Source organism: Geothermobacter hydrogeniphilus (assembly GCF_002898515.1).
Lineage (GTDB): Bacteria > Desulfobacterota > Desulfuromonadia > Desulfuromonadales > Geothermobacteraceae > Geothermobacter_A.
This window is the reverse complement of the sequence record NZ_PPFX01000019.1, coordinates 1-57,671: the sequence shown is the minus strand read 5'-3', so window position 1 is coordinate 57,671 and position 57,671 is coordinate 1. Positions and strand designations below refer to the sequence as shown.

The window sequence follows — 57,671 nt, the reverse complement described above, 5'->3', positions numbered from 1 at the left end:
CGTTGTCCAGACCGTCGAATCGCTCAGAATTGACCAGCCGACCGGATCCGGTCCAGGCTGCTTCCATCTGTTCCGGAACGAGCGCATCACCCTCCGGCTGGATCACGACCACCAGCGGCAGATCGTACTTGCGGGCAAACTCGAAATCACGCTGGTCATGAGTCGGCACCGCCATCACCGCTCCGGTGCCGTAGTCCATCAATACGAAATTGGCCAGGAAAACCGGCATCCGGCGGCCGCTGACCGGATTGACACAGTAACTGCCGGTAAAGACGCCCTCTTTTTCGTAATCGTCGGCGGTACGCTTGTTTTTATCCTGTTTACGCACCTTGGCGATGAAGGCGGCAACCTCCTGTTCATGCTCTTCGGTCACCAGCTCCGCCACCATCGGGTGTTCGGGAGCAAGGCTCATGAAAGTGGCGCCGTAGAGGGTATCCTGGCGGGTGGTAAAGACGCGAATCGATTTTTCACTCCCCTCAAGGGGGAAATTGATTTCACAACCGACACTGCGCCCGATCCAGTTGCGCTGCATGGTCAGAACCGAATCGGGCCACCCTTTGAGGTTGTCGATTTCGTCCAGCAGTTCCTGGGCATAATCGGTGATCTTGAAGAACCACTGTTCCAGCTCTTTTCCCTCGACCTCCGAGTCGCAACGCCAGCAACAATCATCCTCGACCTGTTCATTGGCCAACACGGTCCGGCAGGTGGGACACCAGTTAACGGTCGAACTCTTCTTGTAGGCCAGTCCACGCTCCAGCATGCGCAGGAAAATCAGCTGTTCCCAGCGATAATACTCCTCATTGCAGGTTGCGAATTCCCGGCTCCAGTCATACGACAGCCCCATTTTCCTGAGCTGGGAACGCATGTTGTCGATATTTTCATAGGTCCACTTGGCCGGATGGGTGCCATGCTGAATGGCGGCATTTTCCGCCGGCATGCCGAAGGCATCCCAACCCATCGGGTGCAGCACGTTGAAACCCTGCAGGGCCTTGAAACGAGCGACCACGTCACCGATGGAATAGTTGCGGACATGCCCCATATGAATACGACCGGAAGGATAGGGAAACATTTCAAGCAGGTAGTACTTTGGTCGAGACGGATCTACCTCCGCCTTGAAGGCTCCAGTTTTCTCCCAATGGGCCTGCCACTTCTGTTCAATGGCGCCGGCATCATAGCGCTCTTGCATACGTCCTCCTGAATTGATCCTGACTTATCACCCGTGTTGCCCAGGACACGTCCGCAGCCCTGGATTTTCCGGCCGCCACGGTCGCCGTAAAAAGGAAAACCGGCACAAGCCGGCTTTTCCGCTTCAGCCGGGCGATTTCACCACCCGGCATGATGTCCATAACGAACCCGGAGCCCGGTACAGGCCACGGATTATTTTTCCCGGTAGGTTATCCGTCCACGGGTGAGGTCGTAGGGGGAAAGTTCAACCGTGACCCGGTCCCCGGGAAGAATGCGGATATAATATTTGCGCATTTTTCCGGAAATATGGGCCAGAACGACATGACCGTTTTCGAGTTTGACCCGAAACATGGCATTGGGAAGCGGTTCAACAACTTCCCCTTCAACTTCGATGGCTTCTTCTTTGGCCAATTGGTCCTCCTTGCAAACCGGCGGTGCTTGCTGCCCGCCGGGGATTTCGGCTATTTAACTCGACAGTCGGGCCGGTTGTCAAGCCCGACGGCGCAATCCCGGCTCAAACCGTAAGCGGCAGCAAGCGCCGGGCGGCGTCCATGATCTTGGTCGTCTGGATCGGCTTGGTGATATATTCGTTGGCACCCAGAGCCAGGGCCCGTTCACGATCCTCGTTGGCCCCCTCGGTAGTGATGATGACAATCGGCACATCCTTGTAGCCGGGGTCATTTCTCACCAGTGAGACCAGCTTCAGGCCGTCCATGATCGGCATGTTGATGTCAGTGAAAATCAGGTCAAAACGTTCGGCGGAAAGTTTTTTCAGACCGTCAACGCCATCATTGGCTTCACTGATCTGCAACCCGCGAATCCTCTTCAGAGCGAAGACGATCAACTGGCGCATGGTTGGAGAATCTTCCACTATCAGTACTTTAAAGGCTGACATTTTTCCCTCCCAGGCCGCTACTTGGTCATCAGATCGATAAAGCCCTGAATCGTCGTCAACTTTCGTTCCGATTCGGAATAGAGCTTGGACGAAAAGATGGCCGTGGCGGCGTGACCGGCAAGCAGGGTGAACAATTCGTAATCAACTTCGGCAAACCTGCTTTTCTGCTCCAGAAGCGAGTAAATAACAATGACACCGATAACGTGTTCCTTGATTTTCAACGGGATGCAGACCATCGGATTGGTCAGATCTTTCTGGTAATGCTCCAGATCATCGACAAAATAATTTTCTCCGGTTTTGGCCATCTGTCCGATAACCCCTTCACCGAGTTCAATGACCGGCAGTTCATCCCGCTCAATCCCCTCGGAACCGACCGCGCGCAGCGAGTTGGTCTTCTCATCGAGCAGCATAACACCGAATTGTTCGGCGCCGATCAGGTTGATGACGATTTCGAGGATGATCTGCAGAACTTCGTTGAAATCGAGGGTCGAATGCAGTTGGTAGGAAGCGATGTAGAGATTGGCCAGCATATTGTTCTCGTTTTCGATATCGACATAACGATTGGCGAAATCGAGATTTTCCTCCTCAACCTCCCTGATACGATCGAGGATCTGGGCCTTTTCTTCTTCAAGCGTGGAGATTTTCTCCTGGAGCCTGCGCACCGTCGCGTCATCACTGGGAACTCCCGGCTCCTGACGCTCTTTTTCTTCGAGCTTGAGAATCTGGAACCTCAGTCGTTCGTTTTCCTTGAGCAGATCCTGGGTGAATTCAGCACCCTTCTTAAAGATCTGCAGAAATTCCTCAGCGCGGTTTGCCCCCCCGTGATGATCTTCAATGCCAGCCATATACCTGCTCCTCAAAGCAAATGAAAATGAGTAAATCTTTGGTATTCTAGCAATCCGGCGACAAAATATCCACTGAATATAGCCTGAATCAATAACCGCAGCGTATCAGAATTTCACGACTGAGCTCGGCAAGTGGAACCACCCTGTCAACCACCCCCGCGGCAATCGCCTCCTTGGGCATACCGAAAACAACACTCGACTCCTCCGCCTCGGCCAGAACCTGTCCGCCTCGTTGCTTGACCAGCCTGACCCCGCGTGCGCCGTCATTGCCCATGCCGGTCAGGACCACGGCCAGCAGTTGGTCGCCGAAAATTTCACTGGCGGATTGAAACATGGCATCCACCGAAGGGGTGTAACGCTGGTCAGGTGAAGGCTCGCCAACCTGGGCAATCACGTCACCACCACGCCGGCGAAAGGTCAGGTTCCTGCCGCCGGGGGCGACAAGAACCCGTCCCGGCTTCATCAGGTCGCCGTTTTCCGCCTCCTTGATTTCAAGTGAACCGATTTTGTTCAAACGGTCAGCAAAGGCCCTGGTAAAACCGGGGGGCATGTGCTGGGAGACGGCAAACCCTATCTCGATCCGTGACCGGATAGCGGCAAAAAGGGTCTGCAGAGCCGGCGGCCCCCCGGTCGAGGCACCGATCACCACCTGGGTGAGTCCGCTCGGAAAAAACCTGGGAGGCGTCCTGCCCGGCAGTCTGACATCTTTATGACGCGCCTTGCTGCGTTGCAGAACCTTGCGCATATCGGCCCCGGCCACCTCGCGTACCTTGCGCAACAGGTCATCACGGATATTGAACAGCTCAGGAGAAATTTGCGCGCTCGGCTTGGAGACAAACTCCACCGCGCCGAAATCGAGTGCCTTGAAAACATCCTCGTCGCCGGAGCGTGAAGAAACAACGATGACCGGCGTGGGACGATTCTGCATCAGGATGCGCAGGAAGGAAAATCCGTCCATGCGCGGCATTTCCAGGTCAAGAGTGATCAGGTCGGGCTTGAGATCAAAGACCTTGCGCAGACCTTCTTCACCATTGCAGGCATACCCCAACACCTGGATACCGGGGATCTCTTCCAGCATCCGGATGATGGTCCGCCGGTTATAGGCTGAGTCATCGACCACCAGAACCCGGACAACCCGATCACTCATAGGCCGGCCCCCGAAAGACTGGCAAGAGGTTTCTGGTAGACCATGTCATGCCGCAGATGACGCAATTCAAACGCGGTTGAAATATTCATCAGTGATTCGGAATGGCCGAGCAGCAGAAACCCCTGAGGTTGCAGGCGTCGGTGAAAGGTATCAATGACTCTTCTTTTCGCGGCCAGGTCAAAATAAATGATGACATTGCGGCAGAAAATAACATCCATTTTACCCAGCAGGCTGACCCTGGGGGCATCGAACAGGTTGAGGTGACTGATGGTGACCAGTTTTTTCACCCGGTCATCGATCAACCATTTGCCGTCCTGCGAACGAAAATATTTCCTCCGGTAGGACTCTTCAGTGCTGCGAAAGGAATTTTCCCCGTAGAGTCCGCGCCGGGCGACCTTCAGCACCTGCTGGCTTATGTCGGTGCCGATGATGTCGATCTGCCAGTCGCGCAACTCGGGTTTTTCAAGCAGCAGCATGGCAACCGTGTAGGGTTCTTCCCCGGTCGAACAGCCGGCGCTCCAGATACGCAGGCGACGGTTGTCTTCCTGCTCTTTACGACGGCATATTTCAGGAACGATCTCCTCGGTGAAACTTTTCAGCTGGAAATCTTCACGAAAAAAATAGGTTTCATTGGTGGTCAGCAGGTTGATCAGTTCGGTCAGTTCCTGATCCTTGCTGCTGTTGTAGCGCAACAGGTAATAATAATCCTTGAATGATTTCAGCCGATGATGCTGAAGACGCCGGGCCAGCCGTTTTTCCAAGATATATTTCGACTCTTCGGAGAAGTGCAGTCCGCAATACTGGTAGACATAGTCCCGCAACAGCCTGAATTCTTCCTGGCTCATCGGGATATCTGGAGTAAAGACGAACATCCGGGACTATCCTTGCGCGGCGCGCAGCGCGTCGATCAATTCACTGAATTGTTGCCGAACCAGATCTTCTTCTTCGACCAGGAGTCTTTTTTCCATCAGCCGAAGGGCTGTTTCGGGAGCCAGTTCGGCCAGTGTCCGCGAAGCCGTCAGGCGCACTTCCCAATTACCATGATTGAGCAGGACTTCCCCCCGTTCAGCCACCCAGTCAGAACGGCCGGAACAGGCCAGTTGCTTGAGGGCGGCGTTGACCACCTCCTCATCGGGATGATCAAGGATGGCAAGCAGTCGTGAACAGGCCGCGTCGGGGTCAAGTTCCCCGAGGGCTTCCAGGGCCGCGATGACCACCAGCCCGACCTTGTCGGACAACGCCCGGTCCAGCAGAACAACAGCGATTTCCGGGGTCTGGCGGGCAAGTGAGCGGACCGCCGCGGCCCGAACCCACATGTCCTCATCCTGCATGGCCAGTTGCAGGGCCTCTACGACCTCTTCACCTTCGCCGGCACCAATCACCTCGACAGCCAGGCGGCGCACTTCGCTCTCTTCGTCAGTCAGGGCAATCAGCAGTGCCTGCCGCTGCCGTTCACCTGTGCGGCCATCACAGGCCCTGACGGCGGCAGCGCGAACACCGGCGGCGACATCCTTGAGCGCCATGCCGATAAGGGCATCAACGCGATCGTCAGCAAGGGCACCGAGGACGCTTACGGCCTGGGCGCGAACCGCTTCGGCCTCAGCTTCCAACAGATGACCGATGGCCGCCAGAACCTGCTCCGGGAAGCGCGCGGCCAGCTTCGACAGGGACTGGACCAGCGTATCGGCCACCTGCTGATCACACTTCGACAGGCACTCCGCCAAAGCCCGCGGGCTCCGCTCCCCACCAACCAGTCCCAGGGCATGGGCGGCGGCCTGCTGCAGATCGGCAAACGGATCCTGCAGAGCCGCAAGCAGCAGATCCTCACAGTCGCAACAGCGAGCCTCGCCGAGGATATAGGCGAGGCAGGCACGTGTCTGAGCGTCAGCCCCGGGCCACAACCCGGTCAGGGAACAGGCCGATTCGCTGCCGATGGAAATCAGAGCCGCGGCCGCTTCCCGTGAAAGGTCCTCGTCACGCAACAAGGGCAGCAACCGTTCAGCAGTTTCGGCATGACCGATCCAGCCGAGCAGGTGGACCGCGCCGCGTCGGACATCGACACGACGACTGGTGAGCAGTTCGCCGAGCGAATCGATAAAACCGGTCTCCCGTCGCCGAGTCATGACCCGCTGCACCATTTCGGGATGGCGCAGGGCGATACGCTGTATGGCCAGGCAGGCCGCTTCGCGCACATTGCGCATACTGTCAGTCAGTCCCTCGATCAGAACCGGCAGCGCGTCACCGTTGCCGACATGACCGAGACAGTCAAACAGCGCCTGGCGAAGAAGTTTTTCTTCATGGTAGGGTAGCAGTTCCTCAACGGAAACTTCCCCCCCGATCTGCGCCAGAGCTTCCAGGATGGTAAAACGCAACATCAGGTCGGCATCGGCCATGGCTTCCAGCAGTGCCGGAACAGCCTCGGGGAGCTGCATGCGACCGAGGTTTTCCGCGGCGGCGGCCCGAACGTTGGAGTCGCTGTCGGCCAGAGCCGCAAGCATTCCCGGCATGGCCTCTTCTGCCCTCACTGCACCAAAAATATCGAGAATGAATTTGCGCACGTCATGATCGGGACAGGACAACTCTTCAAGCAGGCGGGGGATGGCGCAGTGACCAAGGCGGACGAGAATATCGACCGCGGTATTGCGCAACCCGGCATTATCCTGAGAGTGCAGCAGTTCGATGATATCTCCGGCGAGCTCTCCGGCGCGGGGAAGCGCGAGAAAAAGTTCGGTCGCCTCCTTGCGAACCCTCCAGCTTTCATCACCAAGCGCCCGGTAGAGTTGCGGCAGGAATCGTTCAATGCCATAACGCCCGAGTCCCTTGAGACCTTGCAGGCGCTCCTCCTCACCGGCGGCCGAACACATTTCAATCAGCAGTTGTTCTTCAGCCATGAAATCCCCCTGCCCTCATTACTGTTCACCAATCTTTCGGCTGGCGATCAATTCTTCAAACGCCTCGCGCAACAGCCGGTTGCCGATCCCGTTCCGATCACCGAAACGTTCGATAAAGAGCCGTTCTCCTTCCCTTATTTCCGTGGCCATCAGGTCGAAAAAACGACCGCTGCGGATTCCCTCCTCCACCTTGTCCTGATGATAGAGAGCGATATCGGAAGCAACAATCCTGGCCAGCCGTCGGGCCTGTCCGAGATCGAACCCCCGTGTCTGTCTGACCTCTTCGTTTTCGGCCTGCTGCAGTCGTTCATTGACCGCGTCCCAGGCCTGCTGCTGAGACTCCGGCTCCGACCCACCGGGCGGTTCCGGCCGCCGTCCGGAGGAGAGATGCAGTACTTTTCGGACCAGGTCATCAGGGATATGATGTTTTTCGATGTAGTCGTCGGCGCCGTAGAGTGAAGTCGGACTCCGTTTGTAGGCCGCCTTATTGTAGACCGAAGAGAGCAGGATCACCTTGACCCGGTCCAGACCGGGCAGGGCCCGAACCTTGTCGACGATCTCGAAGGCATAAAGTCCGGGCAACGCGACATCAACCAGGGCGACATCGGGGGGCCGCAGGGCCATCGCGGCCAGGGCATCATTGCCGGAATGACAGATCTCGCTGGAAATCCCAACCTCGGAGAGAAGATCCGTGACGGTGACGCACAGGGACGGGTCACTATGCGCCACCAGAACATGGAGAGCGGCGGCAACCTCAACGGCAAAGACTTCCCTGCAGCGTGAACAGCGCAGGCGGATTCGTTTCCCGGCATGACGTTCCGCGGCAAACCGGAAACGCGCCGAACATGCGGGACAATCAACAATCATCGAACAGCATCAAACTCCCTGGTTGCCGGCAGATCTCAGTTTTTCTCTGCCGTAACAGCGGACTGCAGGTCCGCAAGGTCGATCTTTTCTTCTGAAGAAAGGACCCGGTCAAGGTCCAGAATCATCACCAGATCATCGTCCTTCCGGCAGACCCCGAGAAAGAACTCGGCATCCCGCCCCTTGATAAAATGGGGCGCCGGCTGGATGTCCTGGCGAACATAACGCCGGACCTCGGCGACCTCGTCAACCTTCAGCCCGATCACCCGCCCACCGAGAGCGCAGATGATGATTCGCGTTCGACGATCATCGGCAGGAATGTCCAGGTCAAATCTCCGCCGCAGATCAACAATCGGAATCACCGCACCACGCAGATTGATCACTCCTTCAACAAAAGTCGGCGACTTGGGAATCGGGGTAATCTTGAGCGGCCGGATAATCTCCCGGATCCGCATAATGTCGAGTCCGTAGTGCAGCACCCCAACCCGAAAGCAGGCGAGTTGCAGTTCTCTGCGCACCTCCGCGGTCTCTTCAAGGCTATCCTTCCGGACAATAGGAGACGGATTCATCGGGCCAGGAATCGCTGGATGGTTTCAATGACCATGGCCGACTTGAACGGCTTGGTGATATACCAGTCGGCGCCGACTTCTTCTCCCCGGGACATGTCCTCGCGGCTTTTCTTGGCCGTCAGCATGATGACCGGAATGCCGCGGGTCGCTTCCTGCTCCTTGATGCGGCGACAGACCTCGAAACCATCCAGTTCGGGCAGCATGATGTCGAGCAGGACCAGGTCCGGCGGTTCCTCCGCAATCGCCTCCAGGGCCTCGGTACCATTGGCCACACCCCGCACCTCGAATCCCTTGGATGTCAGCAGGATACTCTCCAGCTTAAGCAAGCTTTCCTCATCCTCAACAATCAGTATTTTCTTTCCCACGCCCCGCTCCTTTCTTCGGTTCCGTGCATTTCCATATCCAGGACCTGCGGCAGGTCAAGCAAAATCACCATCTGTCCCTTGATACGGCCGACCCCCTCCACCAATTCCCGATTCAGCCCGGTGAGAATGGCGGGCGGTGGTTCAATCTCATCTGCACCGAGATGAATCACCTGTGTAATATTGTCAACCAGCAGGCCGACAATGCGATCTTTTTCTTCACATACCAGGATCCGGGCCCGATCGTCAGCAACAACGACACCCAGATTCAGCCGACGCCGCAGATCCACAACCGGCACGATGATACCCCGCAACGAGATGATTCCCAGCAGGAAATCCGGCACCCTGGGAATTTCCGTCACCTCTCGCGGCTTGATGATCTCGTTGACGAACTCGATATTGACCGCGTAACGTTCGTTGCCGAGGGAAAATGCCAGCCATCGCTGCAGATCGAGCCGCGTTTCGTTGCCCCCCCCCGGAATGCCTGCAGGTAACTCTCTTCGGTCGCCAGCGCGAGATCCTGCTGGGCCGTGAAAAGTTGTTCCAGGGCATCCTCCCCCGGCCGCGTCTCCAGCGCGTGTTCGAGGTCGTCGGCCGCAGGCGCGGAAGAGGTGGTGATCGGCTCCATAACGGCCTCGGCATCGATCTTCGGTTCCGGGGCCGATTCTTCAACCTTCGTTGCGGTCGACGGCTCCGGTCGCGGATCTTTGCGACCCTGCTTTTTGCGTCCGGCTTTCCTGCGAATTTCCACCAGGTCCATAGAAACAGTCTTTCAACCCTGCCCGCATGGCACGGACAGCTAAATGGCCATCGCCAACTCGTCCATCACGGCATTCATTACGTCGCTGTCGATTCGCGGGGCTTCACGGCCGAACCCCTCCAGTAAAGCCAGGGCGGCGACATGGTTGATGCGTCGCGGCACGCCACCCGAAAATTCCTGCACAACCCGTACCGCCTCATCACTGAAGAGTTGCGGGTCACCACCGGCAACCTGAAGCCGGTGCCGCAGATAGGCGCGCGTTTCCTCCAGACAGAGCGGCTGCAGATTGTACTGCATGCCGATGCGCTGGCGCAGCGGTTCATAGGCGCGATGCAGCAGGCGCTTGCGCAATTCCGGCTGCCCCATCAACACGACGCAGATCAGGTTCTGATCATCCAGCTGGAAATTGGTCAGCAGCCTGATTTCATCAAAGGTTTCCTTGTGTGGCACCAGCTGCGCCTCATCAATCACCAGGACCGGACATTGCCCGGTTTCATGGCAGCGATAGAGTTCAGCACCGATCTGATCGAGCAGATCGGACTTGCTCCGGGACGGTTTCTTCACCCCCAGCCGAAGAGCCAGGGTTTTGAGAAACTCCATCGGCGTCAACCGCGGATTGATAAACAGGATCACCTTGCGGTTTTCCTCCAGTTCATCAATCAGGGCCCGGGAAAGGGTGGTCTTGCCGCAGCCGATTTCTCCGGTCAACAGGACCAGGTCACTCTCTTCCACGGCGTACACTAACCGCGCCAGGGCTTCCTTGTGTCCGCGGCTGAGGTAGAGGAAGCGCGGATCGGGCGTTTTGCTGAAAGGCCGTTCTGAAAGTCCGTAAAATTCCTTATACATGGGCACCAACCTCAGTGCGCAGGGCCTCACTCATCAGGCCGCCGACATCAAGCACCAGAATCGTCCGCTGGCTGCCGAGATCAGCGGCTCCGGCAATCCCCTTGACAAAAGAAAGCGTGCGCCCCAGGGACTTGATGACCACATCCTGCTGCCCGAGCAGCTCATCGACGACGATCCCCAACCGTTTTTCAGCCAGGCCGACCACGGCGACAAAGAGCTTCTCTCCATGATGTTCGTTCAAAGGAAGATCAAAGGCTTCACTCAACCGCAGCAACGGAAGAGTGCTGTTGCGCAATTCGATCACTTCCCGTCGCTCAATGGTCTCGATCACCGTGGGATCAAGCATCAGAGTCTCGAGAACCGAGTTAATCGGGACCGCGTAGGTCTGACCGCTGGCCCGCACAATCAGCGCCTTGATGATGGCCAACGTGATCGGCAGGGTGATGGTCATGGTGGTCCCCTGCCCCGGCTCGCTGTCGATCTCGATCATGCCGGAGAGAGCGGCAATATTGTTTTTCACCACATCCATGCCGACGCCGCGTCCGGAAAGATCGCTGACTTCATCGCGGGTGGAGAACCCGGGCATGAAAAGCAGGTCATAAACTTCCTCGCGGGTCAGCACCACCTCGCTCGAAATCAGTCCTTTTTCGATCGCCTTTTGTCTCACCCGCTGCGGATCGATCCCCTGGCCGTCATCCTGAACTTCGATGACAACATGGTTCCCTTTCTGCGACGCATGGAGAGAGATCCTGGCTCGTTCCTCTTTTCCTGCGGCCTTGCGAACTTCAGGGGTCTCGATACCGTGGTCAATGGCATTGCGGATGATATGCATCAAGGGATCGGTCAGATCCTCGACAATCAACTTGTCCAGCTCCGTTTCGGCCCCGCGGATATCGAGAGAAACACTCTTGCCGTGTTCATTGGCGACCCGACGGACAATCCTGGTCATCTTGTCGAAGAGCTGCGAAACCGGCACCATCCGCACCTCCATGACCCCGGCCTGAAGTTCATCAAGACGGCGTTCAAGACCGCGCGTCGCCTTGTGCAGATCGGCAGCCAGGTCATTGCTGACCTTGCCCTTGATTTCTTCGGCAATGCGCTGGATGGCCCCTTTGGAGAGAACCAATTCGCCGACAATATTCATCAGGTTGTCGAGTTTTTCGATATCGACCCGTACCGTACGACTGAAAGACCGCAGCGACGCGGCCTGTTCATCGGCGCCGGCGGCGGGATCGGTCAACTCGATCCCGGTCGCGGCATCCTCCACCTCCGCATTGGTGACAGTTTGATTCGATATCGCCGGATGGCCGCCTGAAGACGGCGGTTTGCGACAGACCTCTTCAAACTTGACCGAATCACGATCGATGGCCGCTGAGACCTCGGACAATTCCTGGTCGGTACCGACCAGCAGCTGAAAGCCGATTCGATCATCGGCATCTCCGGGACTCGGCAGGGTACTGATAAGCTCACCGGTTTTCTTGAGCGCGTCTGTCAACTCGGCGAGTTCCTGGTCAAAACTGGCCAGGCTGAAGTTGGCTTTGACCAGCAGCAGGCGGCGTCCCCGCGAAAGATTCTCACGCAGACGATGTTCCTCGTATTCCGTCAGGACATTGAGCAGCGAGGAATCGAGATCGATGCCGTCCAGCAGATCGGTCGCATTATCATGGTCTCCTTCAAGGAGGCTCTCGATAAGAGCCATGACCGGACCGAGATCGAGCTGGAAGGCGTCATCGTCCGCCTTGCCGGAAACCAGCCGGGCGAGGGTTTCAACTCCCTGGAACAGGACCTCGAGCATCTGCCGGGAGAGTGACAGCTTGCCGAGGCGCAAGCTGTCGAGCAGGTTTTCCATCTGGTGGGACAGCCGGGAGATGTCATCAAAGCCGAACATCCCGGAAAGCCCCTTGATGGAATGGGCCTCACGGAAAATGGCATTGACCGTATCCGGATCGATGTCTCCGGACTCCACCTGCTCTCCCATGGAAACCAGCCCGCGATTGAGATTTTCAATAATCTCTTCGGCCTCGGCGAGGAACTCGTGGATCGCCCGGGATGAGGGATTATCGCCCACCTCAGACCTCCTGCGGGAGATACTGCCGGATCAGGGACTGCAATTCTTCCGGGGAGAAGGGTTTGACCAGGTAGGCATCCGCACCGAGAGTCATGCCTTTTTCACGGTCACGCTCACTACTTTCAGTGCTGATAATAAACAGCGGAGTGTTCTGGTAATTGGGGTTGTTCTTGACAAAGCTGACCAGTTCGAGGCCGTTGATATCCGGCATATTGATATCGGTTATGACCAGGTCGACTTTTTCCCGAGGAAGAATCCGCAGGGCCTCAAAGCCGTTGGCCGCTTCAACGATTTCATAGTCACCGAGGGCGGCAATGGTCGAAACGATCAGCGAGCGCATGGTCGGCGAATCTTCGGCAATCAGGATTTTGGCAGCCACAGCATCCTCTCTCGATCAGCACCGGTGCGGAACAAGCAACGCCAACTTCATCATTCATACATCCTGCAGTTTCAAACGTCGTTCAAGCAGCGCCTTCTCCATCGCCAAACCGGCCTGGGAAAGAAAGATTTCCAGCGATTCAGTATCACCGATGGGTGTCTTTTCCGGAAGGTTGTCGCCATAAAGCAGGGCCACCACCTTGCCTTCACTGAGGATCGGCCCAAGGAAAATCTCCGCGGGGCGACCACCGCCCAGCTGTTCCTGCAGGTAACGATCCCACTCGGTCTCGCCAGGCTCGGCCTTGAGCGGCGTCATCATTTTCAGGGCCGACGCCAGAACCGACGACTCCTGACGGGGAATGGCAATGCGACGAACATTCAGGTCCGCGGAGGAACTCTTGAGTTCGATGCCGAACTGGCCCAACCCGACGACAATATCGTCCTTGACCAGGAAAATAACGGCCCGGTTCATCAACTCGCTGGCAAACCGCAGCACCAGCAGGATGATGCCGCCGCCAAGGGACGGGTTGTTGAGTTCCTGCAACATGCCCTTGAGCAGGTGGAGTCCGGGCGACTCGGGCCCCTTGGAAGAGCTGAGTCCCGCATCATCCCCCAACTCGGCGATCAGTTCCCTTCCGATATTGTGATAGTCTCCGGATGGCGGCCTCTCGACGACGGATTCTCCGGCTCCGTCACCGGCGATGATTCGGTCAGCCAGGATCTGCAGTTCCCGCGTCCCGTCACCCGAACGAAGAGCATCTTTTTTCGGTTTCGCGAGAACCGCCGGGAAACCTTTTTCACGCAATTTTTTCTCGGCATCCTGATTGGGATGATCGGTAAGCACGTAGGCCTTCGCTTCAGGACAGATATCGGCAATCCGGTCGGCCAGCTCCAGTCCGCCGAGGATGCCGCTGCCATCCATGCGCGGCATGATCAGATCCACAACCAGAACCGGTCGACCGCCCTTGCCGGCAACCTCTTCCAGTGCCTTGAGAAAGGCGCGGCCATCGGCGAAGGAGCGCACATTGCGCCCCCGTTCCGCCAGTGCCTCGGCGAGCAGATCGCGGGTCAACTCGTCGTCATCGACCAGCAGAATCGGTTGTTTTTCATCACCCGTCGGGGCAAGAAGCAGATCTCCTTCGTCAAGCGGCAGTTCACTTTCGGCACCCCCCGCCTCCTCGTTGACAGCGACCAGATCGCCGAGCAGTTCCTCAAGATCTGTGACCGGCTCAATCGGCGTCTCTTCGGGATCTTCGCCACGATGTCTTTTTTCATCGATGATGCGACTGCCCTCCATGGCCAGCCATTGGGGGTTGAGCCCCTGGTCGAGCATGAATTGCAGGGGATTGACATGGACCTGGGCGGGATCTTCCTGCTCTCCGAGTTCGAAGGAAAAGGCTCCCTCGGTCCAGGCAAAGAAGCTGTAAACGATCTTCTCCACCTGCTCCTTGACCACCTCTTCGATGGCATCACGGGAAATCCCGAACTGTTCCGAGAGAATGGTGCCGAGCCGTTCCCGCTCCGTCGAGCCGGCCTGCAGTTCAAGCGCCCGACGCAGGGTATCGAGGTCCACCAACTCCTTGCGCAACAGCAGATGGCCGAGATTCTCGCGATAAACACTGGATGTGGCGCGAATAACCTGGCCATTATAGAAAATGACCTTCCCTTCGCGGCCGCGACTGCTCAGGGTCAGTACGCCGGACTTGCGACTGAGGCTGACGATCTGGAGGATATCCCCCAGGCCGAGGTCTTCGAGGTTACCGACTAGACTCATAAATCTCTGGTGTCAGGGGACCGGGAAAGGTCCCGGAATACCCGTAGAAAGGCGAAAAATTAAATGAAAATAAATATATCCCAGGGTTGGGGACAAGTAAAGTCCTTTCCCCCGCCCAAATCCACCGGCTGTTTTGCGAACCGAGGGTGACGGGACGGGTGGAGATGCGAGGCGCCGTGCCGATTCGGGCGGAAACGTAGCCGAGCTACGTTGAGCACCGAACCGGTAAAGGCAACGAAGCAGATTCATCCGTGACGACAGCCGAATACCGAAATTGCCGGTGGATCTGGGCCTCAAAACAACCTCAATGGCGGCGGTCCTGGTAGCGAATCCGCAACGGCGACCCGGTCAGCCGCAACGCCCGGCGGAACTGGTTGGCCAGGTAGCGTTGATAGGAAAAATGCACCCCGTCTGAACGGTTGACGAAGATGGTGATGGTCGGGGGCCGCACCCCGGTCTGGGTCGCGTAAAAGAATTTCAGCCTCTTGCCGCGGAAAATGCTCGGCGGGTGCGCTTCCGTCGCCTCCTGCAGAACCTTGTTGATGGCGGAGGTCGAGAGCTTGCGATTGAACTCCTCGCTCAGCTTTTCAACCTCGGTCATGATTTTTGAAACCCGCTGGCCGGTCAGGGCGGAAATGAAGACCACCGGCGCATCGGGCAGGAACTTGAATTTGCCGCGCAGGTCCTTGATATACTGCCCCATGGTCGTGTGATCCTTTTCGACCAGGTCCCACTTGTTGACCACCAGCAGCACCGCCCGTCCCTTCTCTTCGGCATAGCCGGCAACGGTCAGATCCTGATCTGTCACCCCCTCACCGGCGTCGATCACCACCAGCACGATATGGGCTCTCTCCATCGCCTTCAGCGCCTGGACAACACTGAATTTTTCCAGTTTCTGACTGACCTTGCCCTTGCGCCTGATACCTGCGGTATCGATCATCAGGTAGTTTTTACGGTTGTAGACAAAAGGGGTGTCGACACTGTCTCGCGTCGTTCCGGCGATCGGATTGGCAACCACCCTCTCCACCCCCAGCATCCTGTTGATCAGGGAACTTTTACCGACATTGGGACGACCGATGACCGCCAGACGTGTCTCCTGCTCCGATTCCCGCGGAGGTACCTCTTCCGGCATCAACTGGTGAAGGCGGTCGATCAACTCACCGACACCACGGCCATGGGCCGAGGAGATCGGCAGCAGGTCGTCCAGACCGAGGCTGTAGAATTCTCCCAACGCCAGTTCCTGGCTGTCACCATCGATCTTGTTGACCAGGAACAGCACCGGTTTCTCAACCCGGCGCAGCATCGCCGCGACCTCTTCATCGGAGGGCGTCAACCCTTCGCGACCATCGAAAACCAGCAGGATGATATCGGCCTCTTCGATCGCCAGCTGCGACTGTTCCCGCATCTGCGTCAGCAGCCGGTCTTCGCTGGCAGGCTCGAACCCGCCGGTATCAATCAGCATGAAAGGACGGTCGAAACGGTCGACCCGCGCATAATTGCGATCCCGGGTCACACCGGGAACATCCTCGACAATCGCCTTGCGTTGACCGAGCAGACGATTGAACAGGGTCGATTTACCAACATTGGGCCGGCCGACAATGGCAACCACAGGCAACATGAAAACTCCAACTTTCTCTAAGTGTCACAGGACACCTGAAATTCTCTTTAAATTCTTACAGCTTACAGTTTTCAGCTTGCTGATCACGTTACTCGTATCCGAATTCACGCAACAGGCGATCGGAACGGGTCCAGTCGCGATCGACGCGGACAAAGAGTTTGAGGAACACCCTGGTGTCGAGCAGGCGTTCGATGTCGAACCGGGCTGCCTGACCGATGGAACGGATCATGCTGCCCCCCTTGCCGACCAGAATACGTTTGTGCGGTTCCCGTTCGACGTGAATGACGGCATGGATCTCCACCAGATTCCGTTCCGGCTGATCTTCGAACAGCTCAATCTGCACCGCGGTTCCGTAGGGGATTTCCTTCTGCAGTTTTTTCAGCACCTGCTCGCGAATCATCTCGGCAACGATGAACCGTTCCGGCTGATCGGTCACCATCTCTTCGGGATAGAGCGGCGGGCCTTCCGGAAGATGGGGCAGCAGGGCATCAAGCAGTTGTTCGATACCATCTCCCTTGAGAGCCGACACCGGCACAATTTCAAGAAAATCGTGCAATTCACTGTAGCGCCGGATCAGGTCGAGCAGGGCCGGCGGCGCAACCCGGTCGATCTTGTTGATCACCAGCAGCGCCGGTCGACTGGATTGGGAGATGGCTCGAATAACGGACTCTTCGGCCGCCGTTACCGGGCGGTCGGCTTCAACCAGCAGTATGATGCAGTCAACATCATTCATGGCGCCATGCGCCTGGCTGACCATGTAACGGTTGAGCTTGTTGCCGGCCGCATGGTGAATGCCGGGCGTATCGAGAAACATCACCTGGGCATCGGGACGATGCAGGATGCCGAGAATCCGGTTGCGGGTGGTCTGCGGTTTGGGCGAGGTGATGGCGATCTTCTGCCCGAGAATACGGTTGAGCAGGGTCGATTTGCCGACATTGGGACGCCCCACCAGGGCGACGTAACCGCCGCGATGAACTTCATGCTGCATGATGTGCCTCACTATGGGAACCCGCCGCGGCCATCTCGGGCCAGGAAAAGAGTTTGGAACCGACCTGGAAAGAATGCCGGTCCAGGGTCCTGGATGTCCTGACAGCCAGGGGGCCGAATCTCTCCTGCAGAAAACGGAGATTCGACCTGCGGTGACCGAGGACATCGCTCAGGCTGACGGGTGACACCTGGATAGTACCATTTTTTTGTTCCAGAGCGGCGGCAAGCGCGCGGCGCCACAAGCTGCAGATGACCAATTGCCCCAGGGCCGGATGCCAGGGCCCGGCAACAGCCGGCACCGCCAGCGGCGGCAGGCCGACACGCACAACCTGAACCCCGGCCCGCAGACAGGTCAGCAGCATGTCCGCACAGGTTTCAACCGCCTCATCCAGACTCCAGGCCCGGTAACGGCCGCGGAGCAGCATCTCCTCCAGCGGCGTTCCGGGCAGCACGACGGTCGGGTAGATGCGGACAAAGTCGGGCCGCAACTGCAGGGCCTGACGCAGGGAAGCGAGCGCCTCGGCCCGGTCCCCGCCCGGCAACCCGGGCATCAACTGCAGACCGATCCTGACCGGCAGGGAACGCAGGCGAGCCACCCCGGCCCGAATATCGGCCGCGTCATGCCCCCGACCGGCCCGCTCGAGAACCCGATCGGAAAAACTCTGGCAGCCGACCTCCACGCAACTGACCGGCCGGCCACGCAGGATCTCAAGCTGCTTGTCGCCCAGCCCTGCGGGGTGCGTTGAAATCCGGATCCCCCGGACTCTCCCGGCCGCGACAAAGGCACCGGCAACATCCAGGTACGCCCGCTGCAGGGATGACGGCAACAGGCTGAAACTGCCGCCGTAATAAGCAACCTCGCCGGCTCCGCGCGTCGGCAGCCAGGCAGCCAGTGTCTGCTGAACCTGTTCCGGACTCCAGGAACGGTCGCCGTCAGAATGAATTTCCTGCCGGCAATAGACGCAACGGCTACGGCATCCATGACGGGACAGGAAAATCGGGTAAATTGACCGACGCTTCACGAGTCCAGCTGCCGTAGAGCCCTGGCGGCGGCCTGTTGTTCCGCCTGTTTCTTGGTTCGGCCGCGTCCAGCGGCGATCGTTTCCCCCTGGAACCGGACTTCGACCAGATAGCTGCGATCATGGTCGGGGCCCTCACTGCCGACCAGAACATAATTCGGCAACAGGCCATGCCGCGCCTGCAGAATTTCCTGCAGGCGGGTTTTGGCGTCCAGACCGGACTTGGTGTCGATGGCGCGCGTGATCAACTGCTCCAGCAGCCCGAGAATCACCTTCCGCGCCGCTTCGAATCCGCCGTCGCAGAAGACCGCTCCAAACAAGGCCTCGGTCGCGTCGGCCAACAGGCTGTCCTTGTCCCGGCCACCGGTCAATTCTTCCCCCCGGCCCAACCGCAACCTCTTGCCGACACCCAGGTCACGCGCCAGAAAGCTGAGTCCTTTTTCACTGACCACCTCGGCACGAATCCTGGTCATCTCCCCTTCACTGAGAAGCGGCCGTCGGCTGTGCAGTGCTTCACTGACCACCAGGTCGAGAACCGCGTCACCGAGAAACTCAAGCCGTTCGTTGTCCTGCGCCTCTTCGGGGCGGTGCTCGTTGGCATAAGATTTGTGCGTCAGAGCCTGGCTGAGAAGGGACGGATCGACAAACCGATGTCCGAGTCGTTGCTGCAGGGTATCCATAAAAGGGTTCCAATAGTTGGTGGATTGGCGGTCAAAACGGGCTGAAGTATAGCTGTTTTGCCTTCTCGAAGCAATCACCACGGGTGAAATCTCTTGATTCTTTCAGGAGCGGTTCTCTATAATGCTTCTCTTTCAGGAGTCATACCTCAATCAAGTGAATTCATGGCGTTTTTCATCACACTCGAAGGGGGCGAAGGCTCCGGCAAAACCACACAGGCCGAACTGCTGTCCATCTGGCTGGAAACAAACGGCTACGAGGTCCTCAGAACCCGTGAACCGGGAGGCTGTCTCATCGCCGACCGGATACGGGCCATCCTGCTTGATCCCGCCCACCAGGGGATGGCGGCCGACGCGGAACTGCTGCTCTACGCGGCGGCCCGCGCCCAGCACGTAGCCGAGGTCATCCGCCCCGCCCTGACCCGGGGGCAGATCGTCATCTGTGACCGCTATACCGCGGCCACCCTGGCTTATCAGGGCTACGGCCGAGGGCTTGATCTTGACCTGATCAGGACCATGAACAAGCTGGCCGTGGGGACTGCGCGCCCTGACCTCACCCTGTTGCTCGACTACCCGACAACCGCCGGCGTCGCCCGGGCCCGGCAGCGAAACCAGGGGAACAAGGGAGAAAACGAGGGACGTTTCGAAGCCGAGGAGGAGGATTTTCACAACCGGGTTCGCGATGGTTATCTTCAACTCGCCGCCGAAGATAAATCGATATCGGTTATTGATGCCCGTGGCAGCATCGAGGAAGTTCAGATGAGATTGCGACAAGCCCTCAACCGACGATTGCCGCTGCCGGCTCCTGATCGACCATGACTTTTGAACAGATTCTTGGTCATCAGAGCCAGAAGGAAATCCTGCGCCGGGCGCTGGCATCCGACCGGCTGGCCCATGCCTACCTGTTTGAAGGACCGGAAGGTATCGGCAAACGCCTGATGGCGCTGGGCGTGGCCAGGGCCGTCTTCTGCAGCCGGGGAACCGGATGCGGGGATTGCGTCGCCTGCCGCAAGGTCGACCATCACAACCATCCGGACCTGCATCTGCTCGAAGTTGAAGGGACCAGCATCAAAATAGACCAGGTACGCGAGCTGCAGCAAAGCCTGTCGCTGCGGCCGCTGGAAGCGAAGAAGAAAATCTGCCTGATCAATGGCGCCGAGTATCTCAACCCGGCAGCCGGCAACGCGTTGCTCAAAACTCTGGAAGAGCCCCCCGGAGACGCGCTGATCATCCTTCTGTCGGCCCATCCGGACCGCCTGCTCAGCACCATCCGTTCCCGCTGTCAGCGGCTGCCCTTCAGGCGCCTGCAACGGGACGTGCTGCAACAGGTTCTGCAGCAGCAGCTCGGCATCGGGGACGCGGAAAGCCATGTCCTCTCCGCCCTGGCCGAAGGAAGCTTTAAAAAAGCTTTCGGCAAAGATCGCCGGCTTTACCTGGAACAGCGTCGGGAACTGCTGCGCGAGTTGACGGCACTCACCGGCGGGGCGGTCCTGCCGCGTTTCGAGTTCGCGGAGAAACTGGCCGGACAGAAGGAACAGTTGCAGGAAATACTGGGGATCTTTCAAACTTTTTTTCGGGATCTGCTGCTGCACAAACATGGCCGCCCGGAAAACGAGTGGGTCAACCTTGACTTGCGTGAAAAAATTGAACGTGTCGCCCGGTTGGAAACTGAAGAAAGCCTGCTGTTGAAGCTGGACGCACTGGCGGCAACGCGTCTCAGGCTGGAACGCAATGTGAACCGGCAACTGGCGATGGAAGTTCTGCTGCAGCGACTGGCGCCATCCTGACCACATGGCCACCTCGATGCCCTTCTTCTGTGAAAGCATCAACATTCAATGGAAGACAAACGACGTATGCATATCGTAACGATAAAATTCCGCGACGCCGGAAAACGCTACCATTTCAACGCCCAGGATTTCGACCTCGAAGTCGGTCAGCGGGTGGTTGTCGAAACAGACCGCGGGCGCGCCCTGGGAACAGTTGTGGCGGCGGTCGAAGAGCGGAGCGAGGACGATTGTCCCCGGGAGTTGAAAAGCGTGGTTCGCCTGGCGACCGAGGAGGATCTCAAACTGGCCGCGGTCAATTCCACCCGCGAACAGGAAGCGCTCAAATTCTGCCAGCAGCGTATCATTCAACGGCGCATGGAAATGAAGCTGGTCAAGGCGGAATACCTGTTTGACGGTTCCAAGATCATTTTCTTTTTCACCGCCGACGGGCGGGTCGATTTTCGCGAACTGGTCAAGGATCTGGCACACCACTTTCATACCCGGATTGAAATGCGCCAGATCGGCGTTCGTGATGAAGCCAAACTGGTCGGCGGCCTTGGTGTCTGCGGCAGGGAACTCTGTTGCTGCACCTTTTTGACCGACTTCACCCCGGTTTCGGTCAAGATGGCCAAGGAACAGGGGCTGGCGCTGAATCCGAACAAGATATCAGGCCAGTGCGGCCGCCTGCTCTGCTGTCTCAGCTACGAATTTGAAACCTACTGCAAGTTACGCAAGGGGCTGCCGAAATGCGGGAAAAAGATCGAGGTCTGCGGCTGCAAGGTTCAGGTTCTGGATGTCAATGTCCTCTCCCGGGAAGTCCTGCTCGGCACCGGAGACGGAAAAAAAATCAAGGTCACCGGAGAGCAGCTCGCCTCCGGGGAAATCGAAGAGCTGACCGGGGCGGCCCAGGGTGAGTCCCGACAGTCCCGACCGGATCGGGATACGGCGGGACGTCAGGACCGGCGTGAACGGCGCGGCGGTGATAAACGCCGAAGCGGCCGCGGCGACGGAGACCGTCGCCAAGCGAAATCGAGCGGAGACAACAAACAGGAACAGCAACAGAAGCGGGAAAAACCCCGGGACAAACAAAAAACAACGGGCGATCGGCAACAGGGCAGACCGCAGGACAGAAATCAGCCGCAACGCAACCAACCACAAAAACCGCAGCAGCAGCCGCAACCGGGCGACGGCAAGCCCAAACGCCGGCGGCGGCGCAGGCGGCGTAAACCGCAGACGACGGAATAGGGAGCCGATTCATGTCGAAAAGTTTTTACATCACGACCCCCATTTACTATGTCAATGACGTGCCGCATATCGGACACGCCTACACCACTCTGGCCTGCGATGTGCTGGCCCGCTACAAACGCGCCCGCGGTTACCAGGTTTTCTTTCTCACCGGCACTGACGAACATGGCCAGAAAGTTGAGAAGGCGGCCCTGACCCAGGGAGAGACCCCGCTGGAGCTGGCTGATCGGGTCATGCAGCGGTTCCAGGGGCTGTGGGAAAAGCTGAACATCGCCAACACCGATTTCATCCGCACCACCCAGGAACGGCACAAGGAAGGCGTGCGCCGGCTGTTCGAACGGATTGAGGCCAAAGGTGACATCTACCTCGGGGAGTACGAGGACTGGTACTGCACCCCCTGCGAAACCTTCTGGACCGAAACCCAGCTGATGGACGGCAACTGTCCCGATTGCGGCCGACCGACCGACAAGCTCAAGGAGGAATCCTATTTCTTTCGTATGAGCAAGTACCAGCAGCAGTTGCTGGAACATATCGAGCAGAATCCCGATTTCATCCAACCGCGCAGCCGCCGCAACGAAATTCTCAACTTCGTCAAGGAAGGCCTGCGCGATCTTTCGATTTCCCGGACCACTTTCAGTTGGGGGATCCCGGTTCCCGGCAATGACAAGCATGTTATCTATGTCTGGTTCGATGCCCTCTCCAACTACATCACCGCCCTCGGCTACCCGCAGGACGAGGATGGCAAGGTGGAGAAATTCTGGCCGGCCGACGTGCAGGTGATCGGCAAGGATATCCTGCGTTTTCATACCGTCTACTGGCCGACCTTCCTGCTGGCGGCGGGGCTGCCGCTGCCGAAGAAGGTCTTCGCCCACGGCTGGTGGACCGTCGAAGGGCAGAAAATGAGCAAGAGCCTGCGCAACGTCGTCGAGCCGAACATGCTGATCGACAAATACGGGGTCGATGCCATTCGCTACTTCCTGCTGCGCGAGGTCCCCTTCGGCCTCGACGGAGATTTCTCCCACTCGGCGCTGGTTCATCGCATCAATTCCGACCTTGCCAACGACCTCGGCAACCTGCTCAGCCGCACCAGCTCCATGGTCCACAAATATTTCACCGGCGTCCTGCCGGCTGCCGGGGAACTTGAAGAGATCGATCGCCGACTGATCGAGAAACTGGTGCCGCAGACCATCGCCCAGGTCGATGAGCAGATGAACGCTCTGGCCTTCAACAAGGCACTGATTTCCATCTGGGGCCTGATCGCCGCCGGCAACAAGTATATCGACGACACTGCTCCCTGGACCCTGGCCAAGGACCCCGCATTGCAACCGCGTCTCGCTACCGTCATGTACAACCTGATGGAACTGCAGCGCCTGATCGCCCTGCTGGTTGCCCCCTTCATGCCGCAATCCGCGGAAACCATTCTCGCCACCCTGGGATGTGATCCACAACAGACCAGCCTGGTCGGCCGGGACGGCTGGGGCGGACTCACGACCGGAACGGCTATCGCCAAGGCCCCGCCCCTGTTCCCGCGGGTTGAAATCGCGTAGAATCCAGGTTGCTGCACATAGATCAACCGCAATTCGGGGCGCTTTTTCAAGCGCCCCATTCGGTTTGACACGGGAGTTGAAAATGGCGCTTGTCCCCCTTATCGATACCCACGCCCACCTCGACAGCAGCCAGTTCGGCGATGATCTCGACCAGGTCCTGCTGCGGGCCGAAGAAGCTGCCATCAGCCAGATCATCACCATCGGCTGTGATCTCGAAAGTTCCAGGAAAAGCTGTGAACTGGCGGCGGCGCATGATTTCATTTATGCCGCCGTCGGCTTTCACCCGCATGACGCGACCGGCGTAAACGACCAGAGCATGGCGGAGCTGCGGAAGCTGGCGGGACAAGAGAAGGTGGTGGCCATTGGAGAAATCGGTCTCGACTACTATCGTGACCATTCGCCCCGGGATGTTCAGCGACAGGCTTTTCTCCAGCAGCTCGACCTGGCCCGCGAACTCGAACTGCCGGTCATCATCCATGACCGTGACGCCCACGAGGATGTCCTTGCCCTGCTGCGGCAGGCCGGGGGGAATAAACTCCGCGGAGTTCTGCACTGTTTCAGCGGTGACGCCGAGTTGGCCCGCGCCTGTCTCGACCTCGGTTTTTTTATCTCCTTTGCCGGGCCGGTCACCTACCCGCGCAACGAAGCCCTGCGCGCGGTGGTCAAAACCATTCCCACCGAACACCTGCTGGTCGAGACCGATTGTCCCTACCTCGCGCCGCAGAAATTTCGCGGTCGGCGCAACGAGCCGGCCCATGTCCGGATGACGGCTGAAAAAGTCGCTGAACTCAAGGGGATCAGCCTGGAGGATCTGTCACGCATCACGCGGCTTAACGCCCATCGGCTGTTCGGCATCGGCGAAATCGACCAGAGCAGCAAAATTGCCTACCAGATCCGTGACTCCCTCTATCTGAACATCACCAATCGATGCACCAACCGTTGTCGATTCTGCGCCAAGTTCAAGGACTTCAACGTTAAGGGACACCAGCTGAAGCTCGATCATGAACCGGACGCCGCCGAGGTGATCGCCGCCATCGGCGACCCATCCCGCTTCAGGGAAGTGGTTTTCTGCGGTTACGGAGAACCACTGCTGCGTCTTGACCTGGTCCGCGCCGTTGCCACCTGGCTGAAAGAGAATGGAGTCCAGGTTCGCATCAACACCGACGGTCAGGCCAACCTGGTCCATGGCCGCAATATCCTGCCGGAACTGGCAGGGCTGGTCGATACCCTCTCGGTATCACTCAACGCGGCCGATGCCGCGACTTACCAGCAGTGGTGTCAATCGAAGTTCGGTGAACAGGGCTTCCAAGCGGTCAAGGAGTTTCTCCGCCTGGCGGCCGCCAGCATCCCCGAAGTGGTCGCCACCGCGGTCACCCTGCCGGGGATCGACATCACCGCCTGCGAACAAATTGCTGCTGAACTGGGAGTCGATTTTCGTAAACGGGATTACAACGAGGTGGGCTGATCACGGACAAAAACAGGTCAGGCCTGTCTGCGCCCCCAGCTTTCGGCCTGGATAACACCATGGCGGATGGCGTAGCGAACCATGTCGACCGGGGTATTGACGCCAAGTTTGCGGATAATTGACGCGCGGTGTTTTTCGGCGGTTTTGGGACTAATGCTCAGCATTTCAGCGATCCTGCCGGTATTGTATCCTTCGACGATCAGTAAAAAAACCTGCCGTTCGCGGTCACTGAGCTGCTGAATACCGGAGGACTTTTCCGCCCGGAAAGATTTGTCCAGGTAGGCGCCGACCACATCGAACTGCAACTGCCGGCTGAAGAAATAACGACCGGCGGCAACCGCCCTGACCGCCGGCAGCAGGTCTTTGGCCCCGCCCCCCTTGAGCAGATAGCCACGCGCGCCGGCGTCGAGGACCGCCCGCAGGGAATCTTCACAATAAAAACCGGAGAGGATCAGCACCCGGGGAGGATTGGACGTGGCACAGAGCTGCCTGGTCACCTCGGTCCCGTTCAACCGGGGCATCTTGAGGTCGAGGATGACGAGATCGGGTTGATGCCGTGACTGTTTTTCCAGGGCATCAAGGCCGTCTTCCGCTTCGGCGACAACCTCGATATCCGCCTCGCTTTCCAGCAACCGGCGGATTCCTTCCCGAACCACACTATGGTCGTCGGCAACGAGGATTTTGAGTTTTGCCATGGCCACTTTCAGTTCTCCGGTTGCAAGAGTAACTTTGAAGAAAGTTTACCATGTTCTGCTCAATTGGCACCTGCGCTTCCGGAAGTGCTCTTTTGCTTTCGTACGAAACCATCAGGCAAGATGCTTTCCCAAGAAAGCAAAAATGGTTTTTGCGACGCCATCAAGCATAGCGCTTGTGCAATTCGACACAGAAGCGCCGATAGGCATCCTGGCCGGAATTGAACCGCCGGATCTTGATGCCCATGCCACCCTTGACCCGGTGCAGAAGATTCGGCGGAACTTTTTTCGCCCAGCGAATGCGGCCTTCGAGCCGGATGATTTCTCCGTCGGGAGTTCTCAGTTCAACCTGCAGGATCGTCCCGGGACGCAGGACGATGGCGGACTTGATGAAGAAACCTTCGTCGGAAATGTCTTCGGTGAAGCCGACCCGGGAGGGCGCTTCCACCCCGTACTTCACCTGGATCCGTTTACGGTGACGAGGCTGAATACGATTCTCTGCCAAACGACCCCTCCTTGACCATCAATTTCCTGAATCAGTGAATTCATAAATTCAGCTGTTTATAATGAAAAAAAACCTTTTTGTCAAAACAACCGTGCCGCCGCCTTCCCGACAGACCATCCCGAACCATCACTCTCCGAGCAAACCGCGCAACGTATCTTTGAGCAATTTTTCCGGCAGGGATTCACCCCCCGTCGGAGAATCGGATGAATCGGTTTTTTTCTGCAGTTTTTTTTCCAGTTTGCGTATCAGTTGTTTCTCGGCCATCCGGCCCAACCTGCGACTGTCGAGCCCCACCTTCGGGTCATCAAAAGTCCCTTCAACTTTCAGCGGCAGCAGGGTCCACCCCTGTTCATCCTTGACCAGCCGGCTGAAAAGCCCGCGACGATCAAGCTTCGCCGCGACCGCGGGAGCGAGGCTGGTCGGCAACGCCAGGTCGAACCTGCCGCCGAACCGGATGCTCCCCTCCGGCGCCATGCGCAGGTCACGACCGGCGATCACCCCTTTGACAAGGGCCTTTCCAGCGACGATTTTGAACGTCCCGTCGGCCTGATGCATCTCGATTTTTCGCAGTTGATCCAGCCCCAGCAACGCCACCAGGCCACGGCTCAACTTGGTCCCGTCGGCCACCCCGTCCTGCAGAGACACCTTCCCCTGTCCCTGCAGTTTTCGCCTTAAAGAAGCCCGGGTCACGCCCGTCCCCGAGAGGGTACCCTGCAGTGACAATCGACCGCTGAGACTGCCCGCCATGTCCGGCAGCAGGGCCTGCAGCAAAGGCGCGACCGCCACGTTCTGCAGTTGCAGGTCAGTTCGATAGGTAAAACCCTTTTTACCCAGGTCGATCTCTCCGTTGCTGTTGATCCCCCCGTCGGCCAAATCCGCGCTCAGCCGGCGTATCTGCAGCCGGTTGTCAGCAAGATGATAGTCCATCTGCAGATTTTTTATTTCAAGACCGGAAACCACCCCGGCCGCAACAGCCACCGAACCATCCGCCTCCAGGGGGATTTCAATTGGTCCGGGTTCTTCATCGCTGCCGGACACAACCGGGCGCGTCCCCTTGTCGACAGGCACAACCGCACCCGCCCCGCCATCCCCGGAAGCGGTCGTATCTTCCGGCGGCGATGTCGCGGGAAAAACCTTGTCGAAATTGAAGGACTCAGCTGAAAACCGGCTCTGCAGCTGCAACGGTTTTTGCGTGACATCCTTGATCGCCAGTTGCAGCAGAGCGGTTTCATCGCCGATCCGCAACTGCAGTTTCCGACTCGCCAGGCCATGTCCCACCAACTGCAGGGTTCCGCTCAGGGCGGGCCGCAGACGACCGAGATTGGCCTGAACAGCATCAAGCGTCAGTTCTCCCGCCTGCAGCAGCGAAGCCGGATCATCAAGCGGTCCCCGCAACCCCAGCGATCCGGATATTTTCCCGGCGGGATCAAGTTGCCCCAACTGCGGCAGCAGACCGGCCGGAAGTGCGTTGAGAATATCCCGCATATCCTGGTCCTGCCAACTGAGCCGCAATTCGGCTCGCGGAACCTTGTCCAGATGATCCAGGTTGCCCTGGATCCTGACACTGATGCCGTTGTAGCTGATCATGGTCGGACCGAACGTGATCAGCCCGGTGGTACTGTTGACATTGAGATCGGGAGCAATGACCAGGACGGCATTCTGAATCGGCAGGTTGCGCAACGCATCAAGTTCGAGATAAACCTGCTGCAGGCGAAGCTCTCCACCGAGACTGAAATCTTTCCTGTTACCGGCAAACAGGAGCTTCCCCTGAAGTTGCGCGCGACTGAAAATTCCCGGCAGCAGATCTTTGCCGTAAGGAGCCAGCGGTGCCAGGTCGAAGTCGGTAAATCGCAGTTGCAGATCATGTTTGCGGCGGCGCGGATCAAGTGACCCGTCCAGTTCGACCCGCCCGCCATTGAGTTCCAGCGAGACAGCAATCTGAAAGGGCTTTTCCAGGGAGAGATTCTGCGCCCGGAGATTGATATCCCGAAGCACAAACCGGTACGGCGCTCTGGGATTGAGCCGCCGGTCAGTCACGTCCAACTGCCCGTCGGTCACATCGATGGCCCGTATCAGCAGTTTGAAGGGCAACCCGTCATCCCTGTGGCTGTCGCCGGGGGCAGGAACCGGCGATGTTTGCGGAGCAACGGCGGCATCCTGCTCAGCGGATGCCGGCAGACCGGCAAAATCCCAAGCACCGGCAGTGGTGTGCTGCAGGCGGGCGACCGGATGTTCAAGGCGAACCCGATCAATCATCAGCCGCCCGGTCAACAGGGCCCAGAAACGGTACCGCAGCACCACCCGGTCGACCTGCAACCATGGTTCCCCCCCCTTGTCCGGAACCACCAGCTTATCCAGAGTGATGCCGCTGAAAAGGTCGATATCGACCACCCCGATTTCGACCGGGCGTTCAAACACCCGTTCCACAACCGGTACCACCGCCTGCCTGACCCTTTCCGGCGTGATCAATACCCGGGCCAGCAGAAAGAGCGCAAGCCCCCCCAGACAGAGCAGAACCAGCCCCCAGCCGATAATCTTGACGGCAGGTTTCACGGGCGTCGTCCCCCTGTCAGCGGATCGGACAGATCGCTCAGATCAAGGATCGCCCGCCACTCGGCGGCGCTGACCAGCTGGACCGAGAGACGGTTGCCTTTTTTCAGCACCCCCATGCCGGACAGGATGGGGTGGCCGGCCAGGTCGGCCCGGGTCAGGGGCCGTGGGAGCGTCGCCCGGTACTGGATGTCGACCATGTACCAGACAGGATTGTCCACACTGGACTTCGGATCGAAGTGATCGACGTTCGGGTCGAGCGCGGTGTGGTCGGGATAGCCGTCACGAACCACCTCGGCCAGACCGACCACGGCCGGTTGACTGATGTTGCTGTGATAGAAAAGAACCCCGTCGCCGACCCGGATCCGATCCCGCAGCAGATTGCAGGCCTGGTAGTTGCGCACCCCATCCCAACAGGTGATCTGCTCCGGTTCATCCTTCAGGTTCTGCAATCCATAACAGCCGGGTTCCGATTTCATCAGCCAGTAGTTGCGTTCAGGAACAGTCAAAATGAAAAACCTCCTCAAAAAAATCAGTGACTTTGATTTGCGTCAAGGTTGAGGTGGACAAAACGGCGCTAAGGTGACTCCAGTTCAATCGGACGGACATCATTATAGCGTACAGAAGCGGCCGATGGTTCCGGACAATTGACATCCTGGAAAAATACGATAGCACTAGACGGGTCAAACCCCAAAACACGCAAAAGGAGAAAACCAATGTTCTGTTACCAATGTGAAACCGCCGCCAAAGGAACCGGATGCGACAAAGTCGGTGTCTGCGGCAAGCAGGCGACCACCTCCGATCTGCAGGACCTGCTGGTCTACACTGTCAAGGGCATCAGCTTCTGGGCCAACCTCGCCCGCGAAAAAGGGGCCAAAGATTCCGCTATCGACCGCTTCGTCATCGAGGCGTTGTTCACCACCGTCACCAATGTCGATTTCGATGATGACTCGGTCGCCAAGGTGGTCAGTGAAGCTGTCGCGTACCGCAACCAGGCCCAGGCTCTGTTCGAAAAAGCCAACGGCGGCGCCTACAACGGTCAGGTTCCGCCGGCTGCGCAGGCCTGGGAATTCCCCGCCGACCGGGCCGCTCAACTCGCCCTCGCCCAGCTGCACGGCGTCAAGGACCCGACCATCGATCCCGATGTGCAGTCGATGCGCAGCACCATCCTGTTCGGCATCAAGGGCTATGCCGCCTATGCCGATCATGCCATCATCCTCGAACGTGAGAGCGATGAAATCTACGCCTTCACCCACAAGGCCCTCTCCCAGCTGCTTGACGACAGCCTCGGCCTGATGGACTACGTCGGCATTGCCATGGAAACCGGCCGCATCAACCTGGTCACCATGGAACTGCTCAACAAGGCCCACACCGACCGCTACGGGCATCCGGTACCGACCCCGGTGCAGCTCGGCACCAAGGCCGGCAAAGCGATCCTGGTTTCCGGTCACGATCTGCGCTTCCTGGAGGAACTGCTGATCCAAACCGAAGGCAAGGGCATCAACATCTACACCCATGGCGAAATGCTGCCGGCACACGGCTACCCGGAACTGAAAAAATACGCCCACCTGGCCGGTAACTTCGGCGGTGCATGGCAGGACCAGCACAAGGAATTCCAGGTCTTCCCCGGCGCGATCATCTTCAACACCAACTGCATTCAGCGCCCGGCCGACAACTACAAGGACCGGCTCTTCACCTGGGGACGCGTACAGTTCCCCGACATCAAGCATGTTGAAGGCTGGGATTTCTCCGAAGTGATCGACTGTGCCCTGGCCTGCGAAGGTTTTGAGGACAACCCGGGACAGGAGATTCTCGTCGGTTTCGGTCACAACGCCGTACTCGGTGTCGCCGACAAGGTGATCGAAGCGGTCAAATCCGGCGCGATCAAGCATTTCTTCCTGGTCGGCGGCTGTGACGGCGCTAAACCGGGCCGCAACTACTACACCGAGTTCGCGGAAGCAGCTCCCAAGGACACCGTCATCCTGACTCTGGCCTGCGGCAAATACCGCTTCAACAAGATGGAATTCGGCGACATCGGCGGCATCCCGCGACTGCTCGATATCGGCCAGTGCAACGACGCCTACTCGGCGGTGCAGATCGCGGTCGCCCTGGCGGAGGCCTTCGACTGCGGGGTCAACGATCTGCCGCTCTCCTTCATCCTCTCCTGGTATGAACAGAAAGCGGTCGCCATCCTGCTGACCCTGCTGCACCTGGGAATCAAAGACATCAAGCTCGGTCCCACGCTGCCGGCGTTCATCACTCCCAACGTGCTGAACTTCCTGGTCGAGAACTTCAACATCGCCCCGATCAGCACCCCGGAAGAAGACCTGAAGCAGATTTTCGGCTGACAAGCCGCCTGCTTACATGCAAAAAAAGCGGGACCGCCGATCGGCGGTCCCGCTTTTTTTGCCACCCTGCAAGATCCGTCATTCAAAACTGGTAAGCAAGACTGGCGGCGACCAGGTGCAGATCGGTGCTGTACTTGCCATTGGCCGCGGACCCGGTTGCCGCCCCCACCGAATTGTTCTTGTTGCGGCCGCGGTGATACTCGAAGCCATAGGCCAGATCCAGGGTCCAGTGATCCAGGGAAAAACCGGCACCAAGGGTCAACAGCTGCGCGTCGGCATCGGGCACGGAGGGGTCGAAAGTCGCCGCCGGCACAGGATTGTCACTGTAGAGATAACCGGCCCTGAGAGCCACCACATCGTTCAGCTGATAATCAGCGCCGATGTTGAAGGCCCAGGTATCATTCCAGTCACGCGGGATGACATCGCTCGATTGTCCCAGAACCGGCTGGTCGAGATTGACCCGCAACTCGTCGGTCGAACTCCAGTCTTCCCAGCGTCCCCCGACCTCCAGCGTCAACTGTCCACTCGCCTCCCAGGCCAGACCGAAAGTCGCCTGGCGGGGCAGACGGACATCCGCATGTCCCTTGGTATCGGTCAGGGCCGAGGCCAGAACCGCCGCGTCGGGAGGAATTGAAAAGTTGAGATCACCATCGACATCGACATCGATATGGCTGCGGAAGGTCGCGCCGAAATTCACCCGGTCGCTCACCCTGACAAGCAGGCCGATATTATAGCCGACACCCCAGCCATCGCCGGAAAACTGCTGTCCGGCATCGGTCAGGGGGCCGAAGCCGCCCGGAGGATTGAGGATAATGCCGAGCCCGGTTGAATTGATCTGCCGTTCCAGTTCAGCATCAAGATAAAGAATATCGAGTCCGGCAGCGATGGAAACCCGGTCACTGAGTCGGCAGGCAATAACCGGATTGATATTGACGGTGAACAGGTCGGACCGGGTGGCGATATAACGTCCCTCCCAGCTTTCATCCCACTCGGTCGCAAGACCGAACGGCAAAAACAGGCCCAGGCCGGCGCTCCAGCGGTCATCGAACTGATGCGTGGCGTAGAAGGTGCCGGGAAACTGCAGCGCGTCGTCACCCGATTCCCGATTTCCGGTGAGGTCGCTGGTAAAATCCCGGTCAGCATAGACAAGGGTTGTCCCCGCCTCCACCCGGGTTCCGGACACCTCGGTCAGCAGGGCGGGATTGAAATAAAGACTCGAAGGACCCGGCGAATGCGCGACAACGGCATTTCCCTGTCCCAGCCCCGCAGCCCCCTGGGTAAAAACACCGAACCCCGAGGCCTGCAGATCCCCGGCGTTTCCAAACAGCAGAATCAACAGCAGATAAACCTTTTTCATTGAATGTCTCCCCGTTTCAGTCAGTCCTTCATCACCGGACGGAACTGTGAGCCGCAATAAAATCATCGAGAAATTGCATATATTCTTCACCGTGATAAACATTCAAAATCATCATTTCATAGGTTTTGTCAACCTCAAGTTCGTGCCGGTCGGCATAATCCCGGGGATAAACCATCATCGGCGGGTGATCCAATCCCAGTTTATCGGCAAACCCCCTGACCAAGGTCGTCAGCAACCCCGGGGGCAGATCCTCTCCGAGGACAAAACAGAAGATCACCCTATCCATCCGGGAGAGAGAAAGGCCGGTATCCGATTGATGCAGTTCAACCACGGCCATCAGTTCCCTGCCCCGCTTGATGGAATAAAGATGCCGACGACGAATCATGCCGAGGTTCCGATATTCCTTCTCAAGCACCGTCCGGCCGATCATCTTCGACTGCAGGTCCAACGCGTCGATCATGCAGCCGCCTGAAATCTGCTCGTAAAAACCCGCCAGTTCGTCCAGGTCGCCCCTGGTGGTACGGGCCACGTGCCAGTCAGGCGGAACCTTGGCCCAAGCCCATTGATCTGCAATCTCGGGAATGGTTTTGAAATAGGCAAATGCGTCCAGGCTGGCGGCTTTCTTGTTTTTCAGCTGGCTGACGATCGCCCGGTAATATTTGCGTGGGAAACGATTTTCCGGCCGATAGACGCCGGCGACATAACCGATCTTGTCCCGGCTGAGGAAGCAGGCGTTGTAGAAATATTCAGCCAGCTGCTGAATAACTTCGAAGCCGATAGCGTGTTTACCGGACCGCCGAGCCGCGTGATGCTGCTGGAACCAGGTCTGTTCATAGAGACGGATGGCCGAAAGGTGCGCCTCGATCTGTCCTTCAACCTGGAAAGTGAAGTGGCGGGCGATCGGTGTCTGCTCCAGGTAGGTCTTACGGAAGGTTTCCTGGAATCCTGCTTTACGCTTGGCCAGCAACAGGTATTTGGAGGGATAAATAAAGCCGGTTTCGAAAAAAAACTCCCAGAGAGATTCGATATCGACCGAGGGATTCAGATAAGAATGCCTGTTGCGGGCCCGCTGCAACAGCGAAAGCAGAAGCAGGTGGTCCTGAATTTCGATATCGAGCAGGGTCAGGCCGCACCGCGCCCCCCCGGCCCCGTCCTCCGACTCATTCCGGTAGACAACCTGGCCGCGACAGGGGATTTCGAAACCGGCTCCCAACTTGATGCACATCTCCGGAAGAATCATGCCGGCGATCAGCATCGACCGTTCCGGTGCCTCTTCGACACAGACCCCCAGGCCGGACAGGTCGGCCACGTTCAGTTCAAGGTAACGCCCGGTCAACGGGTGTCGGAAGGCCAGACTTGGTTCCGGCAGCAGGCAGGCCCGATGCCCCCGATACTTCTTGGTTGGAAACCTGGGGGTATTCGTGTTGACCGGGGCAAGGACAAACAACAGGGTGTCGGCCCCGTTCTCACTGCGAATCACCATCATCTCCCCGGAATAGATGACCCCCTTGTCGCTCTGCAGCGAGAGATGAACGACCTGGTCGGGCATGATCCAGTAGCGGCTGTTGGGGGTATCGAACCCCACCTCGACACACAGCGCGTGGGCGGAAAAATCGGTCAGGACTCCCTGAAAACAGATCCCATGCTGAAACAGGGTGGCCTTGATCCCCGCCAAAGGACGCATGCGGGAGTATTGCCGCTTGGGCAGAGCCTGACCCTTTTTCGGCAACTGACAAACCAACCCGTCTGCTGTAATGCGGGCATCCTCGACCGCGAAAGCGAAGGCTCGCGGTGTACCGGGCAGGATAATCCCGGAGATGACATATTGCGAGCAGTTCTCAGGCAGTTCAGAGCGCCAGCTGGCCTCAAGGGCAGTCCCGTCACATGGCAACGGAGCAGCCGTAACGGTCACCATCTGCCCGTACTTGAGATGTGAAAACTGAACCAGGATCAGTTCCTCAAGGAAGTTCAGTCGGTTCACCCGGTCAGCCAGTTGTCGCTGGGAAACGGGTCTGGTGTTCTCCTGTCTGGACACATTTTCTGAAGCCGCAACCATGGTCATAAGAACCTACCTAACGGTAGCAGGCCCGGCCGATGACCGGGATTGAATAATATTCGACCTGAATCAGTGAGTTCCTGTTGGATGAAAAGTGCAAGTGCTTGGTCTGAATGAGGTTTCCAAAAATCTGAAGCGCACCCATAGGTTCGCTGGTGATTTCTGGGAAACTCAGACAGATCAATGACTTGTGCTATCCGCCAACAAGGGGCCCACTGATTCAAGTCCGAAGCAGAGGGCTCATTACCGCGAACGGCAAAACCGGTCCCGCATCCTGGCCGGACTCCCGCACTCATCGACGGGCACAAGCAGACCGATTCAGGCCCTGCGGGCTCTGATCGAGGTCAGCTCAGGGGCTTCGTTCCCCGAACCATGATCAGGGGGGTGTAGATAAACCGCCGCGGATTGAACAGATGCTCTTTGAATTCGGTCAGGGCGGCCTCGAAATCACCGTCATATTCGGCAAAACGACAGCCGGAATTCTTGACCGCAACTTCGACTTTACTCAACCAGTTCTCACCGTCCACCGGGTTCAGTTCACCAAAAAATAGATGATGGGCCTCAACCGCCACATCGATGGCCTCAAATCCGAGATCCACCATGTGGGCGAACAGCCTGCGTCCCGCGTAGGGGTCGAAATCATGGTTCTCCTGCAGGCAGCGCAGCACATCCTGGATGGTATTTTCCATCCGTTGCGAATGACCGTAATGGAGCAGGCAATTATTGTCGAGGTCGCCGATGACCAGCAGCCCGCCCGGCTTGAGACTGTGGACCGCGTTGCGGACGACCATCAACTGGTCTTCACGAAAGTATTCCAGCAGAAACCTTATCCAGACCGCGTCAAATTGCACCGGGGACACATAGGGCTGTCGAATGTCATGCTGCACAAACTCCAGCCCGGGCGCAGCAAAGGAGGCAGCCGCCTCCTGCAGGCGTGAAGGTGACAGATCCAGCCCGGTGGCGTGGCCGGACTCACCGACGACCTGCTTCAGCACGGCAGTGGTTTTCCCAACTCCGCAACCGACGTCAAGCACGCGCATCCCCGGCTTTATTCCGGCCCAGGCCGCCTGGCGAACAACCTGCTCCGAGCGGGTTTTTTTTGCCAGGCGAGCGGCTTCTTCCGGGTGTTCCATAAGATAATTCATCGGTCGTCATCCTTTATCAATCATCGGGTTTCAGAGAGATGGGCCGGATCTCGACGCCAGATGCCCATCAACATAATGACTCAAGACCAGCCTGGTTCTTGAATCCAGGCCGGAGAAATGAACCGTAAAACCCGCCGGAAGCAACAGGTCCGGACGAGGCTCGGGATTGATCACAACCACCTTGCCGTGAAGCTGGATCAGTCCCTGTTGCGCCGGCAGGGCGAAGGTGACCGCGACTTCGTCATTTTCTTCCAGTTTTCCAACTTCGTGGCTGTTGATGTAAATTTCTTCCGGACCGATATGAACGCTGGTTCCGGTGATCACCTTGCGCGCCACCTTGACCGAAACCTCGGTCCGGTAACCGGCTCTTCGCTGCTTGAGATGTCCCAAGGGATGCCGCGAAACCGGAACGTTCCCCTGCTCTTCCGGAAGCATGCACAGCGAAACCCTCTCCAGGTAGCGAATAAAGGCAGAAACAACCTCGGGTTGAAAGTGCTTTCCCGATTCAGCGAGAAAAATCTCCCGCGCGGTGGAAATATCCATCGGCTCCCGATAGTGACGATCCGCGGTGATGGCCTCGAAAAAATCGGCGGCGGCGATAATTCTGGCACCCAGCGGAATCTCTTCTCCCTTTAAGGCATTGGGATAGCCTGTACCATCCCACTTTTCGTGATGGGCATGACAAATTTCCGGGATGTCGGCGTACAGTCCCTCGAAAGCGACCTTTTCAAGGATCTGCCGGGTACGTGTCGGATGGGTTCTGATAACCGCCCTTTCCTCCTCGCTGAGCGGCCCGGATTTTTTCAGAATGGAATCAGGAATACCGATTTTACCGTAGTCATGGAGCAGAGCCGCGCGACGGATAACATGGCAGTATTCTTCGTTCAATCCCATCTCCCGGGCAATACCGACGGAATACTCGGCAACCTTTTCCGAATGGCCGGCGGTAAGAAAATCGCGGGCATCGATCGAATCGGCCAGAACCTGCAGGGTTGAATCAAACTGAGCCGCCCGGGTTTCAAGCAGTCGGGCATTCTGGATACTGAGAGCAATCGAAGGGGCAATTCCCATCAGCAGGTTGACGTCGGACACCAGCAGCGGCTTTTTCGATTCCAGGTTGTCAACCGCCAGGATGCCGATCGACTTGCCCTCCAGAACGATCGGGACACAGAGGAAGCTCCGGGTTCTCAGCGCCTGCAGGAACTCCCTGGACTTGGGAGAAAGAGAATCCTGAATTTTGTCGACATCGTTGATCAGAAGCGGTTTCTGCTGCCGGAAGGAAACGACGAACATGCCTCGGCTGTCGGGGTTGTTGAGATTGAAGGAAATCCCGGTGAGAAGGTCCATAAACTGTTCGACATAGCCGTAGGCGCCGCAGATTTCAAGTCGTCCGGTCTCCTCATTGGCCAGCAAAATCAGACCACGGTCATAATCAAGGGTTTTTTCCAGCGCATGAACCACCGAGTCGATGACCTCGCTGATGCTGGTCCGGTTGGCGATGACATCACCGACCGCGGCCGCCATCTTCGTATTCCGATAATTCTGTTCAATCTGATCGGCCAGTTGATCTGAGGTTTCCCAGTGCTGGGCCATCCCCTGTTCCAGGTCCCGGGCCCGGACATGCTCAACCAGCCAGCTGACAAACAGCCCGATAATCAATCCGGTGGGAAGCACTGTTTTCAGAGCACCGGGTGCAACAACGAGAGTGGCCGGGATTACCGCCGCCACGCACAGGAGTACCGCGTCACGAAACCTTTTCAGAACCGTGGTGCGATTATGCTTCCAGGAAATCAGATAACGACATTGACGCCCTCCCCTGAACATGCACTCGGGATGTTCAATCTTCGGTGCCCCGACATTGAAACCGTTGATAATTGCTTCGAAAAAGCCGACCCGGTTGTCACATTGGAAGTGTTTTTCCGAAACCCCCGGCCGGGTGGTGACAACAACCTCCACCCTGGTATTGCTGATCTTGCGAAAAGAATAATCACTTGACCGGGTGAACTTCCTGGTCGAAGTACCGATCAGGGAAAAAGCCTTGAGCGGACCGGCAAGACTCAAACCATACTGCCGCATGGCCCCGAGAGTTCCGGGTGAAGCCGCAAAACGCCCCGCCTCCCGGGCGATATTTTCATTCCCCGTCAGTTGCACGCATTTTTCATAGAACAGGTCGATTTGCTTTTGGGAAAACCAGTGCCCCTGATCCGCGGTCTCATAGGGCTCCATCCCGGCATATTGCAGAATCGCGGAGCTGTCCACGTCCGGATAACGCGCCCGCAACAATTTAAGGTAGGTGTCAATGATACGGCTGTTATACAGGGCGGCTGATTGCATGGGTATCCAGAATGAAGCTCAAGCGATTCATTGACCTGACAGGCCGGCTGCTCCAGCACGTCAATCCAATAGCCGGGGATGACAACGGGGCAGAGACCCCGGTCAAACCGAGACCGGGGACGGAAGACAACCTCGAAGCGAACGGCCCCCTCAAAAAAGACAATTACATTACAGTCGCAAAAATAGTAGGATTCATTGACGATGCAGTCAACCGTAAAAACAGACAATATTATTATTTTTCCTTCTCATTTCAATTACTTGAGCAATTTTACCATTCCCGATAGAGGGTCATCCTGTTGCCGACGGCACCCTCGTCCTGCCCACTCAGGAACGTGCAGGCCCATTCCCCGCCCGGCAATGTCTTTCAGGAGCCGTAACTTCAAAACCGGCCGTCATGCTCCACGATCCGGGATTTCTTCTTGTAATAACTTGTTTTCAGGCTATTTTTAGATGACCCGGCAGTTTTCAGGAAATACCCCGTCTATGAAGCAAAGCGGCCAAGAGGAAGACCCAGTCTACAACAGCAGAATCCTGGATACCTACGTCAAATTCCTGAAATCGAAATATCCCTCGATCGACCTTAACACACTGCTTGAACATACCGGTATATCCGCTGATGAAATCGCCGACGAAGGGCACTGGTTCAGCCAGCGTCAGGTGGACCGTTTCTATGACAACCTGGTCCAGATGACTGGCCAGAACGACATTGCCCGGGAAGCCGGCCGCTTTGCCGCCTCCCCGGAATCCCTCGGCTCACTTCGCCAGTATCTGCTGGGGTTCATGTCACTCGACAAGTTTTTCGCCATTTTCGAACAGACGTCGAAAAAACTGACCAGGTCCGCAACCTATAGAACCAGGAAACTGGCCCGCAACAGTTATGAGGTGACGGTTCAACCTTATCCCGGAATGGAGGAAAAACCCTTTCAGTGCGCCAACAGAACCGGCTTTTTCGAGGCGATCGGCACTCTGTTCGGATTTGAACCGCCGGATATCGAACATTCCGAATGCCTGTTCAAGGGCGGCCGGGTCTGCCGTTATGTCATCAGCTGGAAAAAAGGGCGGACCGCAACACATCGTCGCTTCGGCCTGGCGGCCGGCGTACTTTACTGCAGCGGCCTGCTCCTGGCGGCAATTTTTCCGCCATTGCGAACCACAGAATTTTTCTGGACCGGTTACATCTTTTTCGGATTGACGCTGCTGGTTTTCTTCCAGTACCTGGAAAAACAGTGCCTGAAAAAACGTCTCACCGAGCTGCGCGAGAATTCCCAGAAGAATCTCGAACAGATCAATACCAACTACAACAACGCCCTGATCATCAACGAAATAGGACAGACGATCAGCAGGGCAACGGATATCGAAACCATCCTGTCTGACATCGTGCAGATATTTCAAACGCGTCTTGACTACCAGCGCTGCGCCATCTACCTCACCAACAAGGATCGTACCAGGCTGGTCTTCAGGCAGGGTCTGAGCCAGATTCCGGATCAACTGGACCTAGCCCGGAAAATCGATTTCCACCTCGACAATCCGTCCTCACGCGGGATTTTCATCACCGCCTTTCACCAGCAGCGCCCGATTCTGACCAACGACATCAACGAACTGAAGGATCTTTTTTCTCCCCGCAGTTTCAAACTGGCCCAGGACCTGGGAGTCAAGTCAATCATCTGCTGCCCGATCATCTGCGATGGACAATCATTGGGGATTCTGGCGGTCGACAACTTCCAGTCCAAACGCGTCCTGGTCAAGAGTGATTTAAGCCTGCTGATGGGTATCGCCTCGACACTTGGCGTCAGCATCCGCAACGCCGAACTGCTGACCACCCTGCAGAATCAACTGGACAAGATCAAGGCGCGGGATGAAGAACTGCGGCGCCACAGTGAAATTCTCGAGGAGCAGGTACAGAAACGCACCCGGGAGTTGAACGAAGCACTGATCAAAGCCCGTGATCTGGCGAACCAGGCCAACGCGGCCAACCGGGAGAAGTCGCGTTTCCTGGCCAACATGAGCCATGAAATTCGTACCCCGCTCTACGGGGTCCTCGGCATGACTGAAATCCTGCTGAAAAGCAACTTGAACGAAGATCAGCGCGCCAAGGGCCTGACGGTTTTCGAATCCGGGAAAATGCTGCTGCGGATCATCGACGACATCCTCGACCTGTCAAAAATCGAGGCCGGAAAAATCGAGTTCGAAAATATTCCGTTCACCCTGCGGGAAACAGTTGCCGCGACCATCGAGCTGTTCTCATCCCTGGCCGTGAAAAAGGGGCTTGCACTGACGCTGGATATTGACGACCGGGCACCGAACCTGTTGCGGGGCGACCCGATCAGGCTCCGCCAGATATTGTCGAACCTGATCAGCAACGCGATCAAATTCACCGAGCGCGGCGGGGTTGAGGTCCGTGTAGAAGTCCTGGAAGATCTTCCCGACCGGGCAACATTGAAATTTTCAGTCAAGGACAGCGGAGTCGGCATCCCGGCGGAAAAACTCGAACGGATTTTCGAAGGATTCACCCAGGCTGAAGACAGCGTGGCCCGCAAATACGGCGGCACCGGGCTCGGAACCACCATCGCCCGCCACCTGGTTGAACTGCAGGGAGGAGCCATCGACGTTGAAAGCAATGTCGAACAGGGAACCTGCTTCTGGTTCCGGCTCGGCTACGTAAAAGCGACGGCCGCCGTGTCGGCCGTTGCGGAAGCTGAGTCCGTCTATGATACCGAACGGGTGGAGAAACCCGTCCACATCCTTTTGGTGGAAGACAACCCGGTCAACCGGGAAATCACCAGCTGGCACCTGACCGACGCCCTCGATTGCCGGGTTGATTTTGCTGACAACGGTATCCAGGCGGTGGCCAAGACCCTCCTCGGCAGCTACGACCTGATCCTGATGGATATTCAGATGCCGGAGATGGACGGTATGACGGCCACCGCCCTCATCCGGCGCAACGGCTATACCTCCGAATCGGTACCGATTATCGGCCTGACCGCCAATATCCTCAGGGAAGACCACCAGAAATGCCTGGCGGCGGGCATGAATGATGTGCTTCACAAACCCCTGACACGGGAAACCCTGTTGGCTTTCGTGCGCAAATGGACAGCCGACAAGGGGCATGGTGAAAAACCCCTGACAGAAACAAAAAAGGTTACTGTCGACAACCGCTCAGAGAAACAGAAACGGCTCGATCTCTTCAGGGGAAACCAGGAGATGCTGAACAGGGTCACGGACATCTTCCTCCGCGACACGGAAGAAAAAGTCGTTTCCATCAAGCGGGCATCAGAGGCCGGGGACTGTAAGGCGATCGCCGGCTTCGCCCATGCCATCAGGGGCAGCGCCGGCAACCTGAGCTGTCAGTCCCTGGCGGAGATCGCCCGCAGGCTGGAGGAACGGAGCAGAGCCGGAGACTTCGACAGCATCCCCGGCATACGCAACGATCTGGAGTTGGAACTGGCCCGTTTCAGGGCAGAGGTCATAAAAGAAATCAAACCCGCTGCAGCAGATCAAGCAGGCCCCGCAGCAACTGCAGCGGAGCGGGAGGACAACCCGGAATGACGGCATCGACCGGCAGGACGGCAGAAACCGGTCCGCAACTGGCATAGGACTTTCCGAACTCCCCGCCGCACCCGGCACAGTCCCCCATGGCGACCACCAGCTTCGGCGACGGCGTGGCGGCGTAGGTTCGCTTGAGAGCCTCTTCCATGTGCTTCGAAACCACTCCGGTTACCAGCAGCAGGTCGGCGTGACGCGGCGACGCGACGAAGTGAATACCGAACCGCTCGATGTCGTAAAAGCTGTTGTTGACGGCATGCATCTCCAACTCGCAGCCGTTGCAGGAACCGGCATCGACCATGCGGATCGCCAGTGAATGACCGAACTTGCGGGCGATCTCCCGCTGACAGGCCTCCTCCAGTTCGACCGCCTCGGCCTCGGCATCGGCATCCGGCAGCGGCTCGGTCAGTTTTCCGGTACGGCGGATTCGATCGAAGATTCTGAACATAGATTTATTCCTTTTGGGCCGCCAAGTCGCCAAGTCGCCAAGAAAAGCTAAAGCATTATTTAACGCAGAGGCGGAGAGAAGCAGAGAAAATCTTTTGGGTTTAGAACCAAACACTGCTTTTGGTTTTCTTTGCGTCCTCTCCCTCTCTGCGCCTCTCCGTTAAAAAAGCTAAGGGCGATAAAGAGGCAACGCCTTCCTAAAGATCATGGCCCGAATACGATCCGTTCACCGACTTGTTGTTGACCGGAAAATCGGGCACGATGACATCCGCCAGCAGCACTTCCAGCGCCGGCCATGACAGCCAGCTCGGATCGCGGGGGAAGTAGCGCAGCACCCGCCCCTCGGCCGAGAGGCGGACATAGGCAACCGTCTCACCGCGCCAGCCCTCGACCAGGCCGATCCCTTCAACCTCGCCGCGAGGTGCCGGGCAGTCGACCCGCAGGGCGCCGTCCGGCAGGTCGGCCAGCAGCTGCTCGATCAGGCCGATAGCAATCAGCACCTCTTCGCCACGCACCCTGACCCGCTTGGCGACATCCCCCTCAAGGTAGGCCGGAACCTCAACCCGCAGTCGATCGTAGGGGGCGTAGGGGGCGTCACGACGCAGGTCATCCTGCAGGTTGCTGGCGCGACCGATGTAGCCGGTGACGCCGATCCGCCAGGCCTGGTCCGGCGGCAGGATACCGTTGCCGCGCAGCCGATCCTGCAGGCTCGGGTACTCCAGCAGCAGCGGCAGCAACTCTTCGACATCAGTCTGCAATCGTCGCAGTTCTTCCGCCATGGCGACAATCTGCCCGGCGTTGAGATCGACCGCCGCCCCCCCGGGGACGACCCGGTCGAACAGCAGTCGATGACCGAAAAGAACCTGGTTCTGCCGCTGGACCTGTTCCCGCAGGCGGGTCATCTGCACCTGGGCGAAGGCAAAACCGACATCGTTGCAGATGGCACCGATGTCACCGAGATGGTTGGCGATCCGCTCCCGCTCGGCCAGGATCGCCCGCAGGGCCTGGGCACGGGGCGGTACCTCGACCTGCAGGGCGCGCTCCGCGGCCTGGCAGGCGGCCCAGCCGTGTGCCACCGCGCTGTCACCGGAAACCCGGCAGGCCAATCGCGCCAGCCCGCTCAGGTCACGCCCGACGGCGATCTTCTCAATCCCCTTGTGGACATAGCCGAGATGTTCCTCCATCCGCAGGATGGTCTCACCGACCGCCTGAAACCGGAAATGCCCCGGCTCGATGATCCCGGCGTGAACCGGTCCGACCGGAATTTCATAGACCCCCTCCCCGGCCACGGCGGGAAAGGGATAGTTGCAGTCGGGCGGCGTCGCGCCGCTGCGACGACCGGCAACCGGAAAATCAACCCGCAGCGGGTAGTCCCCTTCCGCCCAGCCCTGGTGGCGCAGCCAGCGTCTGCGGTCGGGATGGTCGATGAAACGGACGCCGAACATATCCTGCAGGGCCCGCTCCGGACGATCAGCGGCAATGTAGGCACCCACCTGCGATGTCAGTTCCGGCAGAGCTTGATCGACCGCGGTTTCCAGCAGCAGATGGCCGTCACAGCCGAACAGCAGGGAACGGATCAGGATCTGAGGCGGACGATGATCCCCCCAGACAGCCGACCAGCGCAACCCCTGCCGCGCGGCGATATCCGCGATCTGTCCCCAGTTACCAGCGGCAACCCGCAGTCGGGCTTTCAACCCGGGCAAGGGATCGAGGGTTTCGGCAAGGTCGGCTTCTGCCAGGCGTCCGACCAGTTCGGCAACCCGCCCGGCGGTCACATCGACGGTCTGCACGCGACTCATAACAGCCCCCTTCCGACCACCATGATGGTCGCCTGATCGAGCCAGCGGGAGAGAACATCGGGGATGGCAACCCCCAGCCAGAGAACCACCAGCAGGTGCAGCAGCACCGGCAGCATGTTGGCCTTGACCGGCACCTGCCCGGCGGGCGGCTCACCGAACACCATCGGCTGCAGATGGCGGAACAGGCCGGCAAAGGCGACCGCCAGCCCGATCAGCAGCGGGATCACCAGCAGCGGCCAGCCCTTGATGGTGGCGGAAAAAAGCAGGAACTCGCTGGTGAAGACACCGAAGGGAGGGAAACCGGCAATCGCCACCACGCCGAGCAGGAAGCTCCAGCCGATGCTCGGCTGGGTACGGATCAGGCCGCGGATCTTGTCGATACTCTGGGTTCCCGCGACATGGGCGGCGTGCCCGACGGTGACAAAGATCGCCGACTTGGTCAGCGAGTGGACAATCATGTGCAGCAGGCCGCCGAAGGTCGCCAGCGGACCGCCGATGCCGAAGGCCAGGGTCATCAGCCCCATGTGCTCGATCGACGAGTAGGAGAACATCCGCTTGATATCCTTCTGGCGGTGCAGCAGGATGCCGGCGACGGTGAAGGAGAGCATGCCGAAGCCAATCATCAGGTAACCGGGCAGATGGTTGCCGAGGGCCGGTTCGATCAGCATCTTGTAGCGCACCACGGCGTAGAGGGCGATATTGAGCAGCAGTCCGGAAAGGATCGCCGACATCGGCGTCGGCCCTTCGGAATGGGCGTCCGGCAGCCAGTTGTGCAGCGGCACCAGGCCGATCTTGGTGCCGTAGCCGACCAGCAGGAAGACGAACGCCAGGGTCAGCACCGTCGGTTCGAGCTCGGCGGCATGGTCCTTCAGGACACTCCACAGCAGCGCGTCCTCGGCGCCGGGCAGCACCCGTTCGGCGGCGAAATAGACCAGCACCGTGCCGAACAGGGCCTGGGCGATGCCGACCCCGCAGAGGATGAAATATTTCCAGCCGGCCTCGATCGACTCCGGGGTCCGGTAGAGGGATACCAGCAGCACCGTCGCCAGGGTCGCCCCCTCGACGGCCACCCACAGCAGGCCCAGGTTGTTGGTGGTCAGGGCGACCAGCATGGTCAGCAGGAATCCCTGGTACATCGAATGGTAGAGCCGCATGCGGGCATCATCGACGCGTCCGATTTCCACCTCGTGGGCCATGTAGGGCCGGGAGAAAATGGCGGTCGTCAAGCCGACCAGGGCATTGACCAGCACCAGGTAGACGTTGAAGGCGTCGACGTAGAAAAGCTTGCCGGGCGACATCAGCGCCCCGTTGTTGAAAACATCGACCGCGCAGCTCAGCGAAGTGGCGAAGGTCGCGGCACAGACCAGCAGGTTGAGGCTTCCGGCATGCTTCCAATGCCCGATCAGAGCAAAGATCAGGGTCGCCGCCAGGGGAATCAGCAGGGTCAGGTAAAGGGCGATCATCGATCCACCTCGTGCAGCCGGTTCAGGTGGTCGACATCGAGTGAACCAATCCCCGAACGAAGTTGAAAAAAGAAAATGCCGAACAGGATGGCGGCCACCAGCACGTCGAAGGCCACCCCGAGTTCGACCACCATCGGCATGCCGTAGGTCGCCACCACGGCGGCGAAAAAGAGGCCGTTCTCCATCGACATGAAGCCGATCACCTGGGCGACCGCCTTGCGGCGGGTAATGATCATCAGCATGCCGATCAGGATCACCGCCAGGGAGATGGCGATGGTGTTGCGGGTCGCCAGGAAAGAGAGTTCCCGGATCGGCAGCACCACATAGTAGCTGAACAGCACCAGCGCCCCGCCGCCGATCATCACCAGCGAAGCGTTGCCGACCGTCTCGACCTCTCGGCGGATATCCAGCCGCACCACCAGCCGCCTGAGCTGCCAGGGGATGAAGAACACCTTCAACGCCAGGGTCATGAACGCCGAGATGAAGAGATGATGCCGTCCCGAGGTCAGCGCCATCAGGCAGGTGGCGATGAACAGCAGCGCACCCTGCCAGGCAAAGGTGTGGATCAGGCTGACGATGCGGCTCTGCGCCAACAGCAGAAAGGAGGTAAAGAGAATCAGCGCCGCCAGGGTCAGGACAAACTGTTCCGCCAGGGGAAGTTGGGTCAGGGTCATGATCTAGTTGACCTCCAGGATGACGTGGCTGAGCATACCGAGCAGGCAGAGAATGAAGGCCAGTCCGAGGTATTGCGGCACCCGGAACAGCCGCATCTTGGCCAGCCCGGTTTCGGCCACGGCCAGCGCCGTGCCGAGCAGCAGCAGCTTGAGCGTGATGGCGCCGAGGCCGATCAGCAACGACAGCGGCGCGAAATCGACCGCCACCCCCCAGGGCAGGAAAAGATTGCAAAGCAGGACACTGTAGATCATCAGCTTCAGCATCGCCCCCCACTCCATCAGCGCCAGGTGGCGGCCGCTGAATTCGAGAATCATCGCCTCATGGACCATGGTCAGTTCCAGGTGGGTGGCCGGGTTGTCGACCGGGATGCGGCCGGTCTCAGCCACCGCCACCAGCACCAGGCCCATGGCGGCGAAGACGAAGGAAGGATAGAGCTGGAAAGGCTGCTCGATCAGGTAGCCGATCATCGACGCCAGGTTGGTGCTGCGCACCGTCATCGCCAGGGTGAAGACCCCCAGCAGCATCGCCGGTTCGGCCAGCGAGGCGATGGTCATCTCACGCGAGGAGCCCATGCCGCCGAAAGAGGTGCCGACATCCATCCCCGCCAGGGCGAGAAAGAAACGGCCGAGGGCGAAAAATCCGACCAGCACGATAACATCGGCAATCGCCGCGGTCGGCAGGCCGATCGCCACCATCGGCACCACCGAGCAGGCCAAAGCGGTGACGCTGAAGACCACATAGGGGGCGATGCGGAAAATCGGACTGGCAGCTTCGGCGACCACCACCTCCTTGCCGAACAGCCGCAGCAGGTCACGGTAGGGCTGCCAGGGCGGCGGCCCCTGACGGGACTGCAACCGGCATTTGATCCATTTGACCCAACCGGCCAGAAACGGCGCGCCGAAGGCCAGCAGGCCGGTCTGAACAAGGGCGAGAAGCCAGCCTTTCATAACGACACCACCAGCAGCAGCACAATCAGGGTAAAGAAGGAGTAGGCGAGATAGGCGCGGATATTGCCGCCCTGGATCATCGCCATGCGGCGGGCGGTCGTCAGCAGCAGCCGACCGATCGGCTCATAAACCTTGAGCCAGGCCCAGTCACCTATCTTCAGCTGATAACGACCGCCCTGCTCTTCAGCTGTCGGTGCCCGGTACGATTCCGTGATCGGCCACACCGGTCGGAAAATCCTCCGGATCGGCATGGTGAAGGCGGTGGCGGTGTATTGCATCCGCGCGTTCAGGGGACCGAAACCACAATCCCAGGCCGGGGCTCTCCGCACCGGAAAACGGCGACGGCGGGGATGCATCCAGAGCCAGGCCAGCACCCAGGCCAGGCCGATGCCGAGCAGCACCAGCGGCGCCCCGTAGGAAGCGACCTGCGACGACACCGGTGTCAACCAGAGCCAACCATGGGCGGTCGTCTCCGGCATGCCGCCGGGGAAAAACAGCCGGGCGATATGTTCCAACTGCCCAACGGTCCAGGTCGGCAGCACTCCAAACAGCAGGCAGAGTACGGCCAGAACGATCTGGCCGGCCAACGGCCCCGGTGTGGTTTCTGTGGCCGCGGCGCTTTTCTCGCTGCGCGGCAGGCCGAGAAAGCAGATGCCGAACACCTTGACGAAACAGGCCGCCGCCAGCGCGCCGGTCAGCGCCAACACCGCCGCGGCAACCGGAATCAGCGCCCCGAGGATGTTGTTTTCCAGCACCGGGCCCTGCAGCGCGGTCTGAAAGGTCAGCCACTCGGAAACGAAACCGTTGAACGGCGGCAGGGCCGAAATGCTGATGCAGCCAACCAGGAAACAGGTGGCAGTCACCGGCAGCCGCCGGATCAGGCCGCCCATCTTTTCCAGGTCATGTTCATGGCTCTGCTGCAGGACAACCCCGGCGCCGAAGAAGAGCAGACTCTTGAACAGGGCATGGTTGAGACAGTGATAGAGGGCGGCAATCAGGCCGAGGGCGGCCAGTGCCTGATGCCCGGTGCCGGCGAAAATCATCGACAGGCCGAGGCCCATGTAGATAATGCCGATATTCTCCACGCTGTGGTAGGCCAGCAACCGTTTCAGGTCATGCTGCATCAGGGCATAGAGGACTCCGAGGATGGCCGAGGCGCTGCCGACAAAGAGGACCAGCGCACCCCACTGCCAGTGAATCCCGCCGAGCAGATCGTAGCTGAAACGAATGAAACCGTAGACCGCCACCTTGAGCATGACTCCGGACATCAACGCCGAGATATGACTGGGCGCCACCGGGTGTGCCTGCGGCAGCCAGACATGCAGCGGCACCACTCCGGCCTTCATGCCGAAACCGACAAAGGCCAGCAGGAAGGCCACGCTGCTCCAGCCCGGCGAGAGCGTGGCGGCGGCCATGTGGGCGAAATCAAAGCCATGGCCGAAGCCGGACAGTACCCCGTAACCGAGCAGGATGAACAGCCCGCCGACCTGGGCCATCAGCAGGTAGATGAAGGCTGCCCGCCGGTTGACTTCATGCTGGTGCTGGTAGGCAACCAGGAAATAGCTGGTCACCGACATCAACTCCCAGGCGATCATGAAGGAAAAGGCGTCGGCGGCCAGCAGCACCAGCTGCATGCCGGCCACGAACAGTCCGGTGAACAGGGTCAGCGGCAGCAGCGGCTGCGGACCCTGTTCATATTCGCGCACATAGGCCGGTCCGTAGATGGCGGCCACCAGGGTCACCAGGCTGACCACCGCCAGAAAAAAGCCGGCAAGCGGATCGAGCTGCAGGTGACTGTGCAACCAGGGCAGACCGACCGGCAGCACGATGCTGTCCGATTGGGTATTGCCCAGCGCCATGCCCCCGGCAATCATCCCGAAGATGCCGGAAATGCCGAGCAGGGGAAAGGCAATCAGCCTGGCTGCGGCGTTGCTGCCGGGCCGAACAAGGGGCAGCAGGCCGGACAGCAGGGCCGCGCCGACGGCTGTGAAGGCAAGGGAAAGGGGCATGGTTACAGGGGGCCTCCTTGAGATGAAGCAGAATCGGCGGGATCACCGGGAGACACTGCGGAACGGTCCCGCTGATCATGTTCCATGGCCGCGAAAATTTCTTCCCGGTTCCCCTGCCGGTGCAGCACCTCACGCACCTCGGCGTTGTGCAGGGCATGGGCCACCTGGCGCAACAGGTGCAGGTGGGTACGCAGGGTCGGCGCCAGGGGAAGGAAAAGAATCCCGACCGGACGGCCGTCGAGGGCGCCGAAATCGACCGGATGTTCAAGAAAGGCCAGGGTCAGGGTCGGCTGATTGAGGTTGAGCAGACCGGGACTACGCGGATGCGGCAGGGCAACTCCGCCGCCGAAAGCGGTTGACGCCAGCTCTTCACGGGCGATCAGAACCTGTCGCAGGTAGTCACGATCTACCTCCTCGGGCAGGTGCAGGTGGCTGACCAGGGAATGCAGCACCTCGTCCCGGGTACGGCCATCGAGACGGTAAATGATGCCGCCGGTCCCGAGGGCATCCCGCAGACCGGGCAGCGGCCGCGCGTCCTGTTCCGGGTCGGCATGGGCATCGGGAGAGACGCCGAGTCGACGGGAGGTCGCCCACTCGATCAGTTCGGCGCGATTGAAGCGATAGCTGCCGTGGACCTTGTAGGCCGGAATCGCGCCCTGCTGAATCCAGCGATAGACGGTCTTTTCCGAAACTTTGAGAAGTGCCGAGGTGTCCTTGACTGACAGATTCATAGAAATTCCCCGCAAAACATTATTCTAATTGGACATTTCTGGACATTGTTCCCAGGCAGACCAAAATGTCAAGAAGAAAGTCATTGAGAAGGAAGAAGAGCCCAGACAAACTCCCCCCCGCTGAAGACGGAGGGCGTTTTCTTGAGGAGAACGGGGTCAACGCTTACCAAGCAGGCGCAGCAAACCGTCGAGCAGGGTGTAGGGATGTGGCGGGCAGCCCGGAACGTAAAGATCAACCGGCAATAGTTCGCCGACCCCGGAGTTGGTTTCAGGGCTGTCACAGAAGGGGCCGCCGGCAATGGCGCAGGCGCCGGAGGCGATGACCAGTTTCGGTTCCGGCAGAGCGGCGTAGGTATCGAGCAGGGCGGCCTGCATATTGCGAGTTACCGGTCCGGTCATCAGCAGACCGTCGGCGTGACGCGGTGAAGCGACAATCTGGATTCCGAAACGACCCAGGTCATAGGTTGGCACTCCCAGGACATTGCAGTCGGCTTCGCAGGCGTTGCAACCTCCGGCGCTGACCACTCGCAGCTTCAACGATCGGCCGAAGAGCTTTTTCAGTTTGTCGTCCAGCGATTCGGCCAACGGCAACTCCTCCCTCCCCAGAAACAAGTTCTTACGCTTACGCACTGCCAGGCGATAATCATTGCTGAACTTGATGATGTCATGCGGGCAGACGCAGTTACTGCAGAACAGGCAGCGTCCGAGATCAAGAACCGGTGCCCCCTCCTTCAGCTCAATGGCGCGGGTCGGGCAATCATCGGCACAGCTCTGACAGCCGTTTTGACAGCGTGATGCATCGATCTGCGGCAGGCCGCGGAACCGTTTGCTGAGGACAGGCTCAACCCGCGGAAAGGCGCTAGTGCGATTGCCTTGACGAAATCTTTCCGACAGAATTTTCAGCATTTTGATCTCTCCTAAAGATCGAAGCCGCAGTACGACAGGTTAAAGCTCTTGTTGCAGAGCGGAAAGTCCGAAATCTGCTGACCTCGCAGGGCCATGGCCAAACCGTTCCAGTTATGAAAGGAGGGATCGACCAATTTGTAGCGGTCGAATTTTCCCCGGCCGTCAGTGACGACGACATGCACCAGTTCGCCACGCCAGCCTTCGACCATGGCCACCGCCAATCGGTTCGGTTGTAACGGACCCAATGCGACCCGCAGATCTCCGTCCGGCAGCTTCTGAAGCAGTTGCCGCACCATGGCAAAGGAGGCGGCGATCTCCCGGCGACGGAGCAGGGCGCGGGAATGAACATCCCCTCTTTTCTGGCGGACCATTTCGATAAAATCCCCATCCGCTGGTCCCGGATGGGTCAGACGCAGGTCACGGTGCAGACCGCTCGCCCGTGCCGCCATGCCGACCAGTCCCAGTTCGGTGGCGATTTCCGCGCTCAGAATGCCAACTCCATCCATTCTCGCCAGCACTGAGGGGGAATCATAAAATAGAGCTAGGGCACCGTTGACTTCGTGCTCGATGACGGTCAACCGTTCGAGCAACTTGCGGCATTCATCCGGATTGAGATCGAAGTTAACTCCGCCGGGGATCAACAGACCGCGACCGAAGCGGCTACCACAGAGTTCGGCGGTCAGATTGAGGATGTTGCCGCGGATGCTTCCACAGTAACTGGCGGTAGGTAGAAAACCGGTATCGCCGGAGAGAGCACCGACATCACCGACATGGTTGGCCAACCGTTCCAGTTCCAAGGCCAGGCTGCGTAAAGCCTCGGCCCGCTCTGGAGCCTGGACCCCAGCCAGGGTTTCAAGATTCCGGCAGTAGGCGCAGGCATGGCCGATGCTGGTATCGCCGGCGGCGGCTTCGATCTGCTTCAGGCTGAGTTTGTGCGGTCCGCCGCAGAGCAGCTTCTCCAATCCACGGTGCTGGAAGCCGAGGGAAATTTCCAGGTGCTTGACCTCTTCACCGTGGCACTGGAAACGGAAATGGCCCGGTTCGATGACCCCGGCGTGGACCGGGCCGACGGCGACCTCATGGATCTCTTCCCCTTCGACCCGATAGGCACTGAAGTCGCCGGCGAGCGGTGCCGGTGCTTCCTCCTCCCGCCAGTTACGTTCGAACCGTACCGGTTTCAACCAGGGATGACCGACCGGTTGCAGACCGAACTGCTCGGCCACCTCCCGTTCAAACAGTTGCAATTGCGGGCACTGGGCTGCAAGCGAGGGGAAACATTCACTGATACGGGTCTGCAGAAGCTGCAATTTACCACTGTTATCATTCGCCAGCAGGCAGATTAAATCAAACTGTCCCTCCTGTCGCGGCCGGGCAAAATAGGCTGAAACCCGTAGCCCGTCAGCCACTGAATGGAGCAGTCTGCTGGCGAATTCCTCCACCGGCAAGGGATGAATGTCATTGAGCGGCAGGGAACTGTTATTTTTCAACTGCATCGACAGGCTCATGGCTGTACCTCCAGTAGGGCGGCAGCGCCATTGAACAGCCGATGCAGTGGTTCAGGCAGAAACAACCCGAGCAACAGGATCACAGCCAGCAGCAACAACGGCGGCAGGACTGTCAACGGGGTGTCACCAAAACTTTTTTTCTGTACCGGGGCCGTCGATCTGCCGAGGGTTGCCGGGAGCAGGGTACCAGCCATACCGATAAAGACCAGACCCAAAAGAAGCAACAGAGCAATGCCGATCCCCGCCTGATGCAGGCTGAAAGCACCTCTCAAGATACTGAATTCACTCTGGAACAGGCCGAACGGTGGCGACCCGGTAATGGCCAGGAAACCAAGCAGTAACAGAGTGCCGGAAGCCGGAACCCGTTCAATCGCGCCATGCACCTGATCGAGTTGTTTACTGTCGAAGGCCCGCTGCAGGTTGCCGGCACAAAGAAACAACGAACCCTTGGTGAAGGCATTGTTGAGCAGGTGGAACATGGCACCGAAGGTCGCCGCCCCGCCGATGCCGACGCCGATAGCAAGAATCCCCATGTGCTCGATACTCGAGTAGGCGAGCAACCGCTTGATATCCGGTTGGCGCACCATGAAAACCGCCGCCAGAGCGACCGAAAGTAATCCCAGAATCAACAGTGAACGCTGCGCCGATTGCATCAGCCCGGCTGCCGCCATCACCTGCACGCCGCGCATCACCCCGAGGAAGGCAACGCTGGTCAGCCCTCCGGCCAGCAGCGCACCGACCATCCCCGGCGCCTCTCCATAGGTGTCTGGTTTCCAGGTATGCATCGGCGCCAGTCCCATTTTGGTGCCGAAACCGATCAGCAGAAAGATGAAACCAGCCTGCAGCCAAGGGTGAGAGAGCTTGGGCCCAAGCTGAAGTAACGTGACAAGCTGCAGATCGACCGGCACTCCCTGGTTGACCGCCGCATAAGCAATGGCAAAGATACCGAGCATCGCCAAGGCAATGCCAACCGAGCAGATCAGCAAGTATTTCCAGGTTGCCTCGATGGAGTGGCGATTGCGGTTAAAGTAGATCAATGGTGCGCTGAACAGGGTGGTTGCCTCAATCGCGACCCAGAGCAGGCCGAGATGCCGGCTTAATGTCGCCAAAAGCATACTGAAGAGAAACATCAACATGCTGGCGACAAAAACCCGGTTGTCGCGTTCGGGGCGCATCCGCAGGTAGCCGAAGCCATAGCAGCCACAGCCGGCAAACAACAGACTGACGACCAACAGCACCAGTTTGCCGAGCGGATCGAGGCTGAACCAGTGGCCGACGACCAGTTGACTGGAGAAAACCAGTGGCAACGCTAATGCGGCACAGGCCAAACCCGCCACCGGTAGCAGCAGAGGTCGCCAACGGTTAGACGGGATCAGCAACGCCAGCAGCGCCAGCGGCAATGGAATGATCAGCAGTGACAGCATGACATCTATTCCTTCAGTTCGGTCAGCGGCTGGGTATCCAGCGTCGAGAATTCGCGTTTGATCTGGTGCAGGACGATGCCCATGATGAAGACGGCGACGAGCAGGTCAAGCAGCACCCCTGCTTCGACCATCGCCGGCAGAACCTTGGAAATCAGTGCACCGAAGATATAAATGCCGTTTTCCAGCACGAGGTAACCAAGTACCTGGGTGAGGGCTTTGCGCCGGGTGATAATCAGCAGGAAACCGCAGCCCATGGTCGCCAGCGCGGTCGGCACCACCAAACTGTGGTGGTGTTCCAGGGCCAACGGCAGGGTGTCGGCAAACAGAAAGGCACCGGCGGCCACCACTACCCCGACAACCAGGGTCGGGATGAAGCCGATCAGCGATTCAATTTCTCGCTCGATCTGCAGTTTGCGCATTGCCCGCAGCAGCATCAGCGGGATAACGATCCCCTTGAGCAGCAGAGCTCCACCGCTCAGCATCAGGGCCTGGCCTTCAAAACCATGCAGCAGCAGTGGATAGCAGGAGATCAAAGCCCCCTGCAGGGCGACCGCCTCGACACAGGCACGCAGACGCTGGCTGGCGAGAACGTAGAAGCCGAGCAGAATGACTGCAAACGGCAGCAGTTGCAACAGTTGTTCAGTCATCATCTCACCTCAAAATAAGAATCAGCCCGAAGGCCGCCAGAAGCCCAGACCCGATCAGCAACGCCGGCACCCGCGGCAGCGGCAGCCGGGCCATGACCGATTCAATGATGCCGATCAGCAGCGCCAGCAGCAGTTGCCCGGCGATAAACAACAAAGTCGTCGCGGCCAGATCGGTCGGCAACAACGGCGGCAGACTCAGCTGAACTACCAGCCCGCCGAGAACCCAGAGCTTCAAGGCACTTCCATATTCAATCAGGCCGAGTGCCGGACCACTGTGGTCGAGAACCATGACCTCGTGAATCATGGTCAACTCCAGGTGGGTGTTGGGGTCATCGACTGGGATACGGGCATTCTCCGCTAGCACAACCACCAACAGGGTGACCAGTGCCAGGCCGAGAGTCACTCCCTGGGCAGGCCAGGCGACAGCCAGCTGTTGCGGTGCCAGCATCTGCTGCAGAGAGAAACTTCCAGCCAGCCGACCGAGCAACAGCAGGACCAGAAGCACCGCCGGTTCGGCGAGGCAGGAAAAACTGACCTCGCGCGCTGCGCCCATTCCCTCAAAGGCTGAGCCAGTATCAAGAGCGGCGCTGGCAGTAAAGAAACGCAGCAGGCCAAACAGGTAGACAAACAGGATCGCATCGCCACCGAAACGCACTGGCGCAGCCAGGCCGCCGAAAGGGAGCATAAGACTCGCTGTCAGCGGCACCGCCACGGCCAGCAGCGGGCCGACAAAAAAGATCCAGCTGGTGGTCGGACTGACGACCATCCCCTTACGCCGGAGACGATTGAGATCAAAATAAAGCTGCAAGACCGGGGCACCCTTGCGACCACCGAAAAAAGCCTTGGTTTTGGCAATGATGCCAGGCAGAAGCGGCGCCAGCAACAGCAGCAACAGACTATGCAGAATCAGCAGTGACAGCAGGTTCATTGTGCGCCTCCGAGGAGCGAAGAGAGGGCCAGCAGCCCGGCGACTGCCAAGCCCATGTAGAGCAGGTAGATACCAATGATCCCTTGCTGCAGTTGCCTCCGCAGCCAGCGGCAGGCCTGGGCGATGTGGGTTGACAACGGCAACACCATTCGGTCGAGTACCAGATCGGGGGTATGGCTGGAAAAATGACTTTCGGTCGGCATTGTCCCCAGAACCTTACAGTCATGCTTCTGCGGCCAGAGTCCCCAACTGAACAGGCTGACCAAGGTGTCGGCAAAAGAGGAAGCGGTATACTGCATCCTTTCAGTGGCGAACTGGTAGCCACAACCCCAGGTTGCTCCTCTCTGCTGCGGGTAACGGTGCCGTTGCCAGTTCAACCAGCCGAACAGCAGCAGCAGTACCAGCAGCAACACGCTGGCAGCAATGCTCAGCCATGGCAGTCGGGCGACGGCAAAGGTGGCGGCGGCAGTATGCAGTTCGGTTCCCCAGTCGAGGATGGCCCGCCGCAGCAGCGGTTGAACCACCCAGGGGATCAGACCAAGCAGGCAACAGAAGAGGAGGATCAGGCTCATCGACAGCCACATGGACGCCGGTGCTTCGTGCCCATGGCGAGCTGCCTCCGTGCGCGGGTTGCCGAGAAAGGTGATACCGAAGACCTTCACAAAACAGGCGACCGCCAGCCCGCCGATCAGGGCCAGCGCCGGGGCGAACATGGCACTCAGGGCAACCCCGATGCTACTGTGCTGCACCGCCTGGAAAAAGCCGAGATAGATCAGCCACTCGGAGACGAAGCCGTTCAGGGGCGGCAACCCGCAGATGGCGACCGCCGCGCCAACGAACAAAACCGCGGTTTTCGGCATCGACTTGATTAGCCCGCCGTAGCGGTCGATCTCCTGGGTACCGGTGGCATGGATCACCGCTCCGGCAGTGTAGAAAAGTAGGGACTTAAACAAAGAATGGTTGATGACATGCAACAATGCACCGGCCAAACCGAGGCCGGTCAACAGTGGCAGATGATAACTCCGGCCGATCAGTGCCAGCCCTAATCCTATGCCTATGATGCCGATATTTTCGACGCTGTGGTAAGCAAGAAGCCGTTTTAAGTCGTGCTGAGCGATGGCATAGGCGACTCCCATAACCCCCGAAATGGTCCCAATGACGAGTAACAACCACCCCCACCAGGCCGGCGGCGCCGTGTAAAAACCGGCCACCCTGACAATACCGTAGATGCCGGTCTTGATCATCACCCCGGAAAGGATGGCCGAGACATGCGAAGGGGCGCTGCCGTGGCCACCCGGAAGCCACAGGTGCAACGGCATGAAACCGGCCTTGGAACCGAAACCGAGCAAGGCCAGGAAGAAAATCAGACCAGCCAGCGGTGCAGTCCCGTCAAGGCTCTGCGGCTTGACAAAATCGAGGCTGCCGGTCGTCTGTCCCAAAAGAACGAACATCACCAGCAGAGCCGCAGTGCCAAGGTGAGTCGCGGCGAAGTAAACGTAGCCGGCCTTGCGTACCGGTTCCTTGTCATCCTCAGTTGTGATAAGAAAATACCCGGCCAGCGCCATCAACTCCCAGACGATAATGAACAGCACCGCATTGGCAGCCAGCACCACGAGCGCCATGCTCCCGGCCAGAAGTCCGTAGCAGAAGCGCAGCTTGCGGCCGTTGCGTTGGTGCTCCGCCTGCTTCCAGTAACCAAGCCCGTAAAGGGCGCCGCAAAAGGAGATGATGAAAATTGGCAGCAGAAAGATCAGCGCCACTCCGTCGGCACTCAGACTCAGACTGCCACCGGGCATTGACCAGGGCAGGTGCAGCAGCAGGGGCACAGGCGAACGCAACACACCAGCCACACCGGTCAGGCCGCAGACGGTTCCAGCGGCAACCAGCAACAGAGCGATCCGTTCCCCCAAACCGGATGCCCGGGACAGCAGCAAGCCGGGCACACCGGAAACAAGCAGCAATAAGGCACCGGTGAGAAGCAGGTTCATGGTCATTCGTTCATCTCCTATCAAACAGTGTCTATCGCAGAAAGAATTACGGATGGGTCAGTTTTTCTTCGACAGTGAGGATCTCCTCCTGCCCCCCCCCAAGGGAGGACGCCCCGCATGACCGGACCACACAACACATAAACCAGGCATAAAAACTGACCAAAAGAGTCTTTATTGCCGGCAAAAAGGGCTGGAAAAGATAATTACACCGGTTTGCGGTCAAGTACCCGATAGTCGATCGGCCGCACCGAGAAGCAGTGTAACCGGGTCGGGCGATTGAGGTGCAACAGGCAGACCACAGCTTTAACCAAAAACTCATAAAAAATCTCAAAATCTACTTCCATGATTGGACAATTTTGGACATTATCTACAGAAGGGAGAAAATGTCAAGGGTTGACTTCATCCCAACATTATTCAAAAATACGAATAAAGTAACCCTGTCGACCGGGGTGCCCCAAGGAGGTTTTTCATGCCGATCTATGAATTCCACTGTGCGGCCTGCGACCGGACATTTGAGAAGCTGAGTCACAGCGACGTCACCGAACACCCCTGTCCCGACTGCGGCGCGACCGCCGCCAAGGCGATCTCAATTCCAGCCAAAGGCCAGGTCGGCGCGGCCGCCACGGGAGCCCCACCCTGCGCCGCTGGCTGCGGAAAATCATCCGGCTTCACCTGAGGCTGAAAACAAGGCCGGGCGTGACCCGGCCAGATCGGGTAGGAGGCGGGGTTGCCCCCGCCGTCCTCCCACACCACCGTGCGTACGG

50 protein-coding genes (1 of these 50 running past the window's edge) are annotated in these 57,671 nt (G+C 58.6%); 9 read left to right on the top strand and 41 right to left on the bottom strand.

What is annotated here, in order from left to right:
- From leuS to rnc, 20 genes are all read right to left on the bottom strand, one after another.
- Positions 1–1,186: the start of a leucine--tRNA ligase gene (gene leuS, locus C2E25_RS09605; RefSeq protein ID WP_103115531.1), read on the bottom strand. Its footprint begins 1,376 nt before the window's first position; only the first 1,186 of its 2,562 coding nucleotides appear in the window; the start codon lies at positions 1,184–1,186; its stop codon lies off the left edge, out of view.
- 191 nt (positions 1,187–1,377) lie between these two features.
- Positions 1,378–1,596: a translation initiation factor IF-1 gene (gene infA, locus C2E25_RS09600; protein ID WP_085008343.1), complete on the bottom strand. Its 219-nt coding sequence runs from the start codon at positions 1,594–1,596 to the stop codon at positions 1,378–1,380.
- 103 nt (positions 1,597–1,699) lie between these two features.
- A complete protein-coding gene (locus C2E25_RS09595) occupies positions 1,700–2,080 on the bottom strand; it encodes a response regulator (protein ID WP_085008944.1) in 381 nt (126 codons plus the stop codon).
- 17 nt (positions 2,081–2,097) lie between these two features.
- Positions 2,098–2,925 (bottom strand): GAF domain-containing protein, encoded by an 828-nt coding sequence (locus tag C2E25_RS09590; RefSeq protein WP_103115530.1) that lies wholly within the window; start codon positions 2,923–2,925, stop codon positions 2,098–2,100.
- Positions 2,926–3,013: 88 nt separating this feature from the next.
- On the bottom strand, positions 3,014–4,072 hold the full coding sequence (locus C2E25_RS09585) for a protein-glutamate methylesterase/protein-glutamine glutaminase (RefSeq protein WP_103115529.1): 1,059 nt from the start codon (positions 4,070–4,072) through the stop codon (positions 3,014–3,016).
- Positions 4,069–4,944, bottom strand: coding sequence for a CheR family methyltransferase (locus tag C2E25_RS09580; protein WP_103115528.1), 876 nt, complete (start codon positions 4,942–4,944; stop codon positions 4,069–4,071). Before C2E25_RS09580 ends, C2E25_RS09585 begins: the two co-directional genes overlap by 4 nt.
- A gap of 6 nt (positions 4,945–4,950) precedes the next feature.
- Positions 4,951–6,963, bottom strand: a complete 2,013-nt coding sequence (locus C2E25_RS09575; protein WP_103115527.1) for a HEAT repeat domain-containing protein — start codon at positions 6,961–6,963, stop codon at positions 4,951–4,953.
- An 18-nt stretch (positions 6,964–6,981) separates the two neighbouring features.
- Positions 6,982–7,830 (bottom strand): zinc-ribbon domain-containing protein, encoded by an 849-nt coding sequence (locus C2E25_RS09570; RefSeq protein WP_103115526.1) that lies wholly within the window; start codon positions 7,828–7,830, stop codon positions 6,982–6,984.
- A 35-nt stretch (positions 7,831–7,865) separates the two neighbouring features.
- On the bottom strand, positions 7,866–8,345 hold the full coding sequence (locus C2E25_RS09565; RefSeq protein ID WP_233189390.1) for a chemotaxis protein CheW: 480 nt from the start codon (positions 8,343–8,345) through the stop codon (positions 7,866–7,868).
- Between the two features lie 47 nt (positions 8,346–8,392).
- Positions 8,393–8,761, bottom strand: coding sequence for a response regulator transcription factor (locus C2E25_RS09560; RefSeq protein WP_085008330.1), 369 nt, complete (start codon positions 8,759–8,761; stop codon positions 8,393–8,395).
- The gene (locus C2E25_RS17845; RefSeq protein WP_332882163.1) at positions 8,743–9,138 is read right to left on the bottom strand and encodes a chemotaxis protein CheW; all 396 of its coding nucleotides are present in this window, start codon (positions 9,136–9,138) and stop codon (positions 8,743–8,745) included. Before C2E25_RS17845 ends, C2E25_RS09560 begins: the two co-directional genes overlap by 19 nt.
- A complete protein-coding gene (locus C2E25_RS17840; RefSeq protein ID WP_233189389.1) occupies positions 9,117–9,518 on the bottom strand; it encodes a hypothetical protein in 402 nt (133 codons plus the stop codon). Before C2E25_RS17840 ends, C2E25_RS17845 begins: the two co-directional genes overlap by 22 nt.
- A 39-nt stretch (positions 9,519–9,557) precedes the next feature.
- Positions 9,558–10,364, bottom strand: coding sequence for an ExeA family protein (locus tag C2E25_RS09550; protein ID WP_103115523.1), 807 nt, complete (start codon positions 10,362–10,364; stop codon positions 9,558–9,560).
- Positions 10,357–12,432, bottom strand: coding sequence for a chemotaxis protein CheA (locus tag C2E25_RS09545; RefSeq protein WP_233189388.1), 2,076 nt, complete (start codon positions 12,430–12,432; stop codon positions 10,357–10,359). Before C2E25_RS09545 ends, C2E25_RS09550 begins: the two co-directional genes overlap by 8 nt.
- 1 nt (position 12,433) lies before the next feature.
- Entirely contained in the window at positions 12,434–12,811 is a 378-nt protein-coding gene (locus C2E25_RS09540; RefSeq protein WP_103115522.1) for a response regulator, read from the bottom strand.
- 54 nt (positions 12,812–12,865) lie between these two features.
- Entirely contained in the window at positions 12,866–14,584 is a 1,719-nt protein-coding gene (locus tag C2E25_RS09535; protein ID WP_103115521.1) for a response regulator, read from the bottom strand.
- 304 nt (positions 14,585–14,888) lie between these two features.
- On the bottom strand, positions 14,889–16,202 hold the full coding sequence (der, locus tag C2E25_RS09530; RefSeq protein ID WP_103115520.1) for a ribosome biogenesis GTPase Der: 1,314 nt from the start codon (positions 16,200–16,202) through the stop codon (positions 14,889–14,891).
- 88 nt (positions 16,203–16,290) lie between these two features.
- Complete coding sequence (gene era / locus C2E25_RS09525) at positions 16,291–17,190, bottom strand: GTPase Era (protein ID WP_103115519.1); 900 nt, start codon at positions 17,188–17,190, stop codon at positions 16,291–16,293.
- Positions 17,180–18,211, bottom strand: coding sequence for an elongator complex protein 3 (locus tag C2E25_RS09520; RefSeq protein WP_103115518.1), 1,032 nt, complete (start codon positions 18,209–18,211; stop codon positions 17,180–17,182). Before C2E25_RS09520 ends, era begins: the two co-directional genes overlap by 11 nt.
- Complete coding sequence (gene rnc / locus C2E25_RS09515) at positions 18,208–18,888, bottom strand: ribonuclease III (protein ID WP_103115517.1); 681 nt, start codon at positions 18,886–18,888, stop codon at positions 18,208–18,210. The genes C2E25_RS09520 and rnc overlap by 4 nt, the downstream gene beginning before the upstream one ends.
- Positions 18,889–19,050: 162 nt before the next feature.
- Here rnc and tmk point away from each other — a divergent pair, with 162 nt between their 5' ends.
- From tmk to C2E25_RS09490, 5 genes are all read left to right on the top strand, one after another.
- A complete protein-coding gene (gene tmk / locus C2E25_RS09510) occupies positions 19,051–19,704 on the top strand; it encodes a dTMP kinase (RefSeq protein WP_103115516.1) in 654 nt (217 codons plus the stop codon).
- Entirely contained in the window at positions 19,701–20,672 is a 972-nt protein-coding gene (gene holB / locus C2E25_RS09505) for a DNA polymerase III subunit delta' (RefSeq protein ID WP_103115515.1), read from the top strand. Before tmk ends, holB begins: the two co-directional genes overlap by 4 nt.
- A 48-nt stretch (positions 20,673–20,720) precedes the next feature.
- Positions 20,721–21,896 carry a PSP1 domain-containing protein gene (gene ricT / locus C2E25_RS09500; protein WP_233189387.1) on the top strand — a complete coding sequence of 392 codons (1,176 nt, stop codon included), beginning with the start codon at positions 20,721–20,723 and terminating at the stop codon, positions 21,894–21,896.
- An 11-nt stretch (positions 21,897–21,907) separates the two neighbouring features.
- Positions 21,908–23,443 carry a methionine--tRNA ligase gene (gene metG / locus C2E25_RS09495; protein WP_103115514.1) on the top strand — a complete coding sequence of 512 codons (1,536 nt, stop codon included), beginning with the start codon at positions 21,908–21,910 and terminating at the stop codon, positions 23,441–23,443.
- An 82-nt stretch (positions 23,444–23,525) separates the two neighbouring features.
- Positions 23,526–24,908 (top strand): TatD family hydrolase, encoded by a 1,383-nt coding sequence (locus tag C2E25_RS09490; protein ID WP_103115513.1) that lies wholly within the window; start codon positions 23,526–23,528, stop codon positions 24,906–24,908.
- A gap of 17 nt (positions 24,909–24,925) precedes the next feature.
- On the opposite strand, the gene C2E25_RS09485 is transcribed toward C2E25_RS09490, so the two are convergent.
- The 4 genes from C2E25_RS09485 to C2E25_RS09470 all read right to left on the bottom strand — a co-directional run bounded on the left by C2E25_RS09485 (position 24,926) and on the right by C2E25_RS09470 (position 29,164).
- Complete coding sequence (locus C2E25_RS09485) at positions 24,926–25,603, bottom strand: response regulator (RefSeq protein ID WP_103115512.1); 678 nt, start codon at positions 25,601–25,603, stop codon at positions 24,926–24,928.
- 160 nt (positions 25,604–25,763) lie between these two features.
- Complete coding sequence (locus C2E25_RS09480) at positions 25,764–26,105, bottom strand: PilZ domain-containing protein (RefSeq protein WP_103115511.1); 342 nt, start codon at positions 26,103–26,105, stop codon at positions 25,764–25,766.
- Positions 26,106–26,231: 126 nt separating this feature from the next.
- Positions 26,232–28,658, bottom strand: a complete 2,427-nt coding sequence (locus C2E25_RS09475) for an AsmA family protein (protein WP_103115510.1) — start codon at positions 28,656–28,658, stop codon at positions 26,232–26,234.
- Complete coding sequence (locus C2E25_RS09470) at positions 28,655–29,164, bottom strand: EVE domain-containing protein (RefSeq protein WP_332882162.1); 510 nt, start codon at positions 29,162–29,164, stop codon at positions 28,655–28,657. Before C2E25_RS09470 ends, C2E25_RS09475 begins: the two co-directional genes overlap by 4 nt.
- Positions 29,165–29,371: 207 nt before the next feature.
- Here C2E25_RS09470 and hcp point away from each other — a divergent pair, with 207 nt between their 5' ends.
- The gene (hcp, locus tag C2E25_RS09465; protein ID WP_103115509.1) at positions 29,372–31,003 is read left to right on the top strand and encodes a hydroxylamine reductase; all 1,632 of its coding nucleotides are present in this window, start codon (positions 29,372–29,374) and stop codon (positions 31,001–31,003) included.
- A gap of 82 nt (positions 31,004–31,085) precedes the next feature.
- Here the strand turns inward: hcp and C2E25_RS09460 are convergent, their stop codons facing one another.
- The 4 genes from C2E25_RS09460 to C2E25_RS09445 all read right to left on the bottom strand — a co-directional run bounded on the left by C2E25_RS09460 (position 31,086) and on the right by C2E25_RS09445 (position 37,895).
- Complete coding sequence (locus tag C2E25_RS09460; protein ID WP_103115508.1) at positions 31,086–32,360, bottom strand: OmpP1/FadL family transporter; 1,275 nt, start codon at positions 32,358–32,360, stop codon at positions 31,086–31,088.
- Positions 32,361–32,391: 31 nt separating this feature from the next.
- The gene (locus C2E25_RS09455; protein ID WP_146032937.1) at positions 32,392–34,341 is read right to left on the bottom strand and encodes a hypothetical protein; all 1,950 of its coding nucleotides are present in this window, start codon (positions 34,339–34,341) and stop codon (positions 32,392–32,394) included.
- Between the two features lie 419 nt (positions 34,342–34,760).
- The gene (locus C2E25_RS09450) at positions 34,761–35,561 is read right to left on the bottom strand and encodes a class I SAM-dependent methyltransferase (protein WP_103115506.1); all 801 of its coding nucleotides are present in this window, start codon (positions 35,559–35,561) and stop codon (positions 34,761–34,763) included.
- A gap of 30 nt (positions 35,562–35,591) precedes the next feature.
- The gene (locus C2E25_RS09445) at positions 35,592–37,895 is read right to left on the bottom strand and encodes an HD-GYP domain-containing protein (RefSeq protein WP_103115505.1); all 2,304 of its coding nucleotides are present in this window, start codon (positions 37,893–37,895) and stop codon (positions 35,592–35,594) included.
- An 11-nt stretch (positions 37,896–37,906) separates the two neighbouring features.
- Between C2E25_RS09445 and C2E25_RS09440 the strand changes: the two genes are divergently transcribed.
- Together C2E25_RS09440 and C2E25_RS09435 are read left to right on the top strand one after the other, a co-directional pair.
- A complete protein-coding gene (locus C2E25_RS09440) occupies positions 37,907–38,179 on the top strand; it encodes a hypothetical protein (RefSeq protein ID WP_103115504.1) in 273 nt (90 codons plus the stop codon).
- A 199-nt stretch (positions 38,180–38,378) separates the two neighbouring features.
- On the top strand, positions 38,379–41,441 hold the full coding sequence (locus tag C2E25_RS09435; RefSeq protein WP_158247205.1) for an ATP-binding protein: 3,063 nt from the start codon (positions 38,379–38,381) through the stop codon (positions 41,439–41,441).
- Here C2E25_RS09435 and C2E25_RS09430 read toward each other — a convergent pair.
- From C2E25_RS09430 to C2E25_RS09370, 13 genes are all read right to left on the bottom strand, one after another.
- On the bottom strand, positions 41,371–41,886 hold the full coding sequence (locus tag C2E25_RS09430; protein ID WP_103115502.1) for an NADH-quinone oxidoreductase subunit B family protein: 516 nt from the start codon (positions 41,884–41,886) through the stop codon (positions 41,371–41,373). The genes C2E25_RS09435 and C2E25_RS09430 overlap by 71 nt on opposite strands.
- Positions 41,887–42,082: 196 nt before the next feature.
- Positions 42,083–43,684 (bottom strand): NADH-quinone oxidoreductase subunit C, encoded by a 1,602-nt coding sequence (locus C2E25_RS09425; RefSeq protein WP_103115501.1) that lies wholly within the window; start codon positions 43,682–43,684, stop codon positions 42,083–42,085.
- The gene (locus C2E25_RS09420; protein ID WP_103115500.1) at positions 43,681–45,147 is read right to left on the bottom strand and encodes a hydrogenase 4 subunit F; all 1,467 of its coding nucleotides are present in this window, start codon (positions 45,145–45,147) and stop codon (positions 43,681–43,683) included. The genes C2E25_RS09425 and C2E25_RS09420 overlap by 4 nt, the downstream gene beginning before the upstream one ends.
- The gene (locus tag C2E25_RS09415; RefSeq protein WP_103115499.1) at positions 45,144–45,821 is read right to left on the bottom strand and encodes a formate hydrogenlyase; all 678 of its coding nucleotides are present in this window, start codon (positions 45,819–45,821) and stop codon (positions 45,144–45,146) included. The genes C2E25_RS09420 and C2E25_RS09415 overlap by 4 nt, the downstream gene beginning before the upstream one ends.
- A gap of 3 nt (positions 45,822–45,824) precedes the next feature.
- Positions 45,825–46,769, bottom strand: coding sequence for a respiratory chain complex I subunit 1 family protein (locus C2E25_RS09410; RefSeq protein WP_103115498.1), 945 nt, complete (start codon positions 46,767–46,769; stop codon positions 45,825–45,827).
- Positions 46,766–48,778: a hydrogenase 4 subunit B gene (gene hyfB / locus C2E25_RS09405; protein ID WP_103115497.1), complete on the bottom strand. Its 2,013-nt coding sequence runs from the start codon at positions 48,776–48,778 to the stop codon at positions 46,766–46,768. The genes C2E25_RS09410 and hyfB overlap by 4 nt, the downstream gene beginning before the upstream one ends.
- A gap of 2 nt (positions 48,779–48,780) precedes the next feature.
- Entirely contained in the window at positions 48,781–49,509 is a 729-nt protein-coding gene (locus C2E25_RS09400; RefSeq protein ID WP_103115496.1) for a PTS sugar transporter subunit IIA, read from the bottom strand.
- A 156-nt stretch (positions 49,510–49,665) separates the two neighbouring features.
- Positions 49,666–50,415, bottom strand: coding sequence for a hydrogenase (locus C2E25_RS09395; RefSeq protein WP_103115495.1), 750 nt, complete (start codon positions 50,413–50,415; stop codon positions 49,666–49,668).
- Positions 50,416–50,426: 11 nt separating this feature from the next.
- The gene (locus C2E25_RS09390) at positions 50,427–51,920 is read right to left on the bottom strand and encodes an NADH-quinone oxidoreductase subunit C (RefSeq protein ID WP_103115494.1); all 1,494 of its coding nucleotides are present in this window, start codon (positions 51,918–51,920) and stop codon (positions 50,427–50,429) included.
- On the bottom strand, positions 51,917–53,344 hold the full coding sequence (locus C2E25_RS09385; RefSeq protein ID WP_103115493.1) for a proton-conducting transporter membrane subunit: 1,428 nt from the start codon (positions 53,342–53,344) through the stop codon (positions 51,917–51,919). Before C2E25_RS09385 ends, C2E25_RS09390 begins: the two co-directional genes overlap by 4 nt.
- A gap of 5 nt (positions 53,345–53,349) precedes the next feature.
- Positions 53,350–53,991 (bottom strand): NADH-quinone oxidoreductase subunit K, encoded by a 642-nt coding sequence (locus C2E25_RS09380; protein WP_233189386.1) that lies wholly within the window; start codon positions 53,989–53,991, stop codon positions 53,350–53,352.
- Between the two features lie 4 nt (positions 53,992–53,995).
- Positions 53,996–54,919, bottom strand: coding sequence for a respiratory chain complex I subunit 1 family protein (locus C2E25_RS09375; protein ID WP_332882161.1), 924 nt, complete (start codon positions 54,917–54,919; stop codon positions 53,996–53,998).
- The gene (locus C2E25_RS09370) at positions 54,916–56,913 is read right to left on the bottom strand and encodes a proton-conducting transporter membrane subunit (RefSeq protein ID WP_103115491.1); all 1,998 of its coding nucleotides are present in this window, start codon (positions 56,911–56,913) and stop codon (positions 54,916–54,918) included. Before C2E25_RS09370 ends, C2E25_RS09375 begins: the two co-directional genes overlap by 4 nt.
- A 463-nt stretch (positions 56,914–57,376) precedes the next feature.
- Between C2E25_RS09370 and C2E25_RS09365 the strand changes: the two genes are divergently transcribed.
- Positions 57,377–57,583 (top strand): zinc ribbon domain-containing protein, encoded by a 207-nt coding sequence (locus tag C2E25_RS09365; RefSeq protein WP_103115490.1) that lies wholly within the window; start codon positions 57,377–57,379, stop codon positions 57,581–57,583.
- Positions 57,584–57,671: the final 88 nt, after the last annotated feature.

Bases quoted from the DNA above. Each gene is read 5' to 3' on its own strand.
- C2E25_RS09410 (WP_103115498.1), bottom strand. From the start codon at position 46,769: ATGAAAGGCTGGCTTCTCGCCCTTGTTCAGACCGGCCTGCTGGCCTTC.
- C2E25_RS09420 (WP_103115500.1), bottom strand. From the start codon at position 45,147: ATGATCGCCCTTTACCTGACCCTGCTGATTCCCCTGGCGGCGACCCTG.
- C2E25_RS09415 (WP_103115499.1), bottom strand. From the start codon at position 45,821: ATGACCCTGACCCAACTTCCCCTGGCGGAACAGTTTGTCCTGACCCTG.
- C2E25_RS09390 (WP_103115494.1), bottom strand. From the start codon at position 51,920: ATGAGCCTGTCGATGCAGTTGAAAAATAACAGTTCCCTGCCGCTCAAT.
- C2E25_RS09445 (WP_103115505.1), bottom strand. From the start codon at position 37,895: ATGCAATCAGCCGCCCTGTATAACAGCCGTATCATTGACACCTACCTT.
- C2E25_RS09385 (WP_103115493.1), bottom strand. From the start codon at position 53,344: ATGCTGTCACTGCTGATCATTCCATTGCCGCTGGCGCTGCTGGCGTTG.
- C2E25_RS09595 (WP_085008944.1), bottom strand. From the start codon at position 2,080: ATGTCAGCCTTTAAAGTACTGATAGTGGAAGATTCTCCAACCATGCGC.
- metG (WP_103115514.1), top strand. From the start codon at position 21,908: ATGTCGAAAAGTTTTTACATCACGACCCCCATTTACTATGTCAATGAC.
- C2E25_RS17840 (WP_233189389.1), bottom strand. From the start codon at position 9,518: ATGGACCTGGTGGAAATTCGCAGGAAAGCCGGACGCAAAAAGCAGGGT.
- C2E25_RS09395 (WP_103115495.1), bottom strand. From the start codon at position 50,415: ATGCTGAAAATTCTGTCGGAAAGATTTCGTCAAGGCAATCGCACTAGC.
- C2E25_RS09365 (WP_103115490.1), top strand. From the start codon at position 57,377: ATGCCGATCTATGAATTCCACTGTGCGGCCTGCGACCGGACATTTGAG.
- rnc (WP_103115517.1), bottom strand. From the start codon at position 18,888: ATGGATACCCTGCAGCAACGACTCGGACATCGGTTTGTCGATCCGTCC.
- C2E25_RS09490 (WP_103115513.1), top strand. From the start codon at position 23,526: ATGGCGCTTGTCCCCCTTATCGATACCCACGCCCACCTCGACAGCAGC.
- C2E25_RS09450 (WP_103115506.1), bottom strand. From the start codon at position 35,561: ATGAATTATCTTATGGAACACCCGGAAGAAGCCGCTCGCCTGGCAAAA.
- C2E25_RS09575 (WP_103115527.1), bottom strand. From the start codon at position 6,963: ATGGCTGAAGAACAACTGCTGATTGAAATGTGTTCGGCCGCCGGTGAG.
- C2E25_RS09430 (WP_103115502.1), bottom strand. From the start codon at position 41,886: ATGTTCAGAATCTTCGATCGAATCCGCCGTACCGGAAAACTGACCGAG.
- C2E25_RS09485 (WP_103115512.1), bottom strand. From the start codon at position 25,603: ATGGCAAAACTCAAAATCCTCGTTGCCGACGACCATAGTGTGGTTCGG.
- C2E25_RS09380 (WP_233189386.1), bottom strand. From the start codon at position 53,991: ATGACTGAACAACTGTTGCAACTGCTGCCGTTTGCAGTCATTCTGCTC.
- C2E25_RS09460 (WP_103115508.1), bottom strand. From the start codon at position 32,360: ATGAAAAAGGTTTATCTGCTGTTGATTCTGCTGTTTGGAAACGCCGGG.
- C2E25_RS09580 (WP_103115528.1), bottom strand. From the start codon at position 4,944: ATGTTCGTCTTTACTCCAGATATCCCGATGAGCCAGGAAGAATTCAGG.
- C2E25_RS09570 (WP_103115526.1), bottom strand. From the start codon at position 7,830: ATGATTGTTGATTGTCCCGCATGTTCGGCGCGTTTCCGGTTTGCCGCG.
- era (WP_103115519.1), bottom strand. From the start codon at position 17,190: ATGCAGCATGAAGTTCATCGCGGCGGTTACGTCGCCCTGGTGGGGCGT.
- C2E25_RS09590 (WP_103115530.1), bottom strand. From the start codon at position 2,925: ATGGCTGGCATTGAAGATCATCACGGGGGGGCAAACCGCGCTGAGGAA.
- C2E25_RS09440 (WP_103115504.1), top strand. From the start codon at position 37,907: ATGAAGCTCAAGCGATTCATTGACCTGACAGGCCGGCTGCTCCAGCAC.
- C2E25_RS09425 (WP_103115501.1), bottom strand. From the start codon at position 43,684: ATGAGTCGCGTGCAGACCGTCGATGTGACCGCCGGGCGGGTTGCCGAA.
- der (WP_103115520.1), bottom strand. From the start codon at position 16,202: ATGTTGCCTGTGGTTGCCATTGTCGGCCGGCCCAATGTTGGTAAATCG.
- C2E25_RS09375 (WP_332882161.1), bottom strand. From the start codon at position 54,919: ATGAACCTGCTGTCACTGCTGATTCTGCATAGTCTGTTGCTGCTGTTG.
- ricT (WP_233189387.1), top strand. From the start codon at position 20,721: ATGGAAGACAAACGACGTATGCATATCGTAACGATAAAATTCCGCGAC.
- C2E25_RS09535 (WP_103115521.1), bottom strand. From the start codon at position 14,584: ATGAGTCTAGTCGGTAACCTCGAAGACCTCGGCCTGGGGGATATCCTC.
- holB (WP_103115515.1), top strand. From the start codon at position 19,701: ATGACTTTTGAACAGATTCTTGGTCATCAGAGCCAGAAGGAAATCCTG.
- C2E25_RS09400 (WP_103115496.1), bottom strand. From the start codon at position 49,509: ATGAATCTGTCAGTCAAGGACACCTCGGCACTTCTCAAAGTTTCGGAA.
- C2E25_RS09370 (WP_103115491.1), bottom strand. From the start codon at position 56,913: ATGACCATGAACCTGCTTCTCACCGGTGCCTTATTGCTGCTTGTTTCC.
- C2E25_RS09435 (WP_158247205.1), top strand. From the start codon at position 38,379: ATGAAGCAAAGCGGCCAAGAGGAAGACCCAGTCTACAACAGCAGAATC.
- hcp (WP_103115509.1), top strand. From the start codon at position 29,372: ATGTTCTGTTACCAATGTGAAACCGCCGCCAAAGGAACCGGATGCGAC.
- C2E25_RS09550 (WP_103115523.1), bottom strand. From the start codon at position 10,364: ATGTATAAGGAATTTTACGGACTTTCAGAACGGCCTTTCAGCAAAACG.
- hyfB (WP_103115497.1), bottom strand. From the start codon at position 48,778: ATGCCCCTTTCCCTTGCCTTCACAGCCGTCGGCGCGGCCCTGCTGTCC.
- tmk (WP_103115516.1), top strand. From the start codon at position 19,051: ATGGCGTTTTTCATCACACTCGAAGGGGGCGAAGGCTCCGGCAAAACC.
- C2E25_RS09585 (WP_103115529.1), bottom strand. From the start codon at position 4,072: ATGAGTGATCGGGTTGTCCGGGTTCTGGTGGTCGATGACTCAGCCTAT.